General features: G+C 68.7%; 50 protein-coding genes and 6 tRNA genes (2 of these 56 cut by a window edge). 25 read left to right on the forward strand and 31 right to left on the reverse strand.

Going from position 1 to position 55,816, the window contains the following annotated elements; translation table 11 throughout:
* The 4 genes from ACTIMO_RS10125 to pepN all read right to left on the reverse strand — a co-directional run.
* Nucleotides 1–21, reverse strand: the beginning of a protein-coding gene (locus ACTIMO_RS10125; RefSeq protein ID WP_448182388.1) for a globin. The gene continues 444 nt to the left of window position 1, outside the view; only the first 21 of its 465 coding nucleotides appear in the window; it begins with the start codon at nt 19–21; its stop codon lies beyond the left edge, outside the window.
* Between the two features lie 170 nt (nt 22–191).
* Entirely contained in the window at nt 192–929 is a 738-nt protein-coding gene (locus tag ACTIMO_RS10130; protein WP_082471525.1) for a mechanosensitive ion channel family protein, read from the reverse strand.
* 122 nt (nt 930–1,051) lie between these two features.
* The gene (locus tag ACTIMO_RS10135; RefSeq protein WP_055771536.1) at nt 1,052–1,537 is read right to left on the reverse strand and encodes an OsmC family protein; all 486 of its coding nucleotides are present in this window, start codon (nt 1,535–1,537) and stop codon (nt 1,052–1,054) included.
* A 168-nt stretch (nt 1,538–1,705) separates the two neighbouring features.
* Nucleotides 1,706–4,258 (reverse strand): aminopeptidase N, encoded by a 2,553-nt coding sequence (gene pepN, locus ACTIMO_RS10140; RefSeq protein WP_448182389.1) that lies wholly within the window; start codon nt 4,256–4,258, stop codon nt 1,706–1,708.
* A gap of 214 nt (nt 4,259–4,472) precedes the next feature.
* On the opposite strand from pepN, the gene ACTIMO_RS10145 reads away from it, so the two are divergent.
* Nucleotides 4,473–4,943, forward strand: coding sequence for a ribose-5-phosphate isomerase (locus ACTIMO_RS10145; RefSeq protein ID WP_055771534.1), 471 nt, complete (start codon nt 4,473–4,475; stop codon nt 4,941–4,943).
* On the forward strand, nt 4,936–5,814 hold the full coding sequence (locus tag ACTIMO_RS10150; RefSeq protein WP_055771531.1) for an Fpg/Nei family DNA glycosylase: 879 nt from the start codon (nt 4,936–4,938) through the stop codon (nt 5,812–5,814). Before ACTIMO_RS10145 ends, ACTIMO_RS10150 begins: the two co-directional genes overlap by 8 nt.
* Nucleotides 5,815–5,912: 98 nt before the next feature.
* On the opposite strand, the gene ACTIMO_RS10155 is transcribed toward ACTIMO_RS10150, so the two are convergent.
* Nucleotides 5,913–5,983: transfer RNA gene (locus ACTIMO_RS10155), tRNA-Gly, on the reverse strand.
* A gap of 114 nt (nt 5,984–6,097) precedes the next feature.
* On the opposite strand from ACTIMO_RS10155, the gene ACTIMO_RS10160 reads away from it, so the two are divergent.
* From ACTIMO_RS10160 to clpX, 5 genes are all read left to right on the forward strand, one after another.
* Nucleotides 6,098–6,171, forward strand: a tRNA-Pro gene (locus ACTIMO_RS10160).
* 69 nt (nt 6,172–6,240) lie between these two features.
* Nucleotides 6,241–7,794: a trigger factor gene (gene tig, locus ACTIMO_RS10165; RefSeq protein WP_448182335.1), complete on the forward strand. Its 1,554-nt coding sequence runs from the start codon at nt 6,241–6,243 to the stop codon at nt 7,792–7,794.
* 251 nt (nt 7,795–8,045) lie between these two features.
* Complete coding sequence (locus ACTIMO_RS10170; protein WP_321166897.1) at nt 8,046–8,672, forward strand: ATP-dependent Clp protease proteolytic subunit; 627 nt, start codon at nt 8,046–8,048, stop codon at nt 8,670–8,672.
* 41 nt (nt 8,673–8,713) lie between these two features.
* Nucleotides 8,714–9,388 carry an ATP-dependent Clp protease proteolytic subunit gene (locus ACTIMO_RS10175; RefSeq protein ID WP_055771523.1) on the forward strand — a complete coding sequence of 225 codons (675 nt, stop codon included), beginning with the start codon at nt 8,714–8,716 and terminating at the stop codon, nt 9,386–9,388.
* 176 nt (nt 9,389–9,564) lie between these two features.
* Nucleotides 9,565–10,857, forward strand: a complete 1,293-nt coding sequence (clpX, locus tag ACTIMO_RS10180; RefSeq protein ID WP_055771521.1) for an ATP-dependent Clp protease ATP-binding subunit ClpX — start codon at nt 9,565–9,567, stop codon at nt 10,855–10,857.
* A gap of 68 nt (nt 10,858–10,925) precedes the next feature.
* Here the strand turns inward: clpX and ACTIMO_RS10185 are convergent, their stop codons facing one another.
* Nucleotides 10,926–12,455 (reverse strand): glyceraldehyde-3-phosphate dehydrogenase, encoded by a 1,530-nt coding sequence (locus ACTIMO_RS10185; protein WP_448182336.1) that lies wholly within the window; start codon nt 12,453–12,455, stop codon nt 10,926–10,928.
* Between the two features lie 210 nt (nt 12,456–12,665).
* Between ACTIMO_RS10185 and ACTIMO_RS10190 the strand changes: the two genes are divergently transcribed.
* Nucleotides 12,666–13,283 carry a mycothiol-dependent nitroreductase Rv2466c family protein gene (locus ACTIMO_RS10190; RefSeq protein ID WP_422389884.1) on the forward strand — a complete coding sequence of 206 codons (618 nt, stop codon included), beginning with the start codon at nt 12,666–12,668 and terminating at the stop codon, nt 13,281–13,283.
* Nucleotides 13,284–13,345: 62 nt separating this feature from the next.
* On the opposite strand, the gene valS is transcribed toward ACTIMO_RS10190, so the two are convergent.
* A complete protein-coding gene (gene valS, locus ACTIMO_RS10195) occupies nt 13,346–15,970 on the reverse strand; it encodes a valine--tRNA ligase (protein ID WP_448182337.1) in 2,625 nt (874 codons plus the stop codon).
* Between the two features lie 44 nt (nt 15,971–16,014).
* Nucleotides 16,015–17,538 (reverse strand): SulP family inorganic anion transporter, encoded by a 1,524-nt coding sequence (locus ACTIMO_RS10200; protein WP_055771502.1) that lies wholly within the window; start codon nt 17,536–17,538, stop codon nt 16,015–16,017.
* Between the two features lie 207 nt (nt 17,539–17,745).
* Between ACTIMO_RS10200 and ACTIMO_RS10205 the strand changes: the two genes are divergently transcribed.
* The 5 genes from ACTIMO_RS10205 (at nt 17,746) to ACTIMO_RS10225 (ending at nt 20,849) form a co-directional block, all read left to right on the forward strand.
* On the forward strand, nt 17,746–18,108 hold the full coding sequence (locus ACTIMO_RS10205; protein ID WP_055771499.1) for a MerR family transcriptional regulator: 363 nt from the start codon (nt 17,746–17,748) through the stop codon (nt 18,106–18,108).
* 78 nt (nt 18,109–18,186) lie between these two features.
* On the forward strand, nt 18,187–18,984 hold the full coding sequence (locus ACTIMO_RS10210) for an SDR family oxidoreductase (protein ID WP_082471524.1): 798 nt from the start codon (nt 18,187–18,189) through the stop codon (nt 18,982–18,984).
* 106 nt (nt 18,985–19,090) lie between these two features.
* Nucleotides 19,091–19,984, forward strand: coding sequence for a diacylglycerol/lipid kinase family protein (locus tag ACTIMO_RS10215; RefSeq protein ID WP_055771496.1), 894 nt, complete (start codon nt 19,091–19,093; stop codon nt 19,982–19,984).
* A 104-nt stretch (nt 19,985–20,088) separates the two neighbouring features.
* Nucleotides 20,089–20,538 carry a hypothetical protein gene (locus tag ACTIMO_RS10220; RefSeq protein ID WP_055771493.1) on the forward strand — a complete coding sequence of 150 codons (450 nt, stop codon included), beginning with the start codon at nt 20,089–20,091 and terminating at the stop codon, nt 20,536–20,538.
* Nucleotides 20,535–20,849 carry a winged helix-turn-helix domain-containing protein gene (locus ACTIMO_RS10225; protein WP_055771490.1) on the forward strand — a complete coding sequence of 105 codons (315 nt, stop codon included), beginning with the start codon at nt 20,535–20,537 and terminating at the stop codon, nt 20,847–20,849. The genes ACTIMO_RS10220 and ACTIMO_RS10225 overlap by 4 nt, the downstream gene beginning before the upstream one ends.
* 10 nt (nt 20,850–20,859) lie before the next feature.
* Here the strand turns inward: ACTIMO_RS10225 and ACTIMO_RS10230 are convergent, their stop codons facing one another.
* Together ACTIMO_RS10230 and ACTIMO_RS10235 are read right to left on the reverse strand one after the other, a co-directional pair.
* Entirely contained in the window at nt 20,860–21,774 is a 915-nt protein-coding gene (locus ACTIMO_RS10230) for a cytochrome P450 (protein WP_200914827.1), read from the reverse strand.
* A gap of 27 nt (nt 21,775–21,801) precedes the next feature.
* Nucleotides 21,802–22,188 (reverse strand): hypothetical protein, encoded by a 387-nt coding sequence (locus tag ACTIMO_RS10235; RefSeq protein ID WP_200914826.1) that lies wholly within the window; start codon nt 22,186–22,188, stop codon nt 21,802–21,804.
* Nucleotides 22,189–22,619: 431 nt separating this feature from the next.
* On the opposite strand from ACTIMO_RS10235, the gene ileS reads away from it, so the two are divergent.
* From ileS to ACTIMO_RS10260, 5 genes are all read left to right on the forward strand, one after another.
* Nucleotides 22,620–25,916: an isoleucine--tRNA ligase gene (ileS, locus tag ACTIMO_RS10240; protein WP_448182338.1), complete on the forward strand. Its 3,297-nt coding sequence runs from the start codon at nt 22,620–22,622 to the stop codon at nt 25,914–25,916.
* Nucleotides 25,909–27,309 (forward strand): bifunctional folylpolyglutamate synthase/dihydrofolate synthase, encoded by a 1,401-nt coding sequence (locus ACTIMO_RS10245; protein WP_448182339.1) that lies wholly within the window; start codon nt 25,909–25,911, stop codon nt 27,307–27,309. Before ileS ends, ACTIMO_RS10245 begins: the two co-directional genes overlap by 8 nt.
* A gap of 6 nt (nt 27,310–27,315) precedes the next feature.
* The gene (locus ACTIMO_RS10250) at nt 27,316–27,768 is read left to right on the forward strand and encodes a DUF4233 domain-containing protein (RefSeq protein ID WP_422389873.1); all 453 of its coding nucleotides are present in this window, start codon (nt 27,316–27,318) and stop codon (nt 27,766–27,768) included.
* A gap of 62 nt (nt 27,769–27,830) precedes the next feature.
* On the forward strand, nt 27,831–28,247 hold the full coding sequence (ndk, locus tag ACTIMO_RS10255) for a nucleoside-diphosphate kinase (RefSeq protein WP_448182340.1): 417 nt from the start codon (nt 27,831–27,833) through the stop codon (nt 28,245–28,247).
* Between the two features lie 68 nt (nt 28,248–28,315).
* On the forward strand, nt 28,316–29,281 hold the full coding sequence (locus tag ACTIMO_RS10260; RefSeq protein ID WP_422389871.1) for an aldo/keto reductase: 966 nt from the start codon (nt 28,316–28,318) through the stop codon (nt 29,279–29,281).
* A gap of 141 nt (nt 29,282–29,422) precedes the next feature.
* Here ACTIMO_RS10260 and ACTIMO_RS10265 read toward each other — a convergent pair whose 3' ends face one another.
* Nucleotides 29,423–30,277 carry a glycosyltransferase family 8 protein gene (locus tag ACTIMO_RS10265; RefSeq protein ID WP_448182341.1) on the reverse strand — a complete coding sequence of 285 codons (855 nt, stop codon included), beginning with the start codon at nt 30,275–30,277 and terminating at the stop codon, nt 29,423–29,425.
* Between the two features lie 42 nt (nt 30,278–30,319).
* On the reverse strand, nt 30,320–31,702 hold the full coding sequence (locus tag ACTIMO_RS10270; protein WP_448182342.1) for a D-arabinono-1,4-lactone oxidase: 1,383 nt from the start codon (nt 31,700–31,702) through the stop codon (nt 30,320–30,322).
* A gap of 169 nt (nt 31,703–31,871) precedes the next feature.
* On the opposite strand from ACTIMO_RS10270, the gene ACTIMO_RS10275 reads away from it, so the two are divergent.
* Nucleotides 31,872–32,786, forward strand: a complete 915-nt coding sequence (locus ACTIMO_RS10275) for a 2-hydroxyacid dehydrogenase (RefSeq protein WP_448182343.1) — start codon at nt 31,872–31,874, stop codon at nt 32,784–32,786.
* Nucleotides 32,787–32,790: 4 nt separating this feature from the next.
* Here ACTIMO_RS10275 and ACTIMO_RS10280 read toward each other — a convergent pair whose 3' ends face one another.
* The 3 genes from ACTIMO_RS10280 to ACTIMO_RS10290 form a co-directional block, all read right to left on the reverse strand.
* The gene (locus ACTIMO_RS10280) at nt 32,791–33,816 is read right to left on the reverse strand and encodes a glycosyltransferase (protein WP_055771469.1); all 1,026 of its coding nucleotides are present in this window, start codon (nt 33,814–33,816) and stop codon (nt 32,791–32,793) included.
* Nucleotides 33,813–34,622, reverse strand: a complete 810-nt coding sequence (locus tag ACTIMO_RS10285) for a hypothetical protein (RefSeq protein WP_422389867.1) — start codon at nt 34,620–34,622, stop codon at nt 33,813–33,815. The genes ACTIMO_RS10280 and ACTIMO_RS10285 overlap by 4 nt, the downstream gene beginning before the upstream one ends.
* Before the next feature lie 353 nt (nt 34,623–34,975).
* The gene (locus ACTIMO_RS10290) at nt 34,976–35,692 is read right to left on the reverse strand and encodes a PAS and ANTAR domain-containing protein (RefSeq protein WP_235498956.1); all 717 of its coding nucleotides are present in this window, start codon (nt 35,690–35,692) and stop codon (nt 34,976–34,978) included.
* A gap of 626 nt (nt 35,693–36,318) precedes the next feature.
* Between ACTIMO_RS10290 and ACTIMO_RS10295 the strand changes: the two genes are divergently transcribed.
* From ACTIMO_RS10295 to ACTIMO_RS10305, 3 genes are all read left to right on the forward strand, one after another.
* Nucleotides 36,319–37,038 carry a GAF domain-containing protein gene (locus ACTIMO_RS10295; RefSeq protein ID WP_448182344.1) on the forward strand — a complete coding sequence of 240 codons (720 nt, stop codon included), beginning with the start codon at nt 36,319–36,321 and terminating at the stop codon, nt 37,036–37,038.
* Between the two features lie 123 nt (nt 37,039–37,161).
* The gene (locus ACTIMO_RS10300) at nt 37,162–37,542 is read left to right on the forward strand and encodes a DUF7793 family protein (RefSeq protein WP_448182345.1); all 381 of its coding nucleotides are present in this window, start codon (nt 37,162–37,164) and stop codon (nt 37,540–37,542) included.
* A gap of 178 nt (nt 37,543–37,720) precedes the next feature.
* Entirely contained in the window at nt 37,721–39,964 is a 2,244-nt protein-coding gene (locus ACTIMO_RS10305) for a rhamnogalacturonan lyase (RefSeq protein WP_448182346.1), read from the forward strand.
* A 137-nt stretch (nt 39,965–40,101) separates the two neighbouring features.
* Here ACTIMO_RS10305 and ACTIMO_RS10310 read toward each other — a convergent pair whose 3' ends face one another.
* The 9 genes from ACTIMO_RS10310 to ACTIMO_RS10350 form a co-directional block, all read right to left on the reverse strand.
* Nucleotides 40,102–42,228, reverse strand: coding sequence for a 3-hydroxyacyl-CoA dehydrogenase NAD-binding domain-containing protein (locus tag ACTIMO_RS10310; RefSeq protein ID WP_448182347.1), 2,127 nt, complete (start codon nt 42,226–42,228; stop codon nt 40,102–40,104).
* Nucleotides 42,225–43,475: a thiolase family protein gene (locus ACTIMO_RS10315; RefSeq protein WP_448182348.1), complete on the reverse strand. Its 1,251-nt coding sequence runs from the start codon at nt 43,473–43,475 to the stop codon at nt 42,225–42,227. Before ACTIMO_RS10315 ends, ACTIMO_RS10310 begins: the two co-directional genes overlap by 4 nt.
* A gap of 85 nt (nt 43,476–43,560) precedes the next feature.
* Nucleotides 43,561–44,877, reverse strand: coding sequence for an HRDC domain-containing protein (locus ACTIMO_RS10320; protein ID WP_448182349.1), 1,317 nt, complete (start codon nt 44,875–44,877; stop codon nt 43,561–43,563).
* Between the two features lie 63 nt (nt 44,878–44,940).
* The gene (locus tag ACTIMO_RS10325; RefSeq protein WP_448182390.1) at nt 44,941–45,567 is read right to left on the reverse strand and encodes a DUF3000 domain-containing protein; all 627 of its coding nucleotides are present in this window, start codon (nt 45,565–45,567) and stop codon (nt 44,941–44,943) included.
* Between the two features lie 93 nt (nt 45,568–45,660).
* Nucleotides 45,661–46,746, reverse strand: a complete 1,086-nt coding sequence (locus ACTIMO_RS10330; RefSeq protein WP_448182350.1) for a threonine aldolase family protein — start codon at nt 46,744–46,746, stop codon at nt 45,661–45,663.
* Nucleotides 46,747–46,750: 4 nt separating this feature from the next.
* Nucleotides 46,751–47,461: an SDR family NAD(P)-dependent oxidoreductase gene (locus ACTIMO_RS10335; RefSeq protein WP_448182351.1), complete on the reverse strand. Its 711-nt coding sequence runs from the start codon at nt 47,459–47,461 to the stop codon at nt 46,751–46,753.
* Nucleotides 47,458–48,828 (reverse strand): DUF6421 family protein, encoded by a 1,371-nt coding sequence (locus tag ACTIMO_RS10340; RefSeq protein WP_448182352.1) that lies wholly within the window; start codon nt 48,826–48,828, stop codon nt 47,458–47,460. The genes ACTIMO_RS10335 and ACTIMO_RS10340 overlap by 4 nt, the downstream gene beginning before the upstream one ends.
* A 234-nt stretch (nt 48,829–49,062) precedes the next feature.
* Complete coding sequence (msrB, locus tag ACTIMO_RS10345; protein WP_055771444.1) at nt 49,063–49,488, reverse strand: peptide-methionine (R)-S-oxide reductase MsrB; 426 nt, start codon at nt 49,486–49,488, stop codon at nt 49,063–49,065.
* Between the two features lie 14 nt (nt 49,489–49,502).
* Nucleotides 49,503–49,988 carry a hypothetical protein gene (locus ACTIMO_RS10350; RefSeq protein ID WP_448182353.1) on the reverse strand — a complete coding sequence of 162 codons (486 nt, stop codon included), beginning with the start codon at nt 49,986–49,988 and terminating at the stop codon, nt 49,503–49,505.
* A 101-nt stretch (nt 49,989–50,089) separates the two neighbouring features.
* Between ACTIMO_RS10350 and ACTIMO_RS10355 the strand changes: the two genes are divergently transcribed.
* Nucleotides 50,090–51,376 (forward strand): alpha/beta hydrolase family protein, encoded by a 1,287-nt coding sequence (locus ACTIMO_RS10355; protein ID WP_055771438.1) that lies wholly within the window; start codon nt 50,090–50,092, stop codon nt 51,374–51,376.
* Here ACTIMO_RS10355 and ACTIMO_RS10360 read toward each other — a convergent pair.
* Both ACTIMO_RS10360 and ACTIMO_RS10365 read right to left on the reverse strand, forming a co-directional pair.
* The gene (locus ACTIMO_RS10360; protein WP_055771435.1) at nt 51,360–51,812 is read right to left on the reverse strand and encodes a SufE family protein; all 453 of its coding nucleotides are present in this window, start codon (nt 51,810–51,812) and stop codon (nt 51,360–51,362) included. The two genes, ACTIMO_RS10355 and ACTIMO_RS10360, sit on opposite strands and share 17 nt — an antisense overlap.
* On the reverse strand, nt 51,809–52,735 hold the full coding sequence (locus ACTIMO_RS10365) for a sulfurtransferase (protein ID WP_055771432.1): 927 nt from the start codon (nt 52,733–52,735) through the stop codon (nt 51,809–51,811). Before ACTIMO_RS10365 ends, ACTIMO_RS10360 begins: the two co-directional genes overlap by 4 nt.
* 262 nt (nt 52,736–52,997) lie before the next feature.
* Between ACTIMO_RS10365 and zapE the strand changes: the two genes are divergently transcribed.
* Nucleotides 52,998–54,029: a cell division protein ZapE gene (zapE, locus tag ACTIMO_RS10370; RefSeq protein WP_448182354.1), complete on the forward strand. Its 1,032-nt coding sequence runs from the start codon at nt 52,998–53,000 to the stop codon at nt 54,027–54,029.
* A 92-nt stretch (nt 54,030–54,121) separates the two neighbouring features.
* On the opposite strand, the gene ACTIMO_RS10375 is transcribed toward zapE, so the two are convergent.
* The 5 genes from ACTIMO_RS10375 to ACTIMO_RS10395 form a co-directional block, all read right to left on the reverse strand.
* On the reverse strand, nt 54,122–54,373 hold the full coding sequence (locus ACTIMO_RS10375) for an antitoxin (RefSeq protein ID WP_157365892.1): 252 nt from the start codon (nt 54,371–54,373) through the stop codon (nt 54,122–54,124).
* Between the two features lie 170 nt (nt 54,374–54,543).
* A tRNA-Gly gene (locus tag ACTIMO_RS10380) sits at nt 54,544–54,617 on the reverse strand.
* A gap of 29 nt (nt 54,618–54,646) precedes the next feature.
* Nucleotides 54,647–54,718 (reverse strand) — tRNA-Val (locus ACTIMO_RS10385).
* 33 nt (nt 54,719–54,751) lie between these two features.
* A tRNA-Cys gene (locus tag ACTIMO_RS10390) sits at nt 54,752–54,822 on the reverse strand.
* A 52-nt stretch (nt 54,823–54,874) separates the two neighbouring features.
* Nucleotides 54,875–54,948 (reverse strand) — tRNA-Gly (locus ACTIMO_RS10395).
* Between the two features lie 216 nt (nt 54,949–55,164).
* On the opposite strand from ACTIMO_RS10395, the gene ACTIMO_RS10400 reads away from it, so the two are divergent.
* A protein-coding gene (locus ACTIMO_RS10400) for a cytochrome (RefSeq protein ID WP_448182355.1) crosses the window boundary here: on the forward strand, nt 55,165–55,816 show its 5' portion. It continues 266 nt past the right edge of the window; the window shows 652 of its 918 coding nt (coding positions 1–652); its start codon is at nt 55,165–55,167; its stop codon lies beyond the right edge, outside the window.

A 55,816-nucleotide genomic window follows, 5' to 3' on the forward strand; every position in this document is an offset into this window, starting at 1 on the left:
GGCCGACGGCGAGAGGGGCATGGACGTCGGGGATCCCTGCGGGCGCGCGTCGGACCGGCGTCCTTCCGGCTCCGGTATGCCTGGTCGGCGCGGCTCCTGCCCGTTCGGCTCCGGCGGAGGCGACGCGGGGTCCGAACCGGCGCGCTCCGCACCTGCCGGCGGCTGGGCGACGCCGTCGGGCGTTGGGCCGCTCATGCCCGACCCTCCGGTGAGGAGGCCGCCGGAGGGGCGGCGAGGGTTGTGGGTGAGGAAGCCGCAGGAGCGGCAGCAACGGCGGCCGGCGAGGACGCCGGGGCGGTACCGGGTGCCGCCGCGTCGGCGGCAGGGGAGACCGGGGGATCGGCGGGAGGTGCCACGTAGTCGCCCTGCGAGCGGTTGCCCACTTTGGTGATGTCGCCGTTGCGGACGTACCAGATGGCCCCGTCCTCGTCGATCATGCGGGTGATGCGCAGACCGAGCGACTGGACGACGCCGACGGTGTCGCCCACCTCGATCGTGTCACCGATGCCGTACTGGTCCTCGATGGTGATGAAGAACCCCAGGAAGGCGTCGCGGATGACCTCGCGGGCGCCGAAGCCGATCGCGATACCCACGATGCCCACGCTCGCGAGGATCGGTCCGATGTTGAAGCCCAGCGTGTCGATGGCCATGAGGATCGCCACGATCGCGATGGTGCCGGCGGTGACGCTGGAGAGGAGGCCGCCGATCGTCTCGGCCCGCTGCACGCGGCGCGCGCTGTCGAAGGGTCGGAGAGCCGGCTGGGCCCACTTGAAGTGCGGCTTCTTGAAGACGCTGTACCCGTTCTGCACCCGGGTGACGGCCCGGGTGATCAGGTAGCGGACCACGAGCCAGAGCAGCAGTGCGCCGATCAGGACGATCAGCGCGCCGAGGATCTGGCCGCCGTAGCCGAGGGAGGGGAGGAAGGTCATGGAATCGCTTTCGAGCAGGCGCCGTGGGGTCCGCCCGGAGGGGTAGGCGCGGGGTGCCTTAACAGGCTACAGCCGCGCCGCGGTCCACCCGCGACGGCGGCCCGGCCGGCGGTCGCCCGCTCCTACGCCGCACCCGCCGGTCCCGAGGAGGTCGGTTCGTGCTGGACGGGGAACGAGACCGACCGCGCGATGAAGCACAGGCGGTTCGCCTCGGCGTGCAGGGTGTCCGCCAGCGGGGTGTGGTCGGCATCGGCGAGTTCCACATGCGGTCGGAGGATGATCGCGGTGAATTCCCCGCTGCCGTCGCGGTTGAGCCGCATGGTTCCTTCGGGTGTGTCCGAGTAGGCGGTGACCACCACTCCTGCCTTGACCGCCACATGGAGGTAGGAGAGCATGTGGCACTGCGCGACGGCGGTCAGCAGCAGCTGCTCCGGGTTCCAGCGGTCCCGCGAACCGTGGAAGGTGGGATCGGCCGTGCCGAGCAGCAGGCCCGGTCCGTCCACCTCCACCTGGTGGTCCCGGCTGTAGGTGCGGTAGCCGGTGGTCCCCGGCCCGAGGTTGCCCGTCCAGCGGAGGCGGGCGGAATAGCGGTGTTCCTGCAGGTTCATGGTCCGACCCTAGTCCGCCGTCGTCGCGCCTGCCCGACCCGAGAGCCGCTCGCGGCACGCCTGCCCTGCGCCTCCGGGCCTGACGCGCGGACGCGAACGGGGAGGACCGGTCCGGTCCTCCCCGTCGACGGGATGCACGCCCGCAGGGGGATACGACCCGCGTCGTGGCTACCTGTCGGCTGCCTGCGCGGTCAGCGCCCGGACCACGCCGTCACGGCTCTCGAGCACGAGCCGCCGCAGCGAGGGTGATGCGTCGCCGAGCCCGGCGAGGAAGGCATCGGTCCGGTCGAGGGTGTCCTGGGTGGTCAGCAGCGACGGATAGAGCCCGACGACGATCTGCTGGGCGATCTCGTGCGTGCGGGTGGCCCACACGTCCCGGATGGACGCGAAGTACCGGTCGGCGAACGGCTCGAGCAGCGAGCGGTCGTGCACCCGGGTGAAGCCGGAGATCATCGAGCGCTGCGTGGCGTTCGGCAGGTCGGTCGACTCCACGAGGGCCGACCACGCGGCGTCCTTCGCAGCTGCGGTCGGGAGAGCCGCCGTGGCCGCTGCAGCGGCCAGCTCGCCCGTCGCCGTCGAATCGCGTCCGAGTTCGGCCTCGATCTCCGCGGTCCCGTAGCGGCCGCCGACCACCAGGCTCGTCACCAGTTCCCAGCGGAGGTCCTGGTCGACGGTGATGCCCTCGGGCACGGTGACTCCCGTCAGCATCGCCTCGACGGTGTCGAGGTGCGCCGACGTGCGGGCGTGCGAGGAGAACGCGCGGGTGAACTGCAGCTGGGCATCGGACCCCGGATCGGCGGTCAGGGCGAGCTCGAGGAGGCTGTCCGCCGCGGCATCGCCCATCGCCTCCCTGTCCTCCGGCGTGACGTAGAAGGTCAGGGTCGAGGCGAGCTGGCGCAGCAGGACGAGGACCACCGACGAGTCCGATTCCGCACCGATGTTCTGCAGTACGAGCTCCACGTAGTCGCGGGCCGGCGTCTCGCCGTCACGGGCGGCATCCCAGGCGGAGGCCAGCACCAGGGTCCGGGGGAGCGAGTCCCTGAAGTCCTTGACGTGGCGGACCGAGGTGCGCAGCGATGCCGGGTCGAGACGGATCTTGGCGTAGGCGAGGTCGTCGTCGTTGAGCAGGACGAGCGCCGGCTGCCGCTGTCCCACGAGCTCCGGCACCTCCGTGCGCTCGCCGTCGACGTCGAGCTCCACCCGGTGCACCCGCACCAGCGCGCCGTCGTCGTCGTGGTCGTAGAGGCCGACGGCGAGGCGGTGCGGTCGGATGGTGGGGAAGGCCTCGATGGCACTCTGCACGATGGCGAACGAGGTGAAGGCGCCGTTCCCGTCCGTCTCGAACTCTGGACGCAGGGTGTTGACCCCTGCGGTCTCGAGCCAGAGGGCTGACCACTGCTTCAGGTCGCGGCCGCTGGCTGCCTCGAGCTCGGAGAGGAGATCCACCAGTTCCGTGTTCTTCCACGAGTGCTTCGCGAAGTACTGGCGCACACCCTGCATGAACTCCTCCTGGCCCACCCAGGCCACGAGCTGCTTGAGCACCGAGGCGCCCTTGGCGTAGGTGATGCCGTCGAAGTTGACCTGCACGTCCTCGAGGTCGTTGATCTGCGCGACGATCGGGTGGGTGCTCGGCAACTGGTCCTGCCGGTACGCCCAGCCCTTCTCGAGGATGGTGAAGGTGGTCCACGCCTGCGTGAACTCGGTCGCCTCGGCGGCGGCGAGGGTGGACATGAACTCGGCGAAGGACTCGTTGAGCCAGAGATCGTTCCACCACCGCATCGTGACCAGATCACCGAACCACATGTGGGCCAGTTCGTGGAGGATCGTGATGGCGCGGCGCTCGACGGTCGCGTCGGGCACGCGGGAGCGGAACACGTACGTCTCGACGAAGGTGACGGCGCCGGCATTCTCCATGGCACCCGCGTTGAACTCGGGAACGAACAGCTGGTCGTACTTCTCGAACGGATAGGGGGCGCCGAACTGCTCCTCGTAGAACGCGAAGCCCTGCCGTGTCAGCGCGAAGATGTTCTCCGCGTCCATGTACTGCATGAGGGACTTGCGGGCGAAGACGCCGAGCGGGATGGTGCGGCCGTCGGAACTCGTCAGCTCGCTGCGCACGGACTGGTAGGGGCCGGCGATCAGGGCGGTCACGTACGAGGACATGACCGGTGTCGGTTCGAAGTACCAGGTGGACGCCGCCCCGCCGTCGGCGGCGGACACCGCCTGGACAGGCTCCGGTGTGGTCGAGTTCGAGATGACGTCCCAGTGCGACGGCGCCGTCACCGAGAAACGGAAGGTGGACTTGAGGTCCGGCTGCTCGAAGACGGCGAACACCCGCCGGGAATCGGGCACCTCGAACTGCGTGTAGAGGTACACCTCGCCGTCCACGGGGTCCGTGAAGCGGTGGAGCCCCTCGCCCGTGTTCATGTAGGGCATGTCGGCCTCGACGACAAGGCGGTTGCTCGCGGACAGCGACGGCAACTGGATGCGGACGCCGTCGGCCACTGCGGCGGGGTCGAGGCTCACGCCGTTGAGCTCGACGCGGTGGACCGTGTCCGTCACGGCGTCGATGAACGTCGATGCGCCCTGCTGCGCATCGAAGGTGACCACGGTCGTCGACCGGAAGAGGCGATCGCCGCGGGTCAGGTCGAGCGTGACCTCGTAGGAGTGGACGGTGAGCAGATCGACGCGCGTGCGTGCTTCGTCGCGCGTCAGGTTCAGACCGGGCAAGGATCGCCTCCAGGGTGGGGTACGGGTACGTCGCGTGTGATGCGGGTTACGCGGCGCTCCGATTCTCTCACTCCGCCGGTGAGCTCGCGCGCGTGGTCGGCCCCGCCGGCAGCGGACTAGGCTGGCATCGTCCCACCTCCACCGCCGGGACCCCTGCCCGGTCGCCGCCGGGCCGACCGGCGCCCTCCAGAAGGAACAGATCGCCATGCGCGTCCACCTCGCCACCGACCACGCCGGCATGGAGCTCAGTGCCCACCTCCTCTCCCACCTCGTCCGGGCCGGGCACGAGGTCATCGACCACGGCCCGACGTCGTACGACCCGGAGGACGACTATCCCTCCTTCTGCATCGACGCGGCAGCGGCCGTCGTCGCCGACCAGGCGGCGGGCGTCGAAGCGCTCGGCATCGTCCTCGGGGGTTCGGGCAATGGCGAGCAGATCGCTGCCAACAAGGTGCGCGGGATCCGGGCGGCGCTTGCGTGGAGCCTCGATACCGCCCGCCTCGCGCGGCAGCACAACGACGCCAACGTGGTGGCCGTCGGCGGGCGGCAGCACTCGGTGGACGAGGCGACCGCCATCATCGAGGCCTTCCTGGCCGAACCCTTCAGCGGGGCGGAGCGGCACAGCCGCAGGATCGCCCAGGTCACCCGCTTCGAGGAAACGGGCAGCGTTGCCTGAGGGCCACTCGGTCCACCGCCTGGCGAAGCAGTTCACCTCCGTCTTCACCGGTGCGCGGCTCGCCGTCTCCAGTCCGCAGGGTCGGTTCGCCGCCGGGGCGGAGCAGCTCGACGGCGCAACCCTCGTCAGCGCGCTCGCGCACGGCAAGCAGATGTTCCTGCGGTTCGACAACGACCGCGTCCTCCGGATCCACCTCGGTCTGTACGGCGCGTGGAGCTTCGGCGGGGACGCCACGTTCCGCGGAGCCTCGAGCATCGGTGCACCCCGCCGCGTGGGGGAGTCGGAGCAGCCCTCCGACGGCGGCCCGGCGGCCTATGCGGGACCACCGGACCCGGTGGGTGCGGTGCGCGTCCGCCTCGTGTCCGATCACGGCTGGGCCGATCTCCGTGGACCGACGGCCTGCGAGGTGATCACCGCCGCGGAGGAGAAGGTGGCTCGGGCCAAGCTCGGCCCGGATCCGCTCCGGCCCCGGCCGGACGGATCGGCCTTCGTCACGAAGGTCATGTCGAGCATCACGCCCGTCGGGATCCAGCTCATGAACCAGGCGGTCATCGCGGGGATCGGCAACATCTACCGCGCAGAGGTGCTGTTCCTGCAGGGCATCAACCCCTGGCGCCCGGGCAAGCAGCTGAGGGAGGACGAGGCCCTGGGGATCTGGGCCGATACCGTCCGGCTCATGAGGGACGGAGTCCGCGAAGGGCGCATCATCACGACGACGGTCGAGGCGCGGAACGGACGGCCGAAGCGATCCGCCCCCACCTATGTCTACAAGCGGACGGGCGAGCCCTGCCGTCGCTGCGGCACGGCGATCCTCAGCGCGGAGATGGCGGCCCGCACGGTCTACTGGTGCCCGTCCTGCCAGGCCGACTGACGCCGCGGGGGATGCGGGGGATGCGGGGGATGCGGCATGCGCAGCTTAACGAGGAACACCCGGACCAGGGGTCCGGGTGTCTGCCGTGTCGGGCGATGAGGGGATGACGGGAATCGAACCCGCGTAATCAGTTTGGAAGACTGAGGCTTTACCATTAAGCTACATCCCCGCAGCGGGCCCCTGGCGGAGCCCCGTGGAACGCCTACAACTACACCACAGCGGCCGCGCGATCACCAAATGTGCGAGCCGGCCGCAAAGATGCGTAGACTGACACTCGCACTTACGGGGTGTAGCTCAGCTTGGTAGAGCGCCTGCTTTGGGAGCAGGAAGTCGCAGGTTCAACTCCTGTCACCCCGACTCTGTCATGTGATGAGGAAAGTGCCTCCGCTGCAGAACCGAATCCAATCATCTCAGGAGTCCTACGCTGTGAAGAGCGCTGTTGAAACCCTTTCCCCCACCCGGGTGAAGCTGAACGTCGAGGTCCCCTTCGAGGAACTGAAGCCCAGCATCGACGAGGCCTACAAGACCATCGCCACCCAGGTCCAGGTTCCCGGGTTCCGCAAGGGCAAGGTTCCCCAGCAGCTCATCGACCAGCGCGTCGGCCGCGGCTACGTGATCGAGACCGCCGTCAACGACGGCCTGAACGGCTTCTACCAGAGCGCTGTGCAGGAGACGGGCATCCGCCCGCTCAGCCGGCCCGAGGTCGAGATCACCGAGGTGCCTGACCCGTCCAAGAAGGACGGCCAGCTGGCCTTCACGGTCGAGCTGGACATCCGCCCCGAGATCGAGCTCCCCGACTACAAGGGACTCGAAGTCACGGTCGAGCCCGTCGAGGCGTCGGACGAGGACATCCAGAAGGCCATGGACGAGCTGCGCGGCCGCTTCGGCACGCTCACCGCCGTCGACCGCCCCGCGAAGGACGGCGACTTCCTCACCATCGACCTCACCGCATCGGTGGAGGGTGACGAGGTCGACGCCGCCCAGGACCTCTCGTACCAGATCGGTTCCGGCACCATGCTCGAGGGCATGGACGAGGCCGTCACGGGCCTGTCCACCGACGAGGACGCCACGTTCGAGACGACCCTGGCCGGCGGCGAGCACGCAGGTGCCGCGGCGCAGGTCAAGGTCGTCGTCAAGGCCGTCAAGGAGCGCGAGCTCCCCGAGGTCGACGACGAGTTCGCCCAGCTGGCATCGGAGTTCGACACGGCCGATGAACTGCGCGCCGATCTCGCCAAGCAGGCCTCCGAGTCCAAGCTCATGGATCAGGGCGTCGAGGCCCGCGACAAGGTGCTGGACCTGCTGGTCGAGCTCGTCGCCGTGCCCGTTCCCGAGAGCGTCATCGACGAGCAGCTCGAGCAGCACTTCAACGGTGAGAACGCCCACAGCGCCGGCGAGGACCACGACACCGAGGAACACCGCGCGGAGGTGCGCAGCAACACCGAGCGCGCCTTCCAGAACGAGGTCATCCTCGATGCGGTCGCCGAGAAGGAAGAGGTCGGTGTCAGCCAGAGCGAGCTGATCGACTACATCGTCTCCACGGCCGGCCAGTACGGCATGGAGCCCAACCAGTTCGCCCAGATGCTGGACCAGAGCGGCCAGGTGCCGATGATCGTCGGCGAGGTGCGCCGGCGCAAGGCCCTGGCCAAGGTCCTCGAGTACGCGACGGTCACGGACACCAACGGCGCGGCCATCGACCTGACCGAATTCGTCCGCCCGGCCGGCGACGAGCCCGAGACCATCGAGGTCGACGACGTCGACACCGAGCAGGGTGCGGCCGAGGACCTCCAGGCCGACGAGACCGCGGACGCGGTCGAGGCCCCCGTCGAAGAGGCCGCCGCCCCCGAGGACGCCGAGGTCGTCGAGGACACCGCGCCCGCAGAGGTCGTCGAGAAGCCCGCCAAGAAGGCACCGGCCAAGAAGGCTGCGGCCAAGAAGGCACCGGCCAAGAAGGCTGCGGCCAAGAAGCCCGCCGCCGAGTAGTAGCCACGCACGACCGTCAGCGGTGTCGCAGCCCCAGGGCAGCGGCACCGCTGATGTGCTTAAGCCCTCGGCGAGCGGACGGAGGCCCTGGGCGAACGCCTGCCGGGGCTCGGTTGCGCGACCGTGCGCCGTCAGCGAACAGTTCACGGAGCGGGAGCAATTCGTCGCCGCAGCGGGTTAGTGTCCAAGGAGAGACAAACGGACGGGTCGGCCGACGAGGCAGCGGCCCGCCAGAGTGAGAGGTCAACCACATGGCAACCGAACCAAGTATCCCGAGCATGGCTGGTCCCGAGATGGGCGGCCGTGACGAGTACATCTACACGCGGCTCCTCAAGGAGCGCATCATCTGGCTCGGTTCCGAGGTCCGCGACGACAACGCGAACGCCATCTGCTCGCAGCTGCTCCTGCTGTCGGCGGAGGATCCCGAGCGTGACATCTTCCTCTACATCAACTCACCGGGTGGATCGGTGACCGCGGGCATGGCGATCTACGACACCATGCAGTTCATCCCGAACGACGTCGTCACCGTCGCGACGGGTCTCGCGGCCTCCATGGGACAGTTCCTCCTGTCCTCGGGCACCAAGGGCAAGCGGTACGCGACCCCCCACGCCCGGATCCTGATGCACCAGCCGTCCGGCGGCATCGGCGGAACGGCGACGGACATCCGGATCCAGGCCGAGCTGATCCTGCACATGAAGCGCGTCATGGCCGAGCTGACGGCAGAGCAGACGGGCCAGACCGTCGAGACGATCCTCAAGGACAACGACCGCGACAAGTGGTTCACGGCCCAGGAAGCCCTCGAGTACGGCTTCTTCGACCACATCTCCGCGCACTCGGGCTCCGTCGCCGGCGGCGGCGGCACCGAGCAGACCGCGTAGTCCGCTCCCAGCCCTCCACCCGTCGTCCTACAGGAGACACCATGAACCACGAATTCCAGGCAGCAGCGGGATCCACGGCGCAGAACCTGCCGACCAGCCGCTACATCCTCCCCCAGTTCGAAGAGCGCACGCCCTACGGTTTCAAGCGCCAGGACCCGTACACCAAGCTCTTCGAGGACCGCATCATCTTCCTCGGGACGCAGGTAGATGACGCATCGGCCGACGACGTCATGGCGCAGCTGCTCGTCCTCGAGTCCACGGACCCCGAGCGCGACATCACGCTGTACATCAACTCGCCCGGTGGCTCCTTCACCGCGATGACGGCGATCTACGACACCATGCAGTTCATCCGCCCCGAGGTGCAGACGGTCTGCCTCGGCCAGGCGGCCAGTGCCGCGGCGGTCCTGCTGGCCGCGGGTGCGCCCGGCAAGCGTCTCGCCCTGCCCAACGCCCGCGTGCTGATCCACCAGCCGGCCCTGTCCGGCGGCCAGGGTGGGCAGGCCTCCGACCTCGAGATCCAGGCCAACGAGGTCATGCGCATGCGGACCTGGCTCGAGGACACCCTCGCCCTGCACTCGGGCCGTACGCCCGAGCAGGTGAACCTCGACATCGAGCGCGACAAGATCCTCACCGCCGCCGACGCCGTCGCGTACGGCCTGGTGGACGAGGTCCTCAACTCGCGGAAGATCACGCCGCCGAAGATCAACACCCCGTGATCCGGGCGTCCGTCCGGCGGTCCTGAGGGCAGCCGGTCGGAGCGTCCGGGTCCCGGCCAGGACGATCAGAATGCCCGTGGCGCCGAACGGCACCACGGGCTTTTTGATACCGGCTACCACAGGCATGTGGCCTAGAGTGGTGGTAGCAATCGCGTAATACCTAAGGGGATTGAACCATGGCTCGCATTGGTGAGAGCACCGATCTGCTCAAGTGCTCCTTCTGCGGGAAGAGCCAGAAGCAGGTACGCAAGCTCATCGCCGGCCCCGGCGTGTACATCTGCGACGAGTGCATCGACCTCTGCAACGAGATCATCGAGGAGGAGCTCTCCGAGGTGGCCGACCTCGGGACCTTCGAGCTCCCCAAGCCGCGGGAGATCTTCGACTTCCTGCAGGAGTACGTCGTCGGGCAGGAGCCCGCGAAGCGCTCCCTCGCCGTCGCCGTGTACAACCACTACAAGCGCATCCAGTCGGGCAGCGGCCCGCGTGCGGCCGGCACCCTCGCCGATGCGGCCGAGGCCGAGGACGTCGAGATCGCGAAGTCCAACATTCTCCTGATCGGCCCCACGGGCTGCGGCAAGACCTATCTCGCCCAGACCCTCGCCCGCCGCCTCAACGTCCCGTTCGCGGTCGCCGACGCGACGGCGCTGACGGAGGCGGGCTACGTGGGTGAGGACGTCGAGAACATCCTCCTCAAGCTCATTCAGGCTGCCGACTACGACGTCAAGAAGGCCGAGCAGGGCATCATCTACATCGACGAGATCGACAAGATCTCTCGGAAGAGCGAGAACCCCTCGATCACCCGGGACGTCTCCGGTGAGGGCGTGCAGCAGGCTCTCCTCAAAATCCTCGAGGGGACGGTGGCGTCGGTGCCCCCGCAGGGTGGCCGGAAGCACCCGCACCAGGAGTTCATCCAGATCGACACGACGAACGTCCTGTTCATCGTCGCCGGCGCCTTCGCCGGACTGGAGGAGATCATCGGATCGCGTGCCGGGCGGAAGGGCATCGGCTTCGGTGCTCCGCTGAGCTCCCTCAAGAACGAGGAGGCCAGCTACGGGGACGTGATGCCGGAGGACCTGCTGAAGTTCGGGCTGATCCCCGAGTTCATCGGTCGCCTGCCGGTCATCACCACGGTGACCCATCTCGACCGGCCGGCGCTCATGCAGATCCTCACCGAGCCGAAGAACGCGCTCATGAAGCAGTACCAGAAGATGTTCCTGCTCGACGGCGTCGAACTGGCGTTCGAGCCCAAGGCGCTCGAGGCCATCGCCGATCTGGCGCTCGATCGCGGGACCGGTGCGCGCGGTCTGCGCGCCATCATGGAGGAGGTCCTCCTGCCCGTGATGTTCGACCTCCCGAGCCGCGAGGACATCGCGACCGTCGTGATCACGGACGACGTCGTCGCCAAGCGCGCCGAGCCGACACTCATCTCCCACGAGGTCGTGGCCAAGCGGCGGAACAAGTCCGCCTGATTCCTCCTCGCGCAACGAAGGGCCCGACCTGATGGTCGGGCCCTTCGTGCGTTCGCTCCGCGCGGCACTCAGGCGTCGGCGGTCACCGCAGCCGTACCAGGGAACTCGGGAGCGTCGTCGCCCGTGTCCGCACCCGGCACCACGTCTGCCGCGGGGTAGGACGGCGGGTGGACCCCTGCCATCTCCTCCATGACCCTGACCACCTGGCAGCTGTAGCCGAACTCGTTGTCGTACCAGACGTAGAGGACCAGGTAGGTGCCGTTGGCGATCGTGGCGAGACCGTCGACGATGCCCGCCCGCCGCGAGCCGACGAAGTCGGTGGACACAACCTCCGGACTGTCGATGTAGTCGACCTGCTTGCGCATGTCCGAGTGCAGGGACATCTCGCGCAGATAGGTGTTCGCCTCCTCCTTGGTGGTCGCTCGCTCCAGTGTCAGGTTGAGGATGGCGATGGACACGTCGGGAGTGGGTACGCGGATGGAGCTGCCGGTGAGCTTCCCGGCCAGTTCCGGCAGGGCCTTCGCCACAGCCGTCGCCGCACCGGTCTCGGTCAGCACCATGTTCAGCGCGGCCGAGCGCCCGCGGCGGTCACCGCGGTGGAAATTGTCGATGAGGTTCTGGTCGTTGGTGAAGGAGTGGACGGTCTCGACGTGTCCGTGGACTACCCCGAAGCGGTCGTTGATGGCCTTCAGCACCGGGGTGATGGCGTTGGTGGTGCAGGAGGCCGCGGTGATGATGCGGTCCTCCTTGCCGATCGCTGCGTGGTTGATGCCGTGCACGATGTTCTTGAGGTCCCCCTTGCCGGGCGCGGTCAGGAGGACCTTCGCGACCCCGGTACTGCGCAGGTGCTGGGAGAGGCCGTCGGCGTCGCGCCACCGGCCGGTGTTGTCGACCACGAGGGCGTCGGAGATCCCGTACGCGGTGTAGTCGATCGAGGCGGGATCGTCGGAGTAGATGACCTGGATCCTGATGCCGTTGGCCGTGATGGTGTTCGCGGTCTCGTCCACCTGGATCGTGCCCTCGAAGGAGCCGTGCACCGAATCGCGGCGCAGGAGGCTCGCCCGCTTGGCGAGGTCGTTGTCGGATCCGCGGCGCACGACGACGGCGCGCAGCCGCAATCCGTGGCCGCCGCCGGCCTTCTCGATGAGCAGGCGCGCCACGAGGCGGCCGATGCGGCCGAAGCCGTAGAGCACGACGTCGGTGCTGGTGCGCTGGTCGCGGCCGCCCTGTCCGACGATGTCCGCGAGCTCGGTACGGACGAACTGCTCCAGCGATCGGCTGTCACCGCCTGCGGCGGACCGGTCGTAGGCGAGCCTCAGCCGGCCCAGGTCGATCGCGGCGGCGCCGAGGTCCAGGTCCGCGAGCAGTCGGAGCAGGGGAGCGGTGTCCTCGAGCCGGAGTTCCTCGGTGGTGATCCGACGGGCGAACCGGTGGGCCTTGAGGATGTTCATGGTCGACTTGTTGATGAGGCTGCGCCCGTGGATGCTCGTCACCACGTTGTTCCTGCGGTAGAGCTGCCCGATCAGCGGGATCATCGCCTCTGCCAGCGCCTCGCGTTCGAGCCAGGTGTCGTGATTGTCGGTCCCGTCGTGCTGCACAGCCGTATCCTCTTCTGCGCCGGACGCACCGGCGCGGAGTCATCCAGCCGGATGGCGACGCAGGGAGAGCGCCAGGCACCGTCGACTGGTCGTGTCCCTTCATTGAACCGCCTTCGGCGGCGGTGCACCAATCCGCGCGGAATATGGAGTGGGGAAGGCGGGTTGCACGAGAAAAGGCAACGGCCTTGATCCCGACCGAAGGAGAACCGCATGAGCGAGTCAGCAACCGTAGAGAAGGCCGATTTCTGGTTCGACCCCCTGTGCCCGTTCGCGTGGATCACCTCCCGGTGGATCGGAGAGGTGGAGCAGGTCCGGAACATCACGGTCGACTGGCACGTGATGAGCCTGTCCGTGCTCAACGAGGGTCGTGACCTCCCCGAGGAGTACCAGGCCATGATGCAGAAGGCGTGGGGGCCGGTGCGCGTCATCATCGCGGCGCGGGAACTCCACGGCGACGAGTACATCAAGAGGCTGTACGACGCCATGGGCACGCGCATCCACATCGGGCAGCTCAAGGACTTCGACGTCGTGATCCGGGAATCGCTGGACGAGGTCGGTCTGCCCGCGGAGCTCGCGGCGTACGCCCACACGGACGAGTACGACACCCAGCTGCGCGCCTCGCACCAGGACGGCATCGACCGCGTGGGCGACGAGGTGGGCACGCCGGTGGTCGCCTTCAACGGGACCGCCTTCTTCGGGCCCGTCCTGACGAAGATCCCCCGGGGCGAGGCCGCCGGCCGGATCTTCGACGGCGCGCTGCTGATGGCCGAGTTCCCGGAGTTCTACGAGCTCAAGCGCTCACGCACGTCCAGCCCCTCGTTCGACTGATCCGTCCCGCCCGGGAGAAGAGACCCGCTCGACAGCGGGTCTCTTCTCCCGTTTCGGGGCGCCTATTCGGCCGGCTGCGGCACCAGCTCGACGTCGGACACGGTCAGTGCCCCCTCGCCGTCGGTGAGCCGGAGGTCCTTCGCGTTGCCGGCGGCCAGCAGGTCGGCCAGCCCTGCGCGGACCTGCTCCACCTGGGCGGCGGAGGCCGTGACCACCGCGGTCTCCACCTCGCTCCGCTGCTTCACCTTCGCCTCGGACTTCGCCTTCCGGATACCTCCGAGGGCCAGGGCCACGGAGGTCAGGACGGCAGGGTCGGCCGACGCCGGGAGACCGTCGAGGGCGTCCGCGGACGGCCAGGCCGCGCGGTGCACCGAACCCTTGCGCCACCAGCTCCAGACCTCCTCCGTCGCGAAGGGCAGGAACGGCGCGAAGAGCCGGAGGAGAGCGTCCAGGGTCGTCGCGAGGGTGGTCTGCACGGACTGTGTCCCGGCGTCGTCCGCGTCGCCGTAGGCGCGATCCTTGACCAGTTCGACGTAGTCGTCGGTGAACGTCCAGAAGAACGACTCCGTGAGCTGCAGCGCGCGGGCGTAGTCGTACTTCCCGAAGGCGGCGGTGGCCTGCTCCGTGACCGTCCGCAGCTGCGCCAGCAGCGACTGGTCGAGCGCGGTGGACACGCGGTCCAGGGACCCAGCGCCGATCGAGGCCTCCGTGACGCCGAGGTTCAGCACGAACTTCGAGGCGTTGAGGAGTTTGATCGCCAGCCGGCGGCCGATCTTCATCTGGTTGACCTCGTACGCGGTGTCGGCACCGAGCTTCGCTGACGCAGCCCAGTAACGGACGGCGTCCGCCCCGAACTGCTCGAGGACGTCGGTCGGTACCACCACGTTGCCCTTGGACTTGGACATCTTCTTGCGGTCCGGGTCGAGGATCCAGCCGGAGAGCGCGGCGTGCTTCCAGGGCACCGAGTCCTGGAGGGCGTCCGCACGGACGGCGGTCGAGAACAGCCAGGTACGGATGATGTCGTGTCCCTGCGGGCGGAGGTCGAACGGGAAGACCTTGGCGAACAGGTCCTCGTCGCGCGCCCACCCGCCGACGATCTGCGGCGTGAGCGACGAGGTGGCCCAGGTGTCGAGCACGTCGAGGTCACCGGTGAAGCCGTTCGGCTGGTTCCGCGCCGACTCGTCGAAGCCGGGCGCGGGCTCGGCCGCCGGGTCCACGGGCAGCATGTTCATGGCCGGCACGATCGGGGCGTCGTACTCGGGTTCACCGTCGGCATCGAGGCGGTACCAGACGGGTACGGGCACGCCGAAAAACCGCTGGCGGGAGACGAGCCAGTCGCCGTTCAGACCCTCGATCCAGTTCTCGTAGCGCGAGCGCATGAACGAGGGATGGAATTCGATCTCCCGCCCGCGCTGGATGAGCGCCTCGCGCTTGCCGGCGTCGCGGCCGCCGTTGCGGATGTACCACTGGCGGCTCGTGACGACCTCGAGCGGCTTGTCGCCCTTCTCGTAGAAGTTCACGGGGTGGGTGATCTTCGTGGGTTCGCCGTCGAGGTCCCCGCTCTCGCGGAGCATGCCGACCACGGCTTCCTTCGCGCTGAAGATGGTCTTGCCGGCCACCTGCGCGTAGTTCTCGCGCGCACGCCCGGTGGCGATCCACTCCGGCGTCTCGGTCCGGATGCGGCCATCACGGCCGACGACGGCGCGCGTGGGGAGCTGCAGCTCGCGCCACCAGGTGACATCGGTGAGGTCGCCGAACGTACAGATCATGGCGATACCGCTGCCCTTGTCCGGCTTCGCGAGCGGGTGCGCCTTGATCTCCACCTCGACGTCGAACAGGGGAGAGGTCACCGTGGTGCCGAAGAGGGGCTTGTAGCGCTCGTCGTCGGGATGCGCCACCAGGGCCACACAGGCCGGCAGGAGCTCGGGACGCGTGGTCTCGATGTGCACCTGCCTGCCGTCGGGCGCGTGGAACGCGATGCGGTGGTAGGCGCCGGGCTGCTCGCGGTCCTCGAGTTCGGCCTGCGCGACGGCGGTCCGGAAGGTCACGTCCCAGAGCGTCGGTGCTTCTGCGAGGTAGGCGTCGCCGGCTGCGAGGTTGTCGAGGAAGGCCCGCTGGGACACGGACCGCGAGGTGTCGTCGATGGTCCGGTAGGTGAGGTCCCAGTCGACCGAGAGCCCGAGCGTGCTGAAGAGGTTCTCGAAGACCTTCTCGTCCTCGACGGCCAGTTCCTCGCACAGCTCGATGAAGGTGCGGCGGGAGACCGCGTCGAAGTCGCGCTGGTTCTTCGCGGGCTCCGCGGGTGGGCGGTAGCCGGCGTCGTAGGCCACCGACGGGTCGCACCGTACACCGTAGTAGTTCTGCACGCGGCGTTCCGTCGGCAGCCCGTTGTCGTCCCAGCCCATCGGGTAGAACACGTTGGCGCCGTTCATCCGCTTGAACCGCGCCATGACGTCGGTCTGCGTGTAGGAGAACATGTGGCCCACATGGAGCGAACCCGAGGCGGTGGGCGGAGGGGTGTCGATCGAGTAGACACTCTCGCGGGTCGTGTCGCGGTCGAAGGTGTAGGTGCCGTCCTCGCGCCACTGGCGGGACAGCCTCTCCTCGAGGCCCTCCAGCGCGGGCTTGTCGGGAACGGAAACGGGCTGGGGAGAGGGCGTGTCTGTGCCCTGGGTGGTATCGGCCATCCCTCCATTGTTCCCTACCCGTCGCGGGTCACGTGCCGGGTTGATCAGTGTCCGGCGCCGAGCTTCCCGCCGAGGCGTTCGCGCATCATGGCGGAGGCGTCGTTGAGTCCGACGATCTTCACCTCGGTGCCGTGGCTGCGGTACTTCTCCTGGATGGCGTCGAGGGCGCCGATGGTGGAGGCGTCCCAGAGGTGGGAGCCGTGCAGGTCGATGGTGACCCGGTGCGGGTCGGTGGCGTATTCGAACTGGGTGTAGAGGTCGTTGGAGGATGCGAAGAACAGTTCGCCGTTCACGGTGTAGGTGGCGTGGCGCTGCCCGTTCCCGGTGTCTTCGGTGCGCTCGACGGTGACGAAGTGGGCGACCCTCCGGGCGAACGCCACCATCGCGACGAGGACGCCGACGCCGACGCCGATGGCGAGGTTGTGCGTCCACACGGTGACGATGACGGTGGCGAGCATGACGGTGGTCTCGCTCTTGGGCATGCGCTTGAGGGTGGTCGGCCGGATGCTGTGCCAGTCGAAGGTGGCGATGGAGACGAAGATCATCACCGCGACGAGGGCCGCCATGGGGATGAGGGCGACGATGTCGCCGAGCGCGACGACGAGGATCAGCAGGAAGGTGCCGGCGAGGAAGGTGGAGATGCGGGTCCGGGCGCCGGAGGCCTTCACGTTGATCATGGTCTGGCCTATCATCGCGCAGCCGCCCATGCCGCCGAAGAACCCGGTGATGATGTTCGCCGCGCCCTGCCCCCAGGATTCGCGGGTCTTGTTCGACCGGGTGTCGGTGATGTCGTCGACGAGTTTCGCCGTCATCAGGGATTCGAGGAGTCCGACGGCTGCCAGCGCGAGGGCGAACGGGGCGATGATCTGCAGCGTCTCGAGGTTCAGCGGGACGTTCGGGAAGAACAGGGACGGAAGGCTCTCGGGAAGTTCGCCCTTGTCCCCGACCGTGGGGACCAGGGCATCGGCGAGGACCGCGAAGACGGTCAGGACGACGATCGCCACGAGCGGCGCCGGGACGACGGAGGTCAGTCGGGGGAGACCGAAGACGATCAGCAGGCCGACCGCGACCATGGGGTAGACGAGGAAGGGGACACCGAGGAGTTCGGGCACCTGGGACATGAAGATCAGGATGGCCAGGGCGTTCACGAACCCGACCATGACCGAGCGGGGGATGAAGCGCATGAGCTTCGCGACACCGGCGAGACCGAGGAGGACCTGGAAGGCGCCGCCGAGGATGACGGCCGCGATGAAGTAGTCCACGCCGTGGCTGGCCACCAGGGGGGCGATGACGAGGGCGACGGCGCCGGTCGCGGCCGAGATCATGGCCGGGCGGCCACCGAGGAAGGCGATCGACACCGCCATGGTGAAGGAGGCGAACAGTCCGAGGCGCGGGTCCACGCCCGCGATGATCGAGAACGCGATGGCTTCCGGGATCAGTGCGAGGGCGACGACGAGACCCGCGAGGACCTCGGTCTTCAGGAGGCGGGGAGTCTTCAGGGTGCGGACGACGGATTGCCGTTCGGCGGGCGTGAGCCCGGGCGGCGCGGTGTGTGCAGCTGCGTGCATGGCAGGGGTTCCTTGGAGTGCCGGTGGCCGTCGCGGTCTGATGCGGTGTCGCGGTTTCATGGCGTACGGGGGCGACGGGCGGGGGAATCTGTACCGCGCTGTACAGGGGTGACGTACTCAACCCTAACGTAAGGGTAGAGTCTTCGTGAAAGGGTGGTGACCGTGCCCGGAACGAAGGACGCACACGGTTCTCCCGCAGGGAGGACGATGCACATCGGTGAGCTGGCCGAGCGGACCGGCCTTTCGCTGCGCACGATCAGGCACTACGACGATGTCGGCATCCTGCCGGCCACCGGCCGCACCGAGGGTGGCTTCCGCGTCTACACGGAGACCGACGCGAGCCGGCTGGTGCTGATCCGGCGCATGAAGCCACTCGGGTTCACCCTCGACGAGATGCAGGAACTGCTCGCGGTCACCGACGCCCTGGACGTGGAGGAGGACCCCGATGAGCGGACACGGCTGCACGTGGCCCTGGACGTCTTCCGATCCTCCGCCGAGGAGAGGCGCGAGAAGCTCGCCCTGACGCTCGAGCGCGCCGACGAGTTCATCGAACGACTCCGGCAGTACTAGCACCGGCGGAGTCCCGGTGCGGTGGGCGACCCTCCACATCCGGCGGCGGAGCCGGGACGGGATGATTACAGTGGGCCCATGACTGAGACCTCTTCCCCGCAGCTCGGCGCTCCCGCCGATCCCGCCCCGTCCGCACTGCGCGCCGTCGTCACCGGAGCCAGTTCCGGTATCGGTGCCGCCACGGTCCGTGCGCTCCGCCGTGACGGGTGGGATGTCGTCGCCGCGGCCCGCCGCATCGACCGTCTTCAGGCGCTCGCGGACGAGACGGGAGCCGTCCCGCTCGCCCTCGACGTCGCCGATCAGGTGTCCGTCGAGGCGTTCGCCGCGGAGGTGACGGCTGCGGGACCGGTCCATGCCCTGATCAACAACGCAGGCGGCGCGTTCGGTGCGGACCGCGTTCTGGACACCACCACGGCGGACTGGCAGCGGATGTACGACGTCAACGTGCTCGGCTCCCTGCGCATGACGCGGGCACTGCTCCCGGCGCTGCGTGACGGCGGCCAGGGAAGTGTCCTGTTCCTCACGTCCACCGCCGCGATCGCCGCCTACGAGGGCGGCGCCGGCTACTGCGGGGTCAAGGCGGCACAGCAGTCCATGGCACGAGCGCTCCGCCTCGAAGAGGCAGAGAACAATATCCGCGTCATCGAGGTGTCGCCCGGCATGGTGCACACCGAGGAGTTCTCTCTGAACCGCCTCGGCGGCGACCAGGGCGCTGCCGACAAGGTCTACGCGGGCGTGGCGAACCCGCTGACGGCCGACGACGTCGCCGCAGCCGTCGCCTTCACCCTGAATACCCCGCACCACGTGAACATCGATCAGCTCGTCCTCCGGCCGCTGGCGCAGGCGGCGAACCACAAGGTGCTGCGGTCGAGCTGACCTGCCGGTGCCGTCCCTGACCGATCTGCTCCGGCGGGTCCGCGCGATGCTCGGTCCGGGCCGTCCCGGCCCGGCGCCTGATACCCGACGACCGGGATCACCGGCGGTGCTCCTCCTCGTGAATCCCACCGCCGGCCGCGGGCGTGCCGGGCGCCTCGGACCATCGGTCGCGGACGCCCTGCGGCAGCAGGGCTTCTCGCCGGTCGTCGTGATGACCGGAAGTCTCGCCGAGGCCACGCAGTGCGCCCGACGTGCTGCGGAGGGAACGATCGTGGCCGCCCTCGGCGGCGACGGCTTCCTCGGAGCCGTGGCGGCGGGCGCGAGGGTCTCCGGTGCCGTGGTGCTGCCGCTGGCCGGTGGACGCGGCAACGACACCGTCAGGAGGCTCGGACTTCCCCTCGATCCCGTGCGCGCCGTGCGGGCGATACGCGAGCTGAGTGTCCGGTCGATCGATGTGGGCCTCGTCAACGGACGCCCCTTCCTCGGGGTGGCCCACGCGGGCTTCGACGCACTGGCCAACGAGTACGGCAACGCGGCCCGGTTCCCCCTCGGACCGTTCGTCTACCTGTACGGCGGAATCAGGGCCCTCCGAGCATGGCGCGATGTGACGTTGACGGTGGGCGTCGACGGCCAGGAGCGCTCCTTCACAGGGTGGTTCGCCGCCGTCGGCGGGCTCGGCCAGTACGGCGGGGGACTCCGGATCTGTCCGAACGCCGAGATCGACGACGGACTCCTCAATGTGGTTTCCCTCGGGAAGTCCTCGATCGCGCACGTCGTCGTCGTCTACCTGCTCTCCTACCGGGGGCGCCACCTGGGGCGGCCCGGCGTCAGCTCCCGACGCGGCCGCGTCATCTCGATCAGCGCGGACCGGGAGCTGAACGTCTATGCCGACGGTGAACTCGTGGGTCCGTTGCCCATGACGGTGAGCGTCGATCCTTCAGCGTTGCGAGTGCTGCTTCCGACGGGCCGGCCTGGTGACGCGGTGTCGCCCAGCCGATGACGGTGAATCCGCGCCCCTGAAGCATTCCACCATGCGAAAGTACTTGCCAAACTGGAAACTAGTTGCGAGAGTGGATCATCATCACTTCTCAGCAGGGGGACACCATGAACGAGACCGACATGCCGACCGCACCGGACGCCGACCAGGCCCGGAGGCTCCTCGCCCAGGCGGACCAGATCGGCGGGAGCGTCCGGACCGGCGCGGGCTGGCCGCAGATCAGCCTGCTGCTCGGGCTCGGCGCCATCTCCTCGCTCGGCGTCATCGCCCTGGCCTACGCGGCACAGATCCCCGGTGCCTCGATCGTCCTGCCGATGGGTGCGATGCTCGTCTGGCTCGCCATCTTCGTCACCATGGCTCTGGTCTTCGCGCAGACGGCCAAGCGCGGGTTCGGGGCGCGCTGGGGCCTGTACATCGGAGGATGGAGCGTCCTGTGGGTCGCGGGCATCATCCTCGCCGGCTCCGTGTTCGTGGGCGATCTCGGCTTCGCCGCCGCCCACGCCGCAGCACTGACGCTCCTGACGGCCGGGTGCGCCCTCTACGAGGCACGACGATGAGCACGCAGGACACGCCGGCCCATCCGCGGCATCTCCTCGCGGAAACGCTCGGTCATCCCGTGCGGTTCTCGCTCATGGCCGCGCTGGCGCAGACGGAGGAGTTCGACTTCGCGACCCTGCGTGACCACCTCCAGGTCTCCGACTCCGTGCTCAGCAAGCAGGTGACTGCGCTGGAGACCGCGGGCTACGTGAAGGTGCGCAAGGGGTTCATCGGCAAGCGCCCGCGGACGTGGCTCAAGGCCACGAAGGAGGGCCATGCGGTCTGGCGGAGTCACCTGGCCGCCCTGCGGGAGATCGCCGCAGACCTCTAGGCGTCCTGCCTCAGGAGCGTGGCGACACGCTCAGCGCCACGGAGTAGTTGTCCAGGGTTCCGGGCAGTGGATGCGACGGATCGAGGTGCTGCCCCCGCCCCACGCGCAGGTCGTGATCGCCGACGACGAAAGCCAGCGCCGCGCTCGTCAGCAGGAGCACGAGCTGCTTGCCGGGGCACACCACCGGTCCGTCGCTGAAGGGGACGAGCGGCCAGCCGTCGTCCTCGTCGGTCAGCCAGCGCTCCGGCGAGAAACCGTGCGCGTCCCGCAGATGGCGGTCGTCGCGGTGGAAGTACGGCGCGTAGAGCAGGACGCCGCAGTCCGCCGGCATCGTCCCGTCAGCCCACTCCACGGGCCGCGTGCTCTGTCGCAGGATCATCGGTGTCGTCGGCCAGAGCCGCAGCGACTCCAGGATGCTCGCGCGCAGGTAGGGGAGGAACCGGCGCCCGGAGGTGTCCGCGTCCGCCTCGCGGCGGGCGGCAGCCATCGCCTCCGGATGTGTCGCGAACACGGTCAGCGCCCGGAAGGCCGCCATCCCTGCCGGGTCGAAGGCGAAGAGCCACTGGGGTACCTGCTCCGCCGGCTCGGCGCCGTCGCCCTTCGGGGCGGCTGCCATGACCGCGGCGAGGCTGCCGGGTTCGGCGTCGGCCACTTCGTCGGCCACCCGCCGGAGGAACGCCGTCCGCACCTTCCGCCGCTTTGGCCTCAGGAAGGCCCAGGTACCGTCCTTCCGCAACCGGATGATCATCGCGGTCAGGTCCTTGTCGTCCCGCGCGTGGTCGCCGAACACCACCCGACGGACCACCCGGTACCAGGCGTCGAGGAAATCGTCCCAGGGCAGTGAGCCCCCACGTGCAGCCTCGGCCAGCAGCTGCCGCATCTCCTCCTCGACCACGGGCACGAAGCGGTCCGCCAGATGGTGCACGGGGTGGTCAGTGTCCAGGACCTGTTCCTACAGGGCACGGCGGACGGTACGGACCGGCCCTCGGGAGATGAGGACGTTGTGGGGCTGGAAATGGGACAGCGCGGCTTTCTTCTCGCTGCTCGCCGGGGAGAAGGGCTCTGGCGACGCGGCGAGGAGGGCGTTGGCGTCCTCGGGCGCCAGCACGATGGCCTGCTTCCGCAGGGGCACCTTCAGCAGGAGCGGACCGGTGGGGTACTTCGCGTGGATCGTCGTCACGATCCCGACGGCCCTCGTGTCGAGATCGAGGCGCGCCGCCAACCCGACCGCCCAGGGCCGTCGGATGATCGGCCCCTTGGCGACGGTGGGCAGGAACACCCCGAGCAGGAGCCGTCCCGTATCGAGCGCGGAAGCGGTGGGAAGTGCGGGACTCGACATGCGGCGGTGTCCATCCTGTAGCGGCCGGGTGCCCCCCACCCTGCCAAGACCGCCCGCGCGGCACAACGCCCGTTCCGCAGCCCCCCGGCCCTTGCTTCTCCTCGCGCACACCTTTCGACAACGATTTCCGCCCGGGGCTAGACTGGGCGCACAAGCATCGACCCGGCCATCACCGGCGAGCTTCCGGAAGAACGGACGCCTCAGGGCGGACCAGTAGAACCGGACGGGCAGGCCCGTGACAGCCCGTAACGAGCGGCAGCCCAGCCCTCGTGACCGCAGCGAGCGGCACGGCGGCGACGGCGGCAAGTGAGGTGGTACCGCGGGTGCGGTGCTCCCGGCACCGGTCAGGCAACCGGTGGCGGCGGGCCCGGCAACCGTCCTCACGGCAGGACTCCTGCTCCACCCACGCCGCCGTACACAGGATGAGATTCATGCCGCAGATCTACCCCAAAGCCGTGTCACCCGACGAGAACGGGGCGAACCAGCCGCACGGCCCGTCGCCGCGCTTCCCGGACCTCGAGGAGCGCGTCCTCCGCTACTGGGAGCAGGACGGGACCTTCCAGGCCTCCATCGACCAGCGGGACGCCGGCGACGACGGCGCCAACGAGTTCGTGTTCTACGACGGGCCCCCCTTCGCGAACGGACTCCCGCACTACGGGCACCTCCTGACCGGGTACGCCAAGGATCTCGTGGGCCGCTACCAGACCCAGCGTGGGCACCGCGTCGAGCGCCGCTTCGGCTGGGACACCCATGGGTTGCCCGCAGAACTCGAAGCCATGAAGCAGCTCGGGATGACGGACAAGCAGCAGATCGTCGCCATGGGCATCGACAACTTCAACGATGCCGCACGTGCCTCCGTCATGAAGTACGCGGGGGAGTGGCGTGACTACGTGACGCGCCAGGCCCGCTGGGTGGACTTCGACAACGACTACAAGACGCTCAACCCGGAGTACATGGAGTCGGTCCTCTGGGCGTTCAAGACGCTCCACGAGAAGGGTCTGACGTACAACGGCTACCGCGTTCTGCCCTATTGCTGGAACGACGAGACCCCGCTGTCCAACCATGAACTCCGCATGGACGAGGACGTGTACCAGGACCGCCAGGACCAGACCGTCACCGTCACGTTCCCGCTCCTCGTCGGCGATTCGCAGCTGTCGAAGGACCTCGCCGGCGTGCAGGCCCTCGCCTGGACCACCACTCCGTGGACCCTGCCCACCAACGCGGCGCTCGCCGTCGGGCCGGACATCACCTACGCCGTCGTCGAGGCCGTGCGCGACGGCAGGGCCGGACGCTACCTGATCGCCGAGGACCTGCTGGGGAACTACGCCAAGGACCTCGGTTTCGCCGATGCCGCCGCCGCACGCGACGCCGTCACAGCGCGGTACCGGGGCACCGAGCTCGAGGGCCTCACCTATGAGCCGCTGTGGGACTACCTCGCCGACCCGGAGGAGGGCGGCTACCGCAACGCCTTCCGCATCCTCGTGGCGGACTACGTCACGACGACGGACGGAACGGGCCTCGTGCACCAGGCCCCCGCCTACGGCGAGGAGGACCAGAAGATCTGCGAGGAGGCCGGCATCCAGGTCATCCTCTCGGTCGACGAGGGCGCGAAGTTCCTGCCGATGTTCGGGCGCGGTCCGCTGGCCGAGATCGTGGGGCTGCAGGTCTTCGAGGCGAACCGGCACATCACCCGCGTACTGAAGTCCGAGGGCCGGCTCGTCCGGCAGGCCAGCTACGTGCACAGCTACCCGCACTGCTGGCGCTGCCGCAACCCGCTGATCTACCGCGCCGTGTCCTCCTGGTACGTCGAGGTCACCAAGATCCGCGACCGCATGGTGGAGCTCAACCAGGACATCACCTGGATCCCCGGTAACGTCAAGGACGGCCAGTTCGGCACCTGGCTCTCCAATGCGCGCGACTGGTCCATCAGCCGCAACCGCTTCTGGGGAAGCCCCATCCCCGTGTGGCAGTCCGACGATCCCGAGTACCCGAGGACCGACGTCTACGGATCCCTCGCCGAGCTGCAGGCCGACTTCGGCCGGCTGCCGCTGAACAAGCAGGGCGAGGTGGATCTGCATCGTCCGTTCATCGACGACCTGACCCGGCCGAACCCGGACGATCCGACCGGCCGCTCGACCATGCGCCGGGTCGAGGACGTGCTGGACGTCTGGTTCGATTCCGGCTCGATGCCCTACGGCCAGGTTCACTACCCGTTCCAGAACGGGCCGTGGTTCGACACGCACAATCCTGCCGACTTCATCGTCGAGTACATTGGGCAGACACGCGGCTGGTTCTACATGCTGCACATCCTGTCCACGGCGCTGTTCGACCGCCCCGCGTTCCGCAACGTGATCAGCCACGGGATCGTGCTCGGTTCCGACGGCCAGAAGATGTCCAAGAGCCTCCGCAACTACCCGGACGTCTCCGAGGTGTTCGACCGCGACGGCTCCGACGCCATGCGCTGGTTCCTCATGGCCTCGCCGATCCTCCGCGGTGGCAACCTCGTGGTCACCGAGCAGGGCATCCGCGACGGAGTCCGCCAGGTGATCCTGCCCCTCTGGAACGTGTGGCACTTCTTCAGCCTGTACACCAACGCCGCGAACGGAGGACAGGGCTACGAGGCGAAGACCGTGACGGCCGAGGCCGCCGCGCAGCTCCCCGAGCCGATCGACCGCTACATCCTGGCGAACACCGGCAACCTGGTCCGAGACCTCACGGCGTCCCTCGACGCCTTCACGATCAGCGACGCCTGCGAATCGCTGCGCCGGTACCTCGACACGCTCACCAACTGGTACGTGCGCCGGAGCCGCCAGCGGTTCTTCGAGGAGGACACCGACGCTTTCGACGTCCTCTACACGTGCCTGGAAGCGGTCTGCCGTGCCGCAGCGCCCCTGCTGCCGCTCGTCACCGAGGAGATCTGGCGTGGGCTGACCGGCGGACGGTCGGTGCACCTCACCGACTGGCCGGACACGGCGTCGTTCCCGGCTGCTCCGGACCTCGTGGAGCGGATGGACCGGACACGGCAGGTGTGTTCCGTCGGCTCGAGCCTGCGGAAGGCCGCGAACCTCCGCGTGCGCCTGCCGCTGCGCGAGCTGACCGTCGTCGCTCCCGGTGCAGGCGCACTGTCCGGGCAGTACTCCTCGATCATCGCCGACGAGCTGAACCTCAAGGGCGTCCGCCTGGTGGATTCGGCGGACGCCGAGCCCGCGGAGTTCGGCATCTCGCAGCGGCTCGTCGTCAACGCCCGTGCAGCAGGCCCGCGCCTCGGCAAGAATGTCCAGACCGTCATCAAGGCGTCCAAGTCCGGTGACTGGTCCGTGTCCGACGACGGCGGCGTGACAGCGGGCGGCCTCGCCCTGGAGCCGCACGAGTACACGCTCGACACCGTCGTGGAGGGCAACGGCGCGACGTCCAAGGCCGTGACGGTCCTTCCGGGCGGCGGGTTCCTCGTCCTCGACACCGAGGTGACGGACGAGCTTGCGGCGGAGGGCACGGCGCGCGATGCGATCCGTGCCGTCCAGCAGGCCCGCCGCGACGCGGGTCTCGAGATCAGCGACCGGATCTCCACGACCATCACCGTGGCACCCCATCAGGTCCAGGCGCTCGAGGCGAACGCCGGGCTGATCCGGTCCGAGACCCTCACGACGGAGCTCCGCATCATCGCGGACGACGCCGCGGGAACCGAGTTCGGCATCACCGTAGGAAAGCAGGAGCAGGACCATGAGTGAGACCAGCGACACCCAGGCGGGCGCGGCGGACAACGGACGGGAGGCGGACGGCTTCTCCGTGGAGAGTGTCTACGCCGAGCTCCTGAGCCGCGCACCGGAGCACAGGATGGAACCGCGCATGGCCCCGCTGCACCGCGCCATGGAGATCCTGGGGGAGCCGAACAGGTCTTTCCCGATCATCCACATCACCGGCACCAACGGCAAGACGTCGACGGCGCGCATGATCGAGAGCATCCTGCTGGCGCACGACCTCCGTACCGGACGCTTCACGAGCCCTCACCTGTCACGCGTCACCGAGCGCATCAGCATCGACGGTGAGCCCGTGAGCGACGGCACGTTCGTCCGCGTCTGGGACGAGATCAAGCCCTATCTGGACATCGTGGACGGCGAACTGCTCGTCGCCGGTGAGCCGCGACTGACGTACTTCGAGTGCGTCACCATCCTCGCCTTCGCGATCTTCGCCGACGAACCGATCGACGTCGGCGTGATCGAGGTGGGGCTCGGCGGGATCACCGACGCGACGAACGTGGGGGACGGCCAGGTCGCCGTGATCACGCCGATCTCCCTCGACCACACCGAACTGCTCGGTGACACGGTGGAGGACATCGCGCTGGAGAAGGCCGGCATCATCAAGCCCGGAGCCTTCCTGGTCAGCGCGATCCAGCCGCGGGATGCCGCACAGGTGCTCCTCGAACGGGCCCGCGAGGTCGGAGCGGAATTCCGTTTCGAGGGCGTCGAATTCGGCGTGGAGTCTCGGACGGTCGCGGTCGGCGGCCAGGTGGTGTCCCTGACGGGCCTCGCGGGACGGTACGGAGAACTGCTCGTGCCGCTGCACGGTGAGCACCAGGCCGAGAACGCGGCGGTCGCCGTTGCCGCGGTGGAGGCGTTCCTCGGGGGAGGGGAGCGGGAGCTGGACACCACCCTCGTGCGGAACGGCCTTCGCGCCGTCACCTCCCCGGGGCGCCTCGAAGTGGTCCGGACGGCGCCGAGCATCATCGTCGATGCCGCGCACAATCCGGCCGGTGCGCGCGCCGCCGCCAGGGGCATCAGCGAGGCCTTCGACTTCTCGCGCCTGGTCCTCGTGATCGGGGTGCTGCAGGACAAGGATGCCGCCGGGATACTTGCGGAGCTCCACGAGGAACTGGGCGGGATCCTCGAGGACGTGTGCCTGACGCAGTCCACCTCGCCCCGCTCGGTCCCGGCTGCCGACCTCCTGCAGGCCGCTCTCTCGGCGGGCTTCGCCGAGGAGAACATCACCATCCTCGCGGCCCTCGACGACGCCCTCGAGTGGGCGGTCATGAAGGCCGAGGAGAACAACGACCTGTCCGGCGGCATCCTCGTGACCGGCTCCGTCACGGTGGTCGGCGAAGCCCGCACGCTCCTAGGGAAGTAGGCAGGCATGGCACGACGCATGACGAAGGCCCAGCGCGAGTGGCGGCCCGGGATGCCGAAGAAGCGGCGCTCGACGAAGGTCATGTTCGCCTCGACCGTGCTCCTGCTCGAGGCGTTCGTGGTCTTCTTCGCCACCCTCACCGTGTTCGGGCTGCGGCGTGACGAGATCTCACCGGCCGTGATCCTGACCTCGGGCGTGATCCTCAGCGTCCTCCTGGTGTTCACCTGTGCAGTCGTCACGAAGAGGTGGGGTATCGCGGTGGGCTGGGTGCTCCAGCTCGTCATCATCGCCGGCGGCTTCCTGGAGCCGGCGATGTTCGTCGTCGGACTCGCGTTCGCGATCACCTGGCTGTACGGGCTGAGGCAGGGCGCGCGCGTGGACCGCGAGAACGTGGAGCGCGACCGGTTGCAGGCCGAGTGGGAGAAAGCCCATCCCGAGGAAGGCCCCGCCGTTGAGTAGAGTCGGGGGTGATACCCCGACATCCGCGCCGCCTCCCGTGGCGCCCCACCCCCAGGAGACCCATGAGTACCGAGCGCACCCTTGTCCTCGTCAAGCCCGACGGCGTGGCACGTGGCCTGACCGGCACCGTCCTCGCCCGGATCGAGGCGAAGGGCTACACCATCGCCGAGCTGAAGCAGGTGCACGCGACGCGTGAGCTGCTCGAGGAGCACTACGCCGAGCACGTGGGCAAGCCCTTCTTCGAGCCGCTCGTCGAGTTCATGCTGAGTGGACCCGTGGTCGCCGCGGTGTTCGAGGGCCACCGGGTCATCGAGGGATTCCGCTCGCTCGCAGGTACGACGGAGCCGACGACAGCAGCGCCGGGCACCATCCGCGGCGACTTCGGCCGCGACTGGGGCGTCAAGGTCCAGCAGAACCTCGTCCACGGATCCGACTCCGCGGAGTCCGCCGAGCGGGAGATCGGGATCTGGTTCGCCTGATCCCACCCCGTTCGCGCCAGTTGCCCCGGGTCATGTGCCCGGGGCAACTGTGTTGGTAGGTTAGGTACATGATGACCTACCGCAGACTGGGCACCTCCGGGCTCAGCGTTTCCACCGTCGGGCTCGGCTGCAACAACCTGGGCCGAGCGGGCACCGCCTCGGAATCCCAGGAGGGGACGGACGCGGTCGTGCATGCCGCGATCGATGCCGGCATCACCCTCTTCGACGTCGCCGACATGTACGGCAAGGCGCCGGGTGTCAGCGAGATGCAGCTCGGCAAGGCGCTGGGCCCACGGCGCGACGACGTCGTCCTCGCCACCAAGTTCGGCCTCGACATGGGAGGGGTGAACGGCCCCGACTGGAACGCGCGAGGCTCACGGCGGTACATCGTCCGCGCGGCGGAGGCCTCCCTCCGCCGTCTCGGTACCGACTGGATCGATCTCTACCAGTACCACGCGCCCGATGCCCTCACGCCGATCGAGGAGAGCCTCGCGGCGCTCGACGACCTGGTGACCAGTGGCAAGGTCCGGTACGTGGGGCACTCCAACTTCGCCGGCTGGCAGATCGCCGAGGCCGAGTTCACGGCGCGCAGCGGCGGCTACACGCCGTTCATCTCGGCCCAGAACCCGTACAACCTGCTGGACCGCCGACTCGAGCGCGAGGTGGTCCCGGCCGTCGAGGCGTACGGACTCGGGGTGCTGCCCTACTTCCCGCTCGCCAATGGTCTGCTGACCGGCAAGTACCGGCGGAACGAGGTACCTGAGGGCAGCCGGCTCACCCATTCACGCCAGAATGTCCTCGAGACCGCCGACTGGGACCAGCTCGAAGCATATTCGGCCTTCGCGGCCGAGCGCGGCGTGAGCGAGGTGCAGGTCGCCTTCTCGTGGCTCGCGGCCCAGCCGGCGGTCGGCTCCGTGATCGCCGGAGCCACCACGCCGCAGCAGGTGCGGCAGAACGCCGAGGCCGCCGACTGGACGCCGACCGATGAGGACCTCGCCGAACTGGATCGCATCTTCCCGGCACCGACGGCCTGAGTGGCGTCACCGCCCGGGGGCGCCCCGGGGACGATTCTGAAGAGGTCGTCTACCATGCCACTCCGTCGTGCAGGCCGGGACCTGAAGGGTCGACCGACAAGCCGACCCATGAGGTAACTCCGTGTCGGGCAGACCGTGCCGTCAACCGGCCGCGGGACCCGACGCCCGATCCATCAGCCGATCAGCCGTTGCCCACCAGAGCCGGTTCACCTCGGCGTACCGGTCGGTGGGGTCGAGGGGCTTCTCCCACGGCTTGTCGATGATGTAGTGGATGTTCTTCACCTCCGCTGCATCCCAGACCGTCGGGTGCTGGTGCGGCAGGGTCTTCAGTGCGTTGTAGATGTAAGGCAGTGGCTGCCAGCGGTCGCGGTAGTACTCGTTGAGGAAGTCCTGTTCGGCGAAGGGGTAGCGTGACAGGTCGTCCACGGCCGCCAGGCGGGCCACCATGTCGGCGAGGACGGCCTCGTCGGGTGAGAGCACGAGGAAGCCGCCGTTGAGGTAGTTGTCCGTCGCGTCCGGTTCGGTGACGTGGTCCCCGCCGCGGCAGTGCGTGTAGAAACAGGTCTGGGGTGTCCAGCTCGGCGGGTAGCTCGCAATCCGGTTGGGGTTGCACCGGCAGGCGTGGCAGGCGGCGATGGCGCCGTCGGCCAGTTCCAGCGAGAACAACTCGTCCATGGACCGGGTCACCAGCATGTCGGCGTCCAGGAACACGACGCGCTCGTACTCGGTGAGGCCCCAGACGGCCAGCTTGGTCCATACCTCCGCGAACCGGGCGTTGGCGTAGCTGTCGGCGGACCCGCCGGCCGGTCGCAACGGCGCGACGTCGCGCACGATGCATCCGTCGTCGAGCAGGAGGCGCCGGGCCTGCTCGTCGATCCCCTCGGTCACCATGACCACCAGGGGAGCGTCGCTGCCGGAGTCGGCCAGCGAGGCCCGCAGGGTCCGGACCCCGATCAGGTAGTGGGGTTGCGTCAGCAACGTCACCCAGGCATTCATCTGTGCTGCTCCTGTCCAGGGAATCGAGGGCGTGGGGTCGGGTCAGTCGAGCAGGGCGGCGGTGAACGCGTTCGCGAAGCGGTGCTGCGGGTCCAGGGTCTCGCGGACCCGGCGGAAGGCTTCCCACTGGGGGTAGAGCGCCGGCCAGTCGTAGAGGGACTCGTCGAAGTACTTGCCCCAGTGGGGACGGCCACCCTCCTCGGACAGGGCCCGCTCCACGGCCCTGAGGAAGCTGTCGCCTTCCTCGGACAGCGAGCCGTCGGCCGAGTAGTAGACCACGAAGCCGAAGTAGCAGGTGTCCTCGCCGTTCGACGGGCTCAACCACGCGTCCGACGCGCCGGTGCAGCGCAGGATCACCGGGTAGTGCATGCGAGGCTGGGTCTCCGCATGCCAGTCCTTGATCTTCCTGATCACCGCTCCCGCCCGGGCGAGGGGGATACCGATCTCCACGTTGATCTGCGGGGTCGCGATCCCGCGGCAGAACACCTGGTAGACATCCCCCGTGACGTCGGTGAAGTCCCTGAAGCGGGTCACGGTGCGCATCGGCTTGCCGTCGTCGGCGACACCCCTCGAGTCGGCGCGCAGCAGGCGCAACGTCGATTCCACGGTGGTGTTCATCGTGGCGTTGGTGCCGGCGTGTTCCAGCAGCTCCCCGCCGCCGGCCCGGTACCTGGAGACCTCGTCGTCGGACGCCTCGTTGGCGGTCCACACCTGGACCTGGTTCTCCTGGGGGAACCACCACGCCTTGACCAGGAGATTCTCCCGGTTCCAGGTCCCGAGGTCCGCTTCCAGGGTGTCGGCGTCGACCGCCTGCTTGACGCAGGTGTAGACCAGCGATTCCCGTGTGCGCAGCGTCACGGCGGTGATCACGCCCAGTGAGCCGAGGCCGAGCTGCACGGCGCCGAAGTCCGGGTGTTCCTCGTCGAACTCGGCGATCGTGCCATCGGCCAGGACGATCCGGATCGAGAGCGCGTCGCCCGCGATCGAGCTCTGCTGCAGGCCCTGACCATGGGTTCCCGTGGACACCGCGCCGGCCAGGGTCTGCTCGGCGATCACCCCGGGCGAGGCGTTGAGCATCCGGCCCCGCGCGGTGAGGAACGCGTACACCTCGGACAACGGGGTCGAGCCGGCGAAGGTCACGGTGTCCTCGGTGCTGGAGATCAGGCCGCTCAGCCGGCTCAGGTCCAGCAGCGTACCGGCCCCGTCCGCGACCGACATCATCCGGCCGGGCGACATCCGGCTCCCGATCATCCGGACCCGGCCGTCACTGGTGGACAGGAAGTCGCACAACTCGGCCTCGGTGGCGGGAGTGACGACTGAGCCGGGCAGGCCCAGCCGGGAGTTCCTGGCCCAGTTGCGGAGCCGGGTGTCCTCGCCGGCGAGTTCCGGTTCCTGAGCGGGGTAAGCGAGCGGCGTGATTGCCATGGCGCGTCTCCTGTAGAAGTTCGCTTCTGCCTTCGAAGCCACACGGGTGTACTGGGCGCATCCGTCGACCCGGGTGTTCCCCGGTGCCCCCGACGAATTTCGTACTTCTGTAGAAGTCCCTCCCACACCATAGCCCAGCGCAGGTCAAGCGAATGATTACACTGACAAAATGACCGTCGTATGCATCCCCGACCAGAACGCCCGAGATCTTCTGGGGAACCTCCCCGACGGAGTGGAGGTGATTGTCTGGGATGGCGGGAACGATAAGCCCGATCGGCTGGCGGAGACCCTCTTCTGGGTTCCGCAGGTCGAGGACTCGACCGACCTCGTCGAGAAGTTCGCCGCGATGCCGAAGCTCGAGGTCGTCCAGCTGACGAGTGCCGGCGTGGAGGACATCCTCGAGCACCTCCCGGACGGCGTGACGCTGTGCAGTGCGCGGGGTGTGCACGGCTCAGCGGTTGCCGAACTGGTGCTGGCCGTCGTGCTCGCCACCCTGCGTCGGCTGCCCCACTTCGCTGAAGCGCAGCGGCAGGGCCGGTGGGATCCGATGGAGGCCGATGACCTGCGCGACAAGCGCGTCCTGATCATCGGCGCCGGTGACCTCGGGGAGCAGACCGCGCACCGGCTGAGGAGCTTCGACGCCCGCCCGGTGTTCGTGGCGCACACGGCCCGCGACGGCGTCCATGCGACGTCGGAGCTGCCGGGCCTGCTGCCCGAGGCCGACGTGGTGGTGCTGACCGTTCCTCTCACGGCGGACACGACGGGTCTCGTCGACGCGGAATTCCTGTCCCACATGCGTGACGGCGCCCTGCTGGTCAACGTGGCACGCGGAAAGGTCGTCGACACGTCCGCGCTGCTTGCGGAGCTGACCGCCGGTCGGCTGCGCGCCGCGCTGGACGTGATGGAGCCCGAGCCCCTGCCGGCTGATCACCCGCTGTGGTCAGCCCCGAACCTGATCATCACCCCGCATGCGGCCGGGTCCGTCAGCCAGTCCGGCCCCCGTGCCTTCGCGCTGGTCAATGCTCAGATGCACCGGTATCTCGCCGGCGAGGAGCTCGTCAACGTCGTGAAGAGCGCAGACTGACGGGTCAGGCGAAGGCCGTGAAGTGCGGGCCGAGGGTGTCGAGCCATGCCACCGGATGCACGGCCACGGTCGCCGCCCCGGGCCGTTCCCGTGCAGCGGCAACCGCTTCCTCCAGCGCAGCCCCGGTCCGGGCGAACGGATAGCGGTCCAGGACCCAACGGCGGTTCGCTGCGCGCACCGGTGTCAAGGTGTTCAGCTCCTGCATCAAAGCCGCCACCCTGTCGCGGAGGAGCAACGGCCGCTGATCCGGGATCCGCCACGCGCCGGGGGCCTCGAACAGTTCGTGGCCACCACCGCCGTCGTAGCCGACGACGAGACAGCCGGCCGCCAGGGCCTCGGCGACGGGCAGACCGAAGCTCTCGGTATGTCCGAGCGCGACGAAGACGGCACTGCTCGCCAGGGTCGCCGCCACCTCCGCCCGCGGAGCCTGGACCAGCTCCACCAGATCGACCCCTGAGAGCCGCGGGTCGCCGGCCAGCAACCGCTTCAGCAGTGAGGCCTCCCGCGGCCGCTTCTTGGGGAACCAGCACACCCGCAGCTGTTCGCTCGCCGAGGGCGCGAACAGCTCGCCGTCCACGGGGTTGGGCACGTGGCTCACCGGCAGACCCGGAAGTGCTGCGGCCAGCACGTCGCGGCTCTCCTCGGACACCACCCAGACAGCCGGCGCCGGTGACCAGCCGGGGAACTCCTTGCCTGGCGTGCCGGCAGCGAAGGTATAGAAGTGGTTCTGGTTGAAAATGACCTTCCGGGCTCCGGGCGCCGGATCGCGGCCCTGGACGGTCGGGGTCTCCGGCAGAACCAGGAGGTCGTCAGCGCCGATCGCAGTGGTGGCGCCGAACAGCATCGGCACGCCGTCGGGGATCCAGTCAGTGCGATCGTCCGGGTCGGGCAGCCACAGCCAGGCCTCGTGGCCGCCCTCGCGCAGGAGCCGGACGTGCTGGGTCATGACATGCACACCGCCACTGTGGTGGGCGGTGGCGAAGCCCGCATAGACGATCCGCCCCGGCGACAGGCCGGGACGAGTGGTCATGCCGGAGGTGTCAGGTACCACGAGGCGCCGCTGCCGACGTTGTGGGCAGGGAAGGAATCCGGGCCGAGCCCGACCTCCGCCCGCCAGTCGTCGCCCCACTTGGCGTCCAGACCGTGGAGGATCTCCGCGCGGTTGTCCTCCGAGGTCTGGCCGGTCCGGTTCATCGTCTGCCGTCGCAGGTGCGAGACATAGGCGCGTTCGGTGACCACGCACCGCAGGCCGGCCGCGCGGACCCGGATCGCCAGGTCGATGTCCGCGCCATAGCCATGCCGGGTGAAAGTCACCTCGTCAAGGCCCCCGAGTTCGACGACGGGGGGTACCGCGAAGGCGATCGCCGTCCCATCGCAGAAATCGACGTCGCGCAGCACGTCCTGCGGGACGTAGTCTGCGGCAGTGGGCGGGATGGTCCGGGCTCGCTGGTGCAGCCAGAAGTCGTCGTAGCAGGCAGCTGCGATCGCGATGTCGTCCGCGGTCGAGAACGTCGCGAGCAAGCCGTCGAGGAACCCTGGCGACAGGCGGATGTCGTTGTTCAGCACGACGCAGACAGCATGTCCATCGCGGCTGGACGTCTGCAGGGCCCAGTTCGTGGCGCCGATCCAGCGCAGGTTGCGCCCGGGGCGGTGGACCGAGATGTTCCCCTGCGGGAGGACGTAGTCGCCGGCGTTGTCGACCACCACGATCCGCACGTCCGGATCGAGATCATTGCCGTCGCGGCACAGGTCACCGACGACGGCGTCGGTCAACTCCGGCGAACCGAAGGCGGGGATGACCACCAGGGTCGACGCGGTGGTGCTCGGAGTGGTCACTGCTCGGTGCGGGCGGCACGGCCCCCGCGGTCGCGGTACAAGGTGGTCACGAAGATCGATTCCCGTCAGCTCAGGTGGACTGGTGCCACGGCTCTGAAGACTACCGCGGATCTGCTGCAGCTCCGTTCACCAGGGGCGGCAACGCCGCGTCCTGTCGCCCACGCTGGAGGAGCGGTGATGTGGCCGGCGTACCTGTCGTCGTCGTCGGGGTACCGTCCCGCCGTTGCCATGCAGTGGCCACCCCGGTGGACCCGCACCGAGTACCGCTGCTTCCTCCTGCTTCGCTCTCCCTCAACTGCGGGAGCGCGCGTACTGCGACGCCGTGCGATGCGCGCGGTGCTGCCCGGGCTCCTTCACGGCGTCGTGAGGAGATTCAGCAGGGCGTCGGCCCGGGCAGCAGGTCGCTTCTCCTGGTTGAGCTGCCGGATACGATCGATGATGCCCTGGGAGACGGCGACGACCTTCCGATTGCTCAGTTGACTGCGCCGGCTGAGCCAGTCGAACGCTTCGGCGGCCGTCATCCCGGCCTGCGCCATCAGGATGCCCTTGGCCTGCTCGATCACGCTGCGCTGCAACGCGGACGCAGCAACGGCCTGATTCGCCAGCTGGTGGGTGTCTTCATGAATGGATCGTGTGAGATCCACGACCAGCGCCCATACCCCGATCGCTTCCCTGCCCTGTGCGGCGTCCGCGAGGATGTAGTCGCCGGAGATCAGCACTTTGCGGATCCTGCCGTTCGCGTCCCGCAGGGACAGGTACGCCGAACGTGGGCCGCCCCTGCTCAACAGGCTCTCCCACAGCGATCTTGCCGCATGCCGGTCCGCAGGTTCGACGTGGGAGATGCCGAGGTCGAGGGTGGGTACGATCTCGCCTCGCTCGTACCCATGAATGCGATACAGCTCATCGGACCAGTGCAGAGCCGGCGATTCGAAGTAGTGCTCGACGATCCCGGTGGGGCAGTCGGCGAAGTACTCGACCGGTTCAGCCGACGGGACCTCGACAGCAGGCTGGACAGCCAGGGCCCCCGAAGCATCCGGGGTTTCCGGGATGGAGGAAGCAGGAGTGGTCACCGGTGCACGATCCTTCGACGCGACAGAGGAACCGGCCAGTCCCCTGACCGATTCGATGAGGTGCCCGACGTCGTTCCTGCTCGTGGGCGTTCAGTTCTCCCCCACAGTCCATCTGCTTGACCTGTGAAGGAGATCCCACGTTCGTGCACGAGGCTCGTCGGTGTGGCCGGCTGAGCCCCGCACCCTGCAGAGACACAGTGCGGGCCATCGTTCAGGCGTACATCCAGTATGCGCAGCACACTCTCAACATCGGTCAGGTAAAGACTCAAGACCAGCCTGCACTTCCTGACCCTTTCGTTCCGACCGGCAGGCCGCCTCCTGATCCCGCAGCTCTCGTCGAGTTCGTCGATCGGCGGCGTGGAAACGGTCGAAGATAGAACGTTCGACGATCAATCCCTGCCGTGGGTGCCGGCGAAGAACAGGTGTGCGGTGATCGGGGAACGAACAACTCCCGCTGACCTTTTGTACGTCGGAGTCCACGCCACTGGGGGCGTGGCTGGAAAGCCTCGGGGGGCGATGCGCGGATGAGTGATGCTGATGTGCAGCAGGGGGTCACGGCTGATCTGGTGCTGCAACACCACCTGGACGTGCGCAGGATCTACGCCGTCTATAGGGAGACGGGTGGCATGAGTACCGAGTCCGAGGTGCTCCGCTACCTGGCGGAATCCGCCACCTTGCCGCAGTTGCAACGGGACCTGATGGCGCACGCGGTCAACGAGCAGCTCGGGGGTCCCTCTGCGGGCGCCGGCACCTCCCGCGCCCCCTACAGCAGTGCGAGTGTGGCGATGGCCGGTGGGTACGGGGTGAGTGAGTTGGACGGTGAACGCCTGGCCGAGCACGGGCGCCCGCCTGATCACCTGATTCCGCTGACGCAGGAAGCAGAGGAGGCCCGTGTCGAGTCCCTGTACACCTCCGGGCTCCTCGACGCACCCGTGTCCGGGAACCTGGAACGGCTGCCGCGCATGACGCGGGACCACTTCGGTGTCATGGGAGCAGCGATCACCCTCATCACCGAGGACCAACTCGTCACGAAATCCTCGGTCGGCACCCTGGAGGGCGCCATGCCGCGCGGTGAGACGTTCTGTCACCGGACGATCGGCCTGGACAGGACGCTGGTCATCACCGACACCCTGCACGATCCGGTGTTCAGGGACAGGATCTTCGTCACCGGTCCACCGTTCATCAGGTTCTACGCCGGGCATCCCGTCCACGGCCGAGGGGGCATGAGGATCGGCGCGCTGTGCATCATCGACGACGCTCCCCGCAGTTTCAGCCCCGCCGACGAGCACAAGCTGCGGACACTCGCGGCCCTGGTCCAACTGGAGATCTGGGGACCGCACACGTGACGCCGGGTCCGCGGCAGTGACCGTGTGGGCAGGCCGGACCGCGGATTCTCTGGACATGGAGGGCTGAGGGCGTAGTGTGCGCTTCGGTGGATCTCGCTGATCCCGGGGGAGGGGGGCATCATCATGATCGCTGTGGGCGGACCTGCCGAGGACTCGTTCACCGCGGAACTGCGCGGTGACGTCGTGCGAATCGAGTGGGTCGCCGGATCGACCGTGACCGATCATGAGGCGTTCTCTCTGGTGGCCAGGGCCGATGCCCTGTGCCCTGACGTGTGTCCGCCGATGCTGGTGGTGCTCAACGAGATGGTATCCCTGAGCAGGGGCGCCTTGAAGACCTTCTCCCACGGTCTGAACATCGCAGCCATGGCCCTGGTAGGTCCGTCACCGGTCGATCGGTTGCTGGTGAGCTATTTCACGGAGGTTCACCAGCCCCCGTATCCGACGCGTCACTTCACGACCGTCGAGGAGGCCACGATGTGGCTGAAGGATCACCCGCACGCCTGAGCGGCCTGACCGCGACGCTGGAGGACGTGACCGGCCCGCGGGGGAGATGTCGTCGGCCCGGCCACCCGATCTGTTGCTCTTGACAACAGACTCAGGGTGAACGGACGATGGACATATCAGGAAAGCGGTTTCCCACTGGGGGATCCTGCCCTGCTTCTGCACCAGGACATCACAGGAGATGATAATGGTTTCAATCGTCCACGCACGAAGATCACGACGAGCACTGGGAGCGGCGGCAGCGGCAGCCGTTGCTGCCGCGACATTGGTGAGCATGCCTGCATCAGCTGCGCCGGAAGACACACCGGTCCGGCAGATGGAATACCTCGATCGGGCCCCGGTCGCCGTGACCACCGACGGCGGAGTCTACGTCGGTTGGCGGATGCTCGGGCTCGACGCCGAATCGATCGGCTTCCACGTGTACCGCGACGGCGTCCGCATCACCGGGACTCCGATCACCGGCAGCACGAACCTGCTCGACGCGGAAGGGACCAGTGCTTCGGTCTACCGCGTGACCGCGCTGATCGACGAGCGAGAGGTGACGGTCACCGATGAGTTCACCCCGTGGGGGGACCAGTCCCTGGACATCCCGCTCCAGCGTCCGGCAGGCGGGACGACTCCGGCAGGGGAGGCGTACGAGTACGAAGCCAACGACGCATCGGTCGGAGACCTCGACGGCGACGGCGAGTACGAGATCATCCTCAAGTGGAATCCGACGAACGCGAAGGACAACTCGCGCTCCGGCTACACCGGCAACGTCTACCTCGATGCCTACGAGCTCGACGGCACACGGCTGTGGCAGATCGACCTCGGCCGCAACATCCGTGCCGGAGCGCACTACACCCAGTTCCAGGTGTTCGACTACGACGGCGACGGTCGGGCCGAACTCGCCATGAAGACCGCTGACGCCACGGTGGACGGCGCCGGCGTGGTCATCGGCGACGCCTCTGCGGACTACCGCACCACGAGTGGCCGCATCCTCGCCGGGCCGGAATATCTGACCGTCTTCGAGGGGTTGACCGGTGCGGCCCTGGACAGCGTCGACTACGTACCGGCGCGCGGAGAGCTCGCCTCATGGGGTGACACCAGCGGCAACCGGATGGACCGCTTCCTGGCCGGCACCGCCTACCTCGACGGTGAGACTCCGAGCATGATCTTCAGCCGCGGGTACTACGCCAGGACCTCCATCGCCGCGTTCGATTTCATGGACGGCAGGATCCAGGAGCGCTGGGCCTTCGATTCGACCACGGCCGGGAACCAGTTTGCCGGGCAGGGCAACCACAACCTTTCCATCGCCGACGTCGATGCCGACGGGTCTGACGAGATCGTCTTCGGATCGATGACGATCGACAGTGATGGCACTCCGCTGTACACCACCGGCCTCGGCCACGGGGACGCGATGCACGTTGCAGACCACGTTCCGTCCCGTGACGGCCTCGAGGTCTACTCGGTGCACGAGAGTATGACGAGCAGCGGTCAGCGTGCCGCGACGATGCGCGACGCAGGGACCGGCGAGATCCTGTGGTCCATACCCGGTGCCCGCGACACCGGGCGTGGAGCTGCAGGGGACATCGACCCGACCCACGAGGGCAATGAGGCGTGGGCGATCGGCGGCACCTACAAGTTCTCCTCGAAGGTCGGATCACTCCGGGCAGCCGACGGCACCGACCTCGGCACCGGCATTCCCGCGGCGAACTTCCTCACCTGGTGGGACGGGGACCTGCTGCGCGAGATCACCGACCACGACTACACCGACCCCCTGGAGCTCGCCACCGGCGCGACGCCGACCATCTCGAAGTGGAACTGGGAGTCCGGCGCGGAGGATCGGCTGCTCACGCTCGACGGCACCCTCACCGGAAACGGCACCAAGGGAAACCCGGCACTCCAGGCCGACCTGTTCGGTGACTGGCGCGAGGAGCTGGTCTACCGCAGTGCCGACCACTCCTCGCTGAAGATCTTCACCGCCACCGCTGTCACCGAGCACCGCATCCGGACCCTCATGCACGACCCCGTGTACCGTCTCGGTGTCGCCTGGCAGAACACCGCGTACAACCAGCCCCCTCACACGAGCTTCTTCCTCGGCGAGGGAATGACCATGCCTGCGGCGCCGAGCATCACCTACGTGAACGCCCCGGTCCTGGATGGGACAGCACCGGTTGTCACAGGGCTGAAGGACACCAAGGTCGGTGCCAAACGGGGGCTCACGGTCGACGTCCGGGCAGAGGACGCCGAATCGGGCGTCCGCTCGCTCATCGTCACCTTCGACGGTCAGGAGGTCACTGGAACCGACGGCCGATACGACCTGCCCCTCGAAGGACTCAAGGGCGGCTACGAGCTGATCGCGACGGCGGTGAACCACGCCGGGATCGAGACGACCTCGGCGGCCGAGATCACCGTGCGACCCGGTAACGGCAAGGCCCACTAGCACGCCGCGCCGCACGTCACAGGCAGTAGCGCAACGGGTGGTGGGGCAGCGGCCCCACCACCCGTTCCGCTGCTCGCGGTGGCCGTCGCTCGCGGGGAGCGGGCGGTCGACGGAGCACGGCCTAGGCGCCGGCGGTATCAGGCCCGGTGGAAAGCCCTCCCGCGGACGCGCTCGGAGGCACCGACTCGGTCGAGGTACGGGGTGATGCCGCCCAGGTGCATGGGCCACCCCGCTCCCATGACCATGCAGAGATCGATGTCCTCGGGCGCCGCAACCACGCCCTCGTCGAGCATGCGTCCGATCTCGTCCGCCAGCGCGTCCTGCGTCCGGCGGAGCACCTCGTCGGCGGAGGACGGCGAAGCATCGCGCTCCAGGAGGGCGAGCGTGGTCTCGGGGACGGTGAAGGAGCCGTCGTCCTGCTTCTGCCACAGCCCCTTCACGCCCGCGTCGATCAGCTTCTGCTGGTTCGCCGAGACGTGGAATCTGTCGCCGAAGGCCGAGTGCAGCGACTCCTGCACATGCTGGCCGACGGGCAGACCCACAAGAGCGAGCAGCATGAACGGCGTCATCGGAAGACCCATCGGCCGCAGTGCGTTGTCGGCCGTCGCCGCGTCGGTCCCCTCGTCGAAGACGGCGGTGATCTCCCCGAACATGCGTCCCAGGATGCGGTTGACCACGAAGGCCGGCGCGTCCTGCACCAGCACGGCGTTCTTCTTCAGGCCCTTGGCGAGGACGAAGGCCGTAGCGAGGACGGCGTCGTCGGTCTTCGGCGCGCGCACCACCTCGAGCAGCGGCATGGCCGCGACGGGGTTGAAGAAGTGGAAGCCGACCACGCGCTCCGGGTGGCTCAGGTCCGCGGCCATCTCGGCGACGGAGAGCGAGGAGGTGTTGGTCGCGAGGATGCAGTCGGGGGAAACCACGGCCTCCACCTCCGCGAACACCTGCTTCTTGACGGAGAGTTCCTCGAAGACGGCCTCGATCACGAAGTCCGCGTCGGCGAACGCGTCCTTCGAGACGGAGCCGGTCACGAGTGCCCTCGTGCGGTTCGCCGCGTCCTGGGACAACCGCTTCCGACCGAGCATCTTCTCGATCTCGGCGTGGACGTACGCCACGCCCTTGTCCACGCGCGCCTGGTCGATGTCCGTGAGGACCACCGGCACCTTCAGCTGGCGCGCGAAGAGGAGTGCGAGTTGGCCCGCCATGAGTCCGGCCCCCACGACGCCGACCTTCGAGACGGGCCGCGCGAGCTTCCTGTCGGGTGCTCCGGCCGGGCGCTTGGCGCGTTTCTGCACGAGGTCGAGGAATGCGTAGACCGTCGCGTGGAACTCCGGGGTCTGCATCAGCTCGGCGAGGGCCGTGCACTCGGCCGCCGCGGATTCCTTCCGCGTGAGCGTCAGGCCTGCCTCGAGCAGGTCCAGCACGCGCGACGGCGCCGGCGCGGCATTGCCGGTCTTCGCCTCCACGAACTCCCGCCCCGCGGCGACAGCGCCCGTCCACGCGGCGTCGTCGTAGGAGCCGAGCTCGGCACGGCGGCGGGTGACGGCCTCCAGTGTCCCGCCGCCGGTGAGGATCCGCGCCGCCCAGAGGAGTGACTGCTCGAGGTAGTCCGCCGGCTCGAACAGGGCATCGGCGATCCCGAGCGCATGCGCCGAGGCGCCGTCCAGGCTGCGGTTGTTGCTCAGGGGATTCTCGATCATGACCTTGACGGCGTTCGCGGGCCCGACGAGGCGCGGGAGGCGGTACACGCCGCCCCAGCCCGGAACCAGGCCGATGAACGCCTCGGGCAGACCGATCCCCGTGGCGCCCGAGGACACGGTCCGGTAGTTCGCGGCAAGGGCGATCTCCAGCCCGCCACCGAGGGCCACGCCGTTGATGAAGGCGAAGCTCGGCACGCCCAGATCCGCGAGGAGATCGTACGCCTCGTGCCCGAGCTCGGCCATGAGGCGGCCCAGGTGCTCGGACCTCACGCTCTTGACCGTGCTGAGATCGGCCCCCGCAACGAGGAAGTACGGCTTGCCGGTCACAGCGACACCCTGGATCTCACCGTGCGCAGCGCGCTCCTTCAGGCCCTCGAGCGTCCGGCCGAACTCGATGAGCGTGTTCGGCCCGAGCGTCGTCGGCTTCGCATGGTCGAGGTCGTTGTCGAGCGTGATGAGAGCCAGGACGCCGGCGCCCTCCGGCAGGGTGATGTCCTGGACGTAGGAGTGGGTGACGATCTCGGTGGGGACGAGTGCTGCCAGCTCGTCGTAGCGTTCGAAGCTCATGCTGCGTCCTGTCCGTAGTGCTCGTGGTGCGGGTTCTCCCAGATGACCGTGGCTCCCATGCCGAGGCCTATGCACATGGTCGTCATGCCGTAGCGCACCGACGGGTCCTCCTCGAACTGGCGGGCGAGCTGGTTCATGAGCCGGACGCCGGAGGAGGCGAGGGGGTGCCCGACGGCGATGGCGCCGCCGTAGCGGTTCACGCGCGGGTCCTCGTCGTCGATGCCGAAGTGGTCGAGGAAACTCAGCACCTGGACGGCGAAGGCCTCGTTGATCTCGAAGAGCCCGATGTCGGAGATGCCGAGCCCTGCCTGACGCAGCGCCTTCTCGGTCGCCGGCACCGGTCCGATCCCCATGACCTCGGGTTCGACGCCGGCGAAGGCGTAGGCCACGAGGCGCATCCGGACCGGGAGGCCGAGCTCGAGAGCGGCGTCCCCGGAGGCGAGCAGCGCGGCGGTCGCCCCGTCGTTCAGGCCTGCCGCATTGCCTGCCGTGACACGGCCATGGGTCCGGAAGGGCGTGCGCAGGGACGCGAGGTCCTCGACGGTCGTGTCGGGGCGGGGAGGTTCGTCCACGGTGTTCAAGGTCCAGCCCCCGCCGGCCTTCCTGCCCGCGACGGGGACGAGATCCGGCTGGATCAGCCCGGCCTCGTAGGCCTTCGCCAGCTTCTGCTGGCTCCGCACGGCGTAGGCATCGGTGCGGTCCTTCGTGATGTCCGGGAAGCGGTCGTGCAGGTTCTCCGCGGTGTTCCCCATGTTCAGTGCAGCGGGATCGACGATGCGCTCCGACATGAAGCGGGGGTTCGGATCGGCTCCCGAGCCCATCGGGTGGTTCCCCATGTGCTCGACGCCACCGGCGATCACGACGTCGTACGCGCCGAAGGCGATACCCGAGGCCGTCGTGGTCACGGCGGTCATGGCACCCGCGCACATGCGGTCGATGGCGAAACCCGGTACGGTCCGGGGGAGTCCTGCGAGCAGGGCGGCGGTGCGGCCGATCGTCAGGCCCTGGTCCCCCGTCTGGGTCGTGGCGGCGATCGCGACCTCGTCGACGCGCTCGGCCGGCAGCGACGGGTTGCGGCGCATGAGGTCGCGGATGCACTTGACCACGAGGTCGTCGGCGCGCATCCCGGCGTAGATGCCCTTCTCGCCTGCTCGGCCGAAGGGTGTGCGGACTCCGTCGACGAAGACGACGTCGCGGACGGCACGTGACGTACGCCGCGCGGCAGGGGTCTCGGTGTGTTGGCTCACCTGGTGCTCCTCTTCGAGTTGTTGATCCGCGATCATGTTACTGGTGGGTAACATAGCGTGCAAGCAAGCCCGGGAGGCGGCGGGCTCAGTCGCCGGCGGCAACCTGCTGCTGTGCCCGGCCCTTGTCGGGCAGGGGATCGGGATCGAGGAACGCCACTGTGATGACCGCGGCGATCTCCTCGATCTGCCAGGGGCGCGCACCGAGGTCCGCCAGGGCTGCCGAGACCGATTCGAGGGACACATCGGCAGGGGGCCGCCAGGCGATGCGCCGCAGGTAGTCGGGGGTGAGCAGGTTCTCCACCGGCATGCCGAGAGACTCGGCGCGTGCTGCGACGCGGGGCCGCGCCGTCAGCAGCCGGGCGGCTGCCTCCGGATCCTTCTCGGCCCAGATGCGAGGGGGTGGGGGAGCATTCGTGGAGATGTGCAGCGGCGGCAGGTCCGTCAGCTTCCGCGCGTCGCTGATGCACTTCAGCCACCGCGGTGCTTCCTTCTGCGCGGCGCGCCCGTGGAAGCCCTTGGTGCCGAGCAGCTGCGGGACGGTTGCCGGCATGGCCTTGGCGGCAGCGATGATGGCGGAATCCGGGACGAGGCGCCCGGGAGCGACGTCGCGTCGCTGGGCGAGGTCCTCGCGCTCGAGCCACATCTGCCGGACGGCCGCCAGCTGGCGGCGGTCACGCAGCTGGTGCAGCCCGGAGGTCCGGCGCCAGGGATCGACGCGTGGTTCCGCCGGCGGAGTCTGCCGGATGTGCTCGAACTCCTGCTCGGCGATGGCCAGTTTCCCGTCGCGTTCCAGCAACTCGGCGAGCCTGTCGCGGAGCTCGGTCAGGACCTCGACGTCGAGCGCCGCGTAGCGCAGCCACGGCTCGGGCAGCGGTCGCTTGGACCAGTCGGCGGCCGAGTGCTCCTTCGCCAGGCTGAAGCCCAGCTGGGACTCGATCACGGCCGCGAGGCCGACCCGCGGCAGACCGGCCAGACGGGCGGCGAGCTCCGTGTCGAAGAGATGATCGGGCCACATCCCGAGCTCGGAGAGGCAGGGCAGGTCCTGGCTCGCGGCATGCAGGATCCACTCGACGCCGTCGAGGGCGTCGTCGATGATCCGGAGGTCCTCGAAGGGCTCGGGGTCGATGAGCCAGGTCCCCGCTCCCTCACGCCTGATCTGCACCAGGAACGCGCGCTGTCCGTACCGGAACCCCGACGCCCGCTCGGCGTCGACCGCTGCCGGTCCGGTACCGGCGGCGAGGGCCGCCGCCGCCCGCTCGAGCCCGGCCCGGGTGTCGACGACGAGGGGGACGCCGTCACGCGGTTCGGTCAGGAGGGGGAGTTCGATCGGGGCATCGGCTTCGGTGGCTGCGGGACAGGACGCTTCGGTGCTGTCCGTCTGCTCGGAGGTGTGGGAACTCATGGTGATTTCAGTCTATCCCCGCGCGGCCGCCCGCCGGGCGGAACCGGACGGCTCCCTGACCGGTCAGGATCGGCGGTGGGGCAGGTGCGCGACGCCGGCGGGAAGGGGAGGCAGGCCGGCGAACGTGCAGACCATCTCGGACCACGCCTCCAGGTGCCGCTGCACATCGGAGGTCTCGGGTGTCCAGGAGGCCCGCAGTTCGATGTCGATCGTGTCGGGGCGGTCCTCGAGCGTTCCATAGCTCTCCGACAGGATCCGGGTCGCTGTGCCGCCGGTGCTGTGGTGGCGTGCACCGTGGTTGTCGAGGGCCTCCACGAGCCACGTCCAGGCGACGGATCCGAGCAGGGCATCGTTGCCCATGTCGGGTTCGAGCTGCGCCCGGATGTAGGTGACGATCCGGAAGCGCCCGTTCCAGACCTCGGAGCCCTCCGGGTCGTAGAGGAGGATGAAACGCCCGGTGGCCAGTTCCTGCGGGTCGGGCGGAACCAGCAGGGTGCGGGCCGGTCCATGCAGGGGTGGCGGCACGACAGGTGTCGCCTCGAGCACCTCGGCCCCGAGCGCCACCGCGAACGGGGCGAGGCGTGAGGGGGCCGGAATCTCCTCGAGCCTGATCTCGCTGCGCCGGGCCGCTGTCCGCAGGCCGGCGAGGGCGTCGAGGAATTCCCCAGGAAGATGGGATACGCCGCCGATTGCACTCACCCCCGCAGGCTACGCCCTTATCCCGGCGGACGTCCGGCGGCGCGCCGCTCCCGGGAGGTGTCGGCCTCCCGGATCACGGCACCGTCAGTTCGACACTTCCCGGCGGATCGCCTCGATGAAGGCGTCGACATCCTCCTCGGTGGTGTCGAACGAGCACATCCAGCGCACTTCGCCCGTGGCCTGGTCCCAGTCGTAGAACCGGAAGCTCTCGCGGATCCGGTCCGCTGCACCGGGCGGAAGGATCGCGAAGACGGCGTTGGCGGTGGTTTCCTGCGTCAGGGTGACACCCTTGATGGCGCGTACGCCCTCGGTGAGCCGGGCGGCCATGGCGTTCGCATGCGATGCGGAGCGCAGCCAGAGATCCCCCTCGAGCAGGGCGATGAGCTGGGCCGAGACGAAGCGCATCTTCGAGGCGAGCTGCATGTTCAGCTTGCGCAGGTAGTCGAGTCCGGTGGAGGCCTCCTGGTCCAGGACCACGATGCACTCGCCGAACATCAGCCCGTTCTTGGTGCCCCCGAAGGAGAGGATGTCCACGCCGGCGTCGCGCGTGAAGGCGCGCAACGGCTGGCCGAGGGCCGCGGCTGCGTTGGCGAGCCGCGCCCCGTCCATGTGGACGCGCATGCCCCGGGTGTGGCAGTGGTCGGCGATGGCCCTGATCTCGGCGACCGAGTAGAGCGTCCCGAGCTCCGTGGTCTGCGTGATGGAGACGGCGAGCGGCTGCGCACGGTGCTGGTCGCCCCAGCCCCAGGCCTCGCGGTCGATCAGCTCGGGCGTCAGCTTGCCGTCCGGCGTCGGGACCGTCAGGAGCTTGATGCCGCCGACGCGCTCCGGGGCCGCGTTCTCGTCGACGTTGATGTGCGCGGTCTGGGGGCAGATCACGGCACCCCAGCGCGGCAGGATCGACTGCAGGGACAGGACGTTGGCGCCGGTGCCGTTGAACACGGGGTAGATGGAGATGCCCTCGCCGAAGTGCTGCTCCATCACCTCCAGCAGGCGCGCGGTGTACTGGTCGTCCCCGTAGGCGACCTGGTGCCCCTCGTTGGCGGCCGCGAGTGCGTTCAGCACCTCGGGGTGCACGCCGGAGTAGTTGTCGGAGGCGAAGCTGCGCTGCGTGGGGTCGTGCAGCGCAGGGGAGGCGGGAGCGGCGGGAATCATGGTCTCGGTCACCATGCCATTATCCCCGAACGGGGTCGATGCGGGCCCCGTTGATCTCCGTGGCCGGCCGGCCGGGGAGGGACGCGAGGATCCGGGCGAGGGCCGCGACGTGTGTGTACCCGGGGAAGGTCCGCTCGGGGTGCTCCGCCCGCATGCGGTCGTCCACCAGGACCTTCACGACGACGGCCGTGGCTGCCGCCGCCGTCCCGTCCTTCGAGAATCCGTCGGCGACCGCCTGCAGCCACGCGTCGACCGATGCCTTGACGGCCGCGTACGAGGCATTGCCGGCGGTGGGTGCTGCGACGGCCGTGGCGGACACGGCCGCGAGCCGTCCGTCCCGGGCCGCCAGCTGGTCGTAGAACGCGCGGCTGGTGTTGAAGAGCGTGACGAACACCGAGCGGTGCAGGGTGTCGTAGTCGGATCTCGCCTGCGTGGTGATGCCCCTGGCCCCGCGCCATCCGCCGACGAGGTGGAAGAGGGCGTCGGCGCCCCCGTGCTGGACGAGGACCTCCGCCGCGAGGGCGGCGACGGCGGACTCGTCCGTCAGGTCGCACACCCGCCGGTCGACGCCGTCGAGCCCGCCGAAGGCCGACGCGAGGCGGCCGGCATCGGTTCCCACCGCCACGACGGTGAAGCCGTCCTCGAGCAGGGCACGCGTGAGGGCCGCGCCGGAGGCGCTCGAGGCGCCTGCGACGACCGCCGTCCGTGCTCCGGCTCCGGCTCCCGTCATGCCGCGTCCGCGGTGATGCCGGCAGTGGACTCGATGACCGGCTTCATCTTGCGGTCGAGGGCCTCGAAGAACATCGACAGGGGGAACTCGTCATCGAGGACGGCGTCCGTCAGGCCGCGCGGCGGACCCATGAGTTCGAGCGCCCCGGGCCCCTTCGCCCACACCGAGGCGGGGTGGGGCGTGACCGTCGCGGACACGAGCTCGTAGGCGGCGAGCCAGTGCGCGATCTTCGGACGGTCGATCGAACGCCAGTACAGCTGCTCGATCTGCTCGCCGAGGGCGACGACGACGTCGGCGGCCTCGTCCCAGTCGATGGTGAGCTTCGTGTCGGTCCAGTGGAGGACATGGTGCTGGTGCATCCAGGCGAAGAGCAGCTGGCCGCCGAGGCCGTCGTAGTTGCGCACCCGGCTCCCGGTGATGCTGAAGCGGAAGATGCGGTCGAAGATGACCGCGTACTGCACGAGCCGGGAGTGCTTCCGGGCCTCGGGTGATGCGTCCTCGTCCTTCTCGATGCGGACCGACTCGCGGAAGGCCGTCAGGTCGCAGCGGAGCTCCTCGAGGGAGTAGAGGAAGAACGGCATCCGCTGCTTGATCATGAAGGGGTCGAAAGGCAGGTCGCCGCGCATGTGGGTGCGGTCGTGGATCAGGTCCCACATGACGAAGGTCTCCTCCGTCAGGGTCTGGTCGTCGAGCAGCTCGATGGCATCCTGGGGCAGGTCCAGGCGCGTGATCTCCGCCGCTGCGCGGACCACCCGGCGGAAGCGGGCCGCCTCGCGATCGGCGAAGATGGCGCCCCAGGTGAAGGTCGGGGTGGAGCTGACGGCCACGGTCTCGGGGAAGAGCACGGCGGAATTGGTGTTGTAGCCCTCGGTGAAATCGAGGAAGCGGATCGGGACGAACAGGGCGTTGGAGTAGGCGCCGGCTTCGAGCTCGTCGATGAAATCGGGCCAGAGGACCTCGATCAGCACGGCCTCGACGAGCCTGTTGGTGCTGCCGTTCTGGGTGTACATGGGGAACACGACGAGATGCTGCAGCCCGTCGACACGGTCCAGCTGTGGCTGGAAGGCGAGGAGCGGCTCGAGGAAGTCGGGGACGCCGAACGTCCCGGTCCGCCACGCCTCGAAGGCCGTGACCGTCCTGGCGAGGTACTCGGCATCCTGGGGGAAGAGCGGCGCGAGGTCCTGGATGGACTGGATGATGGCGGTCGTCAGTGCTCCGGCGGCATCGTGGTGTCCGGGATCCGGGATCGAGCCGTCCTTGACCTGCAGGAGGCGCAGCTCCTCCACGGCGTGCTTCAGCGAGAGCCAGGACGCGTGCTCGTGGGGGGTGTTCCGGGCGGATGTGCTGTCGATCGGGGCGAGTGTCATGGCTCCTGCTTCCTCGGGACGGGCCGGGTGGTGTACGTCTGCGGCGAGCGTAGCAAGGGGAACAGGAATACTTACAGCGCAGTTCGGTGAGATCCAGAGTTCCTTACGCTGGGACGTCAGGAGGTCCCGCCGAGGACCAGTCCTCCTTCACCGCCCGGGAGGATCACCGCGAGAACGACGAAGGCCGGCCCGGGGGCCGGCCTTCGTCGTGCAGCGGAGCGGGTCGATCGGGCCCTAGGAGGCTTCGACGAGCCGCATGGAGATGGAGTTGATGCAGAAGCGCTGATCTGTGGGGGTGTCGAATCCCTCGCCCTTGAACAGGTGGCCGAGGTGCGAGTCGCACCGGGCGCAGCGGACCTCGATGCGCTCCATGCCGAGGGAGCGGTCATGGAGGTAGCGCACCTTGTCCTCGGCGAGGGGTGCCCAGAAGGACGGCCAACCGCAGTGGGAGTCGAACTTCTCGTTGCTGGTGAACAGCTCGGCGCCGCAGGCCCGACACGCGTAGGTGCCCTCCGCCTTGGAGTCGTAGTACTCGCCGGTGTAGGGACGTTCGGTGCCCGCCTTGCGCAGGACCTGGAATTCCTCGGGCGTCAGTTCCTGCCGCCACTCGTCGTCGGACTTGTCGATGTCAGGCAGGAATGCCTCGCGTTCGGTCGTCATACCGTGCTCAACGCCTACGAGTCGCCAATAAATCCCGACCCCGAGTACAGGTGCAGCACGGCGATGCCGAGCTTGTCCTGCGCCCTGTTGGCCCAGTCGGTGTGGAAGGTGTCCGCCATCGCGTGGGGTCGGGTGATCACGACGGCCTGGGCCGCACCGCCGGCGGCGGCCTCCGCCACCAGCGCGTCCACGGGGTTCCCGGTGGTCGTCCGCCCGCGTGCGGTGAAGCCCTCGCGGGAGAGCAGCCGCAGTGACTCCTCGACGGCGGCCCGTGCCGCTGCTTCGTCATGACGTCGGTCGTCGGGCGAGAAGCTGCGGAAGGCCTCGCCCACCTCGAGGAGGCTCAGGTGGCGGAAGAACTCCCCGAGCACCGACTCGTTCCGGTCCTCGGGGATGAGGACCACGAGATCCGCGGGGTCATCACCCTGCAGGGTCCGCAGGTTCAGGAGATCGGCGGGCGTCAGGGCTTCCTCGGTCAGCACGAGGATCGTTTGGCTCATGGCGCCACTGTACTGCCGGCGGGGGAGCCTCGCCTCGCCACGGGCACCGGAATGCGGCGGCTCGTCGCAGGACGGGCCTCGGGCAGGGTAGAAATGGAACCATGGCATCGACGAGGTCACCGGCCGCAGAGCAGCGGCCCCCTGCTTCCTGGCTCAGGTGGACCGCCCTCGGGATCGGGGCGGGAGTAGCCCTTGCCTCCTCCGCGGCCGGCGCCGTCTCCGGGCTGGCCGTGTACTTCGCGCGGCAGATCGTGACACCCTCGCGCGTCCGGGTCGAGAACCTGGACATCCTCGCAGTGGTCGGAGCCACCGGCCGGCAGACCGTCATCCTCCCCGCCACCGACGACACGACGATCGAGGGGACCTACAGCCTCCACTTCGCCCAGGGAACGGGGCACGCGCGCATCGGCGCCATCCGCTCCTACGTGCCCCGGGAGGGCACCGTCGAGCGTGAGGTGGAGCAGGTCTACGCGGGTGACCTCGCCGCGGCGACGAGGGGCTGGTGGGGCGGCGCCGTCTACCCCAGCCCCTTCGCCATGGGCTTCGCCGAGGAGGAGGTCCTCATCCCGGTCGAGGGCGGTTCGGCACCGGCCTGGCTCGTCCGGGCCGAGGGCCCCGCCAGTACGTGGGCCGTGATGGTGCACGGTCGGGGTGCCTCCCGCGCGGAAGCCCTGCGCGCCCTGCGACCCGCGCGCCGGCTGGGGATGACGAGCCTCGTGCTGTCCTACCGGAACGACGGCGAAGCCCCCTCGGCACCGGACGGCAGGTACGGACTCGGGATGACGGAGTGGCACGACGTCGATGCCGCGATCGACTACGCGGTGTCCCACGGTGCACGCGACGTCGTGCTGTTCGGCTGGTCCATGGGCGGCGCGATCGTGCTGCAGACGGCCGATCTCTCGCGCCATAGGCGGCGCATCAGGGCGCTCGTGCTCGACGGACCGGTCATCAACTGGATCGAGGTGCTCGCCCACCACGCCGAGCTCAACAGGATCCCCGCACCGGTGGGCCGCCTGGGCCAGTACCTGCTGGCCAGTCAGCGGGCCCGACGCATCACCGGGCTGGCCGCGCCCCTCGACCTCAAGAGCATGGACTGGATCGCCCGCGCGGAACAGCTCACCCTGCCGACCCTCGTGCTGCACAGCGAGGACGACGAGTTCGTGCCCATCGGGCCCTCGGCGGAACTCGCGGCGAAGAACCCGACCTTCGTGACGCTCGAGCGATTCCAGCGGGCGCGCCACACGAAGGAGTGGAACGTCGCGCCGGAACGGTGGGAGAGCGTCGTCGAGCACTGGCTGGACGACAACGTCTTCGGCAGGACCCTGCCCGGCGGTCGGTCCGCCGGGCCCGCGGCGCAGGAGCCGCCCGCGCCTACGCCTCGTCCCTGACGGACTCCCGGATCTTCCGCTTGATGCGCCCCAGCATGGCGGACATGCCCCGCATGCGCAGGGGAGTGATGGCGCGGGTCAGGCCGAGGCGGTCCGGGACGTCGTCTGGCACGGCGAGTACCTCCGCGGCCGGGAGTCCGTCGAGCCCCTCGAGCAGCACGCCCGCGAAACCTCGGGTCGTGGGAGCCTCGGGGGGTGCCGAGAAGAAGAGGTGCACCGGGTGCCCGGGGGCCTCGCCGATCTCCATCGTGAGGAACAGCGGGCTCTGGCACTCGACGACCTGCTCCAGCAGCTCCGGGTGGTCGCTGTAGCGCTCCGGCAGGGCGGGCAGCTCCCGGGAGAAGTCGAGCAGCAGCTGCAGGCGGTCGGGCTCGGTCAGGTCCTGGAAGTCGTCGATGATCTCGGCGAGCTTCGCGGGGACGGTCCCGGTGGTCATCGTGCGGCCTGCGCGGAGCGGTTCACGGACACGGGAACCTCGCCGGGCTCCGTGCCTCGGACGATCGGGACACGGACCGCGTTGCCCCACTCGGTCCAGGAGCCGTCGTAGTTGCGCACCCGCTCGAAGCCGAGGAGGTGCGTGAGGACGAACCACGTGTGGCTCGACCGCTCGCCGATCCTGCAGTAGGCCACGACGTCGTCGCCGTCCTTCAGCCCGGCCTCGCCACGATAGATGGCATCGAGTTCCGCCCGTGTCCGGAAGGTCCCGTCCTCGGCCGCGGCTCGCGCCCAGGGGACGGACGCCGCCGTCGGGATGTGGCCGCCACGGAGCGCACCCTCCTCGGGATAGGCGGGCATGGTGGTGCGTGCGCCGGTGTACTCGTCGCCGGATCGGACGTCGATCAGTGGCTTGCCGAGGTGCTCGAGCACATCACCGAGATAGGCGCGGATCGAGGAGTCGTCGCGCTCGACGACGGGGTAGTCGGTGGCGACGACATCGGGCCTGTCCGTCGTGATGTCCCGACCCTCGGCGACCCAGATGTCGCGGCCTCCGTCCAGCAGGCGCACGTCCTCGTGGCCGAAGAGCGTGAAGACCCAGAGGGCGTAGGCCGCCCACCAGTTGCTCTTGTCTCCGTAGATGACCACGGTGGAGTCGCGCGCGATGCCCTTGGCGGCCATCAGGCGCGAGAAACCCGCGCCGTCGATGTAGTCGCGCGTGACCTCGTCGTTGAGCTCGGTGTGCCAGTCGATCTTCACGGCACCGGGGATGTGGCCCGTCTCGTACAGGAGCACGTCCTCGTCGGACTCGACGACGACGAGTCCGTCGGCGCCGAGATGCGCGGCGAGCCAGTCGGTGGAGACGAGCCGCTCCGGATGGGCGTATTCGGCGAACTTGTCCTGCGTGTCTGGTGCCAGGGTCATTGCGGCCTTTCGCATAGCGGTGTGCACGGTGCTGGTCTTCCCCTACCCTAACCACGCGAGGCGGCAATTCCTTCCGGTCGCCGGAGGCTGTGGGGAGCGGTCGACGGCGAGGTCAAGGCGCGGTACCGGCGCCGGAGTGGGCCGCCCGCGGTGCGCACCGTGCCGTAGTCTGGCGTAGCGGGGCGGCGCTGTGACCACACCGCCGTCGCGTGCGTGTACCGGACGGGACGCGCCTGCCGGAAAGAGAAAGCGGTCCACATCCGTGCCAGTCATCGAACACCTGACGCAGCGTTCACCGAAGGTCTCCGTCGATGAGTTGCTCGGCGGGTTCTACCCGTCGCCGAGGTTCGGGGAGGTGTCCTTCGACACCTACCGGCCCGATCCCCAGCAACCCTCCCAGGCGGCCGCCGTCACGACACTGCGGGAATTCGCCGGCACGGTCGACGAGCCGGCACCCTCGGGCCTACGGAAGCTCTTCGGGGCGAGGAAGGCCCCCTCCCGGGCAGGTATCTACCTCGACGGCGGGTTCGGCGTCGGCAAGACCCACCTCCTCGCCTCGCTCTGGCACGCCTCGTCCGGTAAGAAGTCCTTCGGGACCTTCGTCGAGTACACCAACCTGGTGGGAGCGCTGACCTTCCGGAAGACCGTCGAGGCCCTCAGCGACTACAGCCTCGTGTGCATCGACGAGTTCGAGCTCGACGATCCCGGTGACACCGTGCTCATGTCCCGCCTGATGCGTGAACTGGCCGACGCCGGGGTCAAGCTGGCCGCGACGTCCAATACCCTCCCCGGTTCCCTCGGTGACGGACGGTTCGCCGCAGAGGACTTCCAGCGGGAGATCCAGGTCCTCGCGGACCAGTTCGACGTGGCGCGGATCGACGGCGAGGACTACCGCCACCGCGGTCTCCCGCAGGTACCGGACGCCATGGACGACGCAGCGCTCCGCGACCGGATCGACTCCTTCTCCGGCGGGGTCCTCGCCGAGGACGACTTCTCCGAGCTCGTCGGTCACCTCGCGGACGTCCATCCGAGCCGCTACCGGCAGCTCCTCGACGGCGTCGATGCCGTGGCGTGGCACGGCGTGGAGACCATCACCGAGCAGTCCGTCGCCCTGCGCTTCGTGGTGCTCGCCGACCGTCTCTACGACCGCGACGTGCCCATCATGGCGAGCGGGACGACCTTCGATCAGCTCTTCACCGAGGAGATGATGCACGGTGGCTACATGAAGAAGTACTACCGCGCTGTCTCACGCCTCACGGCTCTGGCCCGGCAGGGCAGTGAGGTCGCAGGCTAGAACGTCATGCGCCCCGGTCTCGCCCGGGAACGCAGGAAGCGCCGGTGCCGCCTCTCGGCGGGACCGGCGCTTCCGTATTGCCAGGCTGGGTACTACACGGCCGGCGGAGGGGTAGGGCCGACGTCGCCCTTGCCGTCCTTCTTGTCGATCTTGTCGACCATCTCCGAAGCCTTCGTCTGCACTCCGTCGATGTGGTGCGCGTACTTGCCATGGGTCTTGCCGTCGACGAAGTCGCCGGCCTTCCCGATGCCGTTCTTCACCTTGTCGGAATTATCGCCAATGAGTTCGGTCGCCTTACCCGCGAGGGTGCCGGCCTTGCCCTTGAGCCCGTCCAATAAACCCACGGACACTTCCTTTCGGTCGTGGAGACGCAGTCCGTCTCCGCTCCCGAAATTCTAGGGCACGAACAGGGGGATGTCCTCCGAGCAGGACCGGGAGTGAGGCCGGTACGCGCAGGGCATAAAAAATGCCCGGTCCTCGCCAGGACCGGGCAACGGCCGACGACCGGCCTGAGAGCGGACGACGGGATTCGAACCCGCGACATCCACCTTGGCAAGGTGGTGCTCTAGCCAGCTGAGCTACGTCCGCAAAAAAGCGCCCCCGAGGGGGCGCCGTCGTGGGCGATACTGGGATCGAACCAGTGACCTCTTCCGTGTCAGGGAAGCGCGCTACCGCTGCGCCAATCGCCCAAATTCATGGGTTGTGCTGCTCGTACTGCACCGAGGTGGGGACGGGATTCGAACCCGCGTATACGGCTTTGCAGGCCGCTGCCTCGCCTCTCGGCCACCCCACCATGACCGGATAACTCCGGTCACCGGACTGGTCCGGCTTCACAGTGACTTGCGAGCGGACGACGGGATTCGAACCCGCGACATCCACCTTGGCAAGGTGGTGCTCTAGCCAGCTGAGCTACGTCCGCAGAAGAAAATGCTCCGAAATATCCGCTCGATGACCTGCATTTCACGGTGTTTCTTCGTTTTCCAACGAGAAAAAACTCTATAGGACGTTCGGGGGTTCGTCCAATCGGCCGACGCCGGCGGTCCGGCTTCGCGACGTGCCGTCGGTCCGCTCTCCGCATCACGGCCCTGGGCCGCCCTCGCACCATCCTGTCGGAGGTGCCTGAGAGACTTGGGTCATGACCGCTCCGCTCCTCGCCCATGCGACGCCCCACGGCAGGATGTACGCGCGTTCCACCGCGGAACAGCCCGCCGTACCCTCCATCACCACCGTCATCTCCCAGCTGCCCAGCTCCCTCGGCGGCTGGTACGGCCACATGGCCGCAACGGCCCTGGCCAAGGATCCGCGGCTTCCCGGCGCGCTCGGCAACCCCGCCGAACTGCGGACCACGGTGCGGGACGCGTCCTCGGCGGCCGAACGGTACCGCGACGAGGCGGCCCTGCGCGGAACCCGGGTGCACCACTACTGCGAGCAGGTGGCGCTGCGGGCCCTCGGCAGGCCCGACGCGCTGGACTCCGCGCGCCTGGCTCTCGAGGAGAACGGGGAGCAGGGTTTCGCGCAGCGCTTCGACGAATGGTGGGACCTGTACGACGTCCGGCCCGTGGAACCGGAGATCACCGTCTGGAACGCTGCACTCGGCTACGCGGGCACCCTCGACCTGGTCGCGACGATCGGCGGACGCACGTGCCTGATCGACTACAAGACCAAGAACACGGACCGCGATGGGTTCGTGAAGGCACTCGACGACAAGGTCGTCATGCAGCTGGTCGCAGGGATGAAGGCCGAGGAGTCGCTGGTCGATCCCGAGAAGGGGCAATGGCGCCCGTGGG

Source organism: Arthrobacter sp. CP30 (assembly GCF_053470025.1).

Excerpts from the sequence above, each read along its gene's own strand:
- ACTIMO_RS10130 (WP_082471525.1), bottom strand. The coding sequence starts at position 929 with ATGACCTTCCTCCCCTCCCTCGGCTACGGCGGCCAGATCCTCGGCGCG.
- ACTIMO_RS10135 (WP_055771536.1), bottom strand. The coding sequence starts at position 1,537 with ATGAACCTGCAGGAACACCGCTATTCCGCCCGCCTCCGCTGGACGGGC.
- ACTIMO_RS10145 (WP_055771534.1), top strand. The coding sequence starts at position 4,473 with ATGCGCGTCCACCTCGCCACCGACCACGCCGGCATGGAGCTCAGTGCC.
- ACTIMO_RS10170 (WP_321166897.1), top strand. The coding sequence starts at position 8,046 with ATGGCAACCGAACCAAGTATCCCGAGCATGGCTGGTCCCGAGATGGGC.
- ACTIMO_RS10175 (WP_055771523.1), top strand. The coding sequence starts at position 8,714 with ATGAACCACGAATTCCAGGCAGCAGCGGGATCCACGGCGCAGAACCTG.
- clpX (WP_055771521.1), top strand. The coding sequence starts at position 9,565 with ATGGCTCGCATTGGTGAGAGCACCGATCTGCTCAAGTGCTCCTTCTGC.
- ACTIMO_RS10190 (WP_422389884.1), top strand. The coding sequence starts at position 12,666 with ATGAGCGAGTCAGCAACCGTAGAGAAGGCCGATTTCTGGTTCGACCCC.
- valS (WP_448182337.1), bottom strand. The coding sequence starts at position 15,970 with ATGGCCGATACCACCCAGGGCACAGACACGCCCTCTCCCCAGCCCGTT.
- ACTIMO_RS10200 (WP_055771502.1), bottom strand. The coding sequence starts at position 17,538 with ATGCACGCAGCTGCACACACCGCGCCGCCCGGGCTCACGCCCGCCGAA.
- ACTIMO_RS10205 (WP_055771499.1), top strand. The coding sequence starts at position 17,746 with ATGCACATCGGTGAGCTGGCCGAGCGGACCGGCCTTTCGCTGCGCACG.
- ACTIMO_RS10210 (WP_082471524.1), top strand. The coding sequence starts at position 18,187 with ATGACTGAGACCTCTTCCCCGCAGCTCGGCGCTCCCGCCGATCCCGCC.
- ACTIMO_RS10220 (WP_055771493.1), top strand. The coding sequence starts at position 20,089 with ATGAACGAGACCGACATGCCGACCGCACCGGACGCCGACCAGGCCCGG.
- ACTIMO_RS10225 (WP_055771490.1), top strand. The coding sequence starts at position 20,535 with ATGAGCACGCAGGACACGCCGGCCCATCCGCGGCATCTCCTCGCGGAA.
- ACTIMO_RS10235 (WP_200914826.1), bottom strand. The coding sequence starts at position 22,188 with ATGTCGAGTCCCGCACTTCCCACCGCTTCCGCGCTCGATACGGGACGG.
- ileS (WP_448182338.1), top strand. The coding sequence starts at position 22,620 with ATGCCGCAGATCTACCCCAAAGCCGTGTCACCCGACGAGAACGGGGCG.
- ACTIMO_RS10245 (WP_448182339.1), top strand. The coding sequence starts at position 25,909 with ATGAGTGAGACCAGCGACACCCAGGCGGGCGCGGCGGACAACGGACGG.
- ACTIMO_RS10250 (WP_422389873.1), top strand. The coding sequence starts at position 27,316 with ATGGCACGACGCATGACGAAGGCCCAGCGCGAGTGGCGGCCCGGGATG.
- ndk (WP_448182340.1), top strand. The coding sequence starts at position 27,831 with ATGAGTACCGAGCGCACCCTTGTCCTCGTCAAGCCCGACGGCGTGGCA.
- ACTIMO_RS10260 (WP_422389871.1), top strand. The coding sequence starts at position 28,316 with ATGATGACCTACCGCAGACTGGGCACCTCCGGGCTCAGCGTTTCCACC.
- ACTIMO_RS10265 (WP_448182341.1), bottom strand. The coding sequence starts at position 30,277 with ATGAATGCCTGGGTGACGTTGCTGACGCAACCCCACTACCTGATCGGG.
- ACTIMO_RS10270 (WP_448182342.1), bottom strand. The coding sequence starts at position 31,702 with ATGGCAATCACGCCGCTCGCTTACCCCGCTCAGGAACCGGAACTCGCC.
- ACTIMO_RS10275 (WP_448182343.1), top strand. The coding sequence starts at position 31,872 with ATGACCGTCGTATGCATCCCCGACCAGAACGCCCGAGATCTTCTGGGG.
- ACTIMO_RS10280 (WP_055771469.1), bottom strand. The coding sequence starts at position 33,816 with ATGACCACTCGTCCCGGCCTGTCGCCGGGGCGGATCGTCTATGCGGGC.
- ACTIMO_RS10295 (WP_448182344.1), top strand. The coding sequence starts at position 36,319 with ATGAGTACCGAGTCCGAGGTGCTCCGCTACCTGGCGGAATCCGCCACC.
- ACTIMO_RS10300 (WP_448182345.1), top strand. The coding sequence starts at position 37,162 with ATGATCGCTGTGGGCGGACCTGCCGAGGACTCGTTCACCGCGGAACTG.
- ACTIMO_RS10305 (WP_448182346.1), top strand. The coding sequence starts at position 37,721 with ATGATAATGGTTTCAATCGTCCACGCACGAAGATCACGACGAGCACTG.
- ACTIMO_RS10310 (WP_448182347.1), bottom strand. The coding sequence starts at position 42,228 with ATGAGCTTCGAACGCTACGACGAGCTGGCAGCACTCGTCCCCACCGAG.
- ACTIMO_RS10320 (WP_448182349.1), bottom strand. The coding sequence starts at position 44,877 with ATGAGTTCCCACACCTCCGAGCAGACGGACAGCACCGAAGCGTCCTGT.
- ACTIMO_RS10330 (WP_448182350.1), bottom strand. The coding sequence starts at position 46,746 with ATGGTGACCGAGACCATGATTCCCGCCGCTCCCGCCTCCCCTGCGCTG.
- ACTIMO_RS10335 (WP_448182351.1), bottom strand. The coding sequence starts at position 47,461 with ATGACGGGAGCCGGAGCCGGAGCACGGACGGCGGTCGTCGCAGGCGCC.
- ACTIMO_RS10340 (WP_448182352.1), bottom strand. The coding sequence starts at position 48,828 with ATGACACTCGCCCCGATCGACAGCACATCCGCCCGGAACACCCCCCAC.
- msrB (WP_055771444.1), bottom strand. The coding sequence starts at position 49,488 with ATGACGACCGAACGCGAGGCATTCCTGCCTGACATCGACAAGTCCGAC.
- ACTIMO_RS10350 (WP_448182353.1), bottom strand. The coding sequence starts at position 49,988 with ATGAGCCAAACGATCCTCGTGCTGACCGAGGAAGCCCTGACGCCCGCC.
- ACTIMO_RS10355 (WP_055771438.1), top strand. The coding sequence starts at position 50,090 with ATGGCATCGACGAGGTCACCGGCCGCAGAGCAGCGGCCCCCTGCTTCC.
- ACTIMO_RS10360 (WP_055771435.1), bottom strand. The coding sequence starts at position 51,812 with ATGACCACCGGGACCGTCCCCGCGAAGCTCGCCGAGATCATCGACGAC.
- ACTIMO_RS10365 (WP_055771432.1), bottom strand. The coding sequence starts at position 52,735 with ATGACCCTGGCACCAGACACGCAGGACAAGTTCGCCGAATACGCCCAT.